The 56020-nt window shown below is 72.3% G+C and carries 54 protein-coding genes (2 of these 54 only partly in view); 24 read left to right on the top strand and 30 right to left on the bottom strand.

Annotated elements, in window-relative coordinates:
* The 5 genes from ACIRF8_RS07690 to ACIRF8_RS07670 form a co-directional block, all read right to left on the bottom strand.
* Nucleotides 1-415: the 5' portion of a TerC family protein gene (locus ACIRF8_RS07690; RefSeq protein WP_404211864.1), read on the bottom strand. It extends 575 nt beyond the left edge of the window; 415 of the gene's 990 nt are visible here — the first part of the coding sequence; it begins with the start codon at nt 413-415; the stop codon falls past the left edge of the window.
* A gap of 232 nt (nt 416-647) precedes the next feature.
* Entirely contained in the window at nt 648-2549 is a 1902-nt protein-coding gene (locus ACIRF8_RS07685) for a TerD family protein (protein WP_404211862.1), read from the bottom strand.
* 10 nt (nt 2550-2559) lie between these two features.
* Nucleotides 2560-3126: a TerD family protein gene (locus ACIRF8_RS07680; protein ID WP_404211860.1), complete on the bottom strand. Its 567-nt coding sequence runs from the start codon at nt 3124-3126 to the stop codon at nt 2560-2562.
* A gap of 203 nt (nt 3127-3329) precedes the next feature.
* Nucleotides 3330-5465: an excinuclease ABC subunit UvrB gene (uvrB, locus tag ACIRF8_RS07675; protein ID WP_404211859.1), complete on the bottom strand. Its 2136-nt coding sequence runs from the start codon at nt 5463-5465 to the stop codon at nt 3330-3332.
* 60 nt (nt 5466-5525) lie between these two features.
* Complete coding sequence (locus ACIRF8_RS07670) at nt 5526-6374, bottom strand: MHYT domain-containing protein (RefSeq protein ID WP_404211857.1); 849 nt, start codon at nt 6372-6374, stop codon at nt 5526-5528.
* A 273-nt stretch (nt 6375-6647) separates the two neighbouring features.
* Between ACIRF8_RS07670 and ACIRF8_RS07665 the strand changes: the two genes are divergently transcribed.
* The 3 genes from ACIRF8_RS07665 (at nt 6648) to ACIRF8_RS07655 (ending at nt 9525) form a co-directional block, all read left to right on the top strand.
* Nucleotides 6648-7523, top strand: coding sequence for a glycerophosphodiester phosphodiesterase (locus ACIRF8_RS07665; protein ID WP_404211855.1), 876 nt, complete (start codon nt 6648-6650; stop codon nt 7521-7523).
* Nucleotides 7524-7573: 50 nt separating this feature from the next.
* The gene (locus ACIRF8_RS07660; protein ID WP_404211853.1) at nt 7574-8146 is read left to right on the top strand and encodes a methylated-DNA--[protein]-cysteine S-methyltransferase; all 573 of its coding nucleotides are present in this window, start codon (nt 7574-7576) and stop codon (nt 8144-8146) included.
* A gap of 158 nt (nt 8147-8304) precedes the next feature.
* Nucleotides 8305-9525 carry an MFS transporter gene (locus ACIRF8_RS07655; RefSeq protein ID WP_404212345.1) on the top strand — a complete coding sequence of 407 codons (1221 nt, stop codon included), beginning with the start codon at nt 8305-8307 and terminating at the stop codon, nt 9523-9525.
* A 27-nt stretch (nt 9526-9552) separates the two neighbouring features.
* Here the strand turns inward: ACIRF8_RS07655 and ACIRF8_RS07650 are convergent, their stop codons facing one another.
* Nucleotides 9553-9930 (bottom strand): cupin domain-containing protein, encoded by a 378-nt coding sequence (locus ACIRF8_RS07650; RefSeq protein WP_404211851.1) that lies wholly within the window; start codon nt 9928-9930, stop codon nt 9553-9555.
* 175 nt (nt 9931-10105) lie between these two features.
* Here ACIRF8_RS07650 and ACIRF8_RS07645 point away from each other — a divergent pair, with 175 nt between their 5' ends.
* The gene (locus ACIRF8_RS07645) at nt 10106-10384 is read left to right on the top strand and encodes a GlsB/YeaQ/YmgE family stress response membrane protein (protein WP_404211849.1); all 279 of its coding nucleotides are present in this window, start codon (nt 10106-10108) and stop codon (nt 10382-10384) included.
* A gap of 169 nt (nt 10385-10553) precedes the next feature.
* Entirely contained in the window at nt 10554-11681 is a 1128-nt protein-coding gene (locus tag ACIRF8_RS07640) for a magnesium and cobalt transport protein CorA (RefSeq protein ID WP_404211847.1), read from the top strand.
* A gap of 4 nt (nt 11682-11685) precedes the next feature.
* Here ACIRF8_RS07640 and ACIRF8_RS07635 read toward each other — a convergent pair whose 3' ends face one another.
* A complete protein-coding gene (locus ACIRF8_RS07635; RefSeq protein ID WP_404211846.1) occupies nt 11686-12354 on the bottom strand; it encodes a uridine kinase in 669 nt (222 codons plus the stop codon).
* A gap of 143 nt (nt 12355-12497) precedes the next feature.
* On the opposite strand from ACIRF8_RS07635, the gene ACIRF8_RS07630 reads away from it, so the two are divergent.
* A complete protein-coding gene (locus ACIRF8_RS07630; RefSeq protein WP_404211844.1) occupies nt 12498-12983 on the top strand; it encodes a DUF1772 domain-containing protein in 486 nt (161 codons plus the stop codon).
* Between the two features lie 11 nt (nt 12984-12994).
* Here the strand turns inward: ACIRF8_RS07630 and ACIRF8_RS07625 are convergent, their stop codons facing one another.
* Both ACIRF8_RS07625 and ACIRF8_RS07620 read right to left on the bottom strand, forming a co-directional pair.
* Complete coding sequence (locus ACIRF8_RS07625) at nt 12995-13267, bottom strand: DUF397 domain-containing protein (protein ID WP_404211842.1); 273 nt, start codon at nt 13265-13267, stop codon at nt 12995-12997.
* Nucleotides 13268-14137, bottom strand: a complete 870-nt coding sequence (locus ACIRF8_RS07620) for a helix-turn-helix domain-containing protein (protein ID WP_404211840.1) — start codon at nt 14135-14137, stop codon at nt 13268-13270.
* A 288-nt stretch (nt 14138-14425) separates the two neighbouring features.
* Between ACIRF8_RS07620 and ACIRF8_RS07615 the strand changes: the two genes are divergently transcribed.
* Both ACIRF8_RS07615 and ACIRF8_RS07610 read left to right on the top strand, forming a co-directional pair.
* A complete protein-coding gene (locus tag ACIRF8_RS07615; protein WP_404211838.1) occupies nt 14426-14908 on the top strand; it encodes an ATP-binding protein in 483 nt (160 codons plus the stop codon).
* A 61-nt stretch (nt 14909-14969) separates the two neighbouring features.
* Nucleotides 14970-15410 (top strand): hypothetical protein, encoded by a 441-nt coding sequence (locus ACIRF8_RS07610; protein ID WP_404212343.1) that lies wholly within the window; start codon nt 14970-14972, stop codon nt 15408-15410.
* A 15-nt stretch (nt 15411-15425) separates the two neighbouring features.
* On the opposite strand, the gene ACIRF8_RS07605 is transcribed toward ACIRF8_RS07610, so the two are convergent.
* The 3 genes from ACIRF8_RS07605 to ACIRF8_RS07595 form a co-directional block, all read right to left on the bottom strand.
* Nucleotides 15426-15608, bottom strand: coding sequence for a hypothetical protein (locus ACIRF8_RS07605; protein WP_404211836.1), 183 nt, complete (start codon nt 15606-15608; stop codon nt 15426-15428).
* Between the two features lie 163 nt (nt 15609-15771).
* Complete coding sequence (locus ACIRF8_RS07600) at nt 15772-16461, bottom strand: DUF899 domain-containing protein (protein ID WP_404211834.1); 690 nt, start codon at nt 16459-16461, stop codon at nt 15772-15774.
* Nucleotides 16462-16562: 101 nt separating this feature from the next.
* On the bottom strand, nt 16563-17939 hold the full coding sequence (locus ACIRF8_RS07595) for an amidohydrolase (protein ID WP_404211832.1): 1377 nt from the start codon (nt 17937-17939) through the stop codon (nt 16563-16565).
* A gap of 269 nt (nt 17940-18208) precedes the next feature.
* Between ACIRF8_RS07595 and ACIRF8_RS07590 the strand changes: the two genes are divergently transcribed.
* Together ACIRF8_RS07590 and ACIRF8_RS07585 are read left to right on the top strand one after the other, a co-directional pair.
* Nucleotides 18209-19165 carry an endonuclease/exonuclease/phosphatase family protein gene (locus ACIRF8_RS07590; RefSeq protein WP_404211830.1) on the top strand — a complete coding sequence of 319 codons (957 nt, stop codon included), beginning with the start codon at nt 18209-18211 and terminating at the stop codon, nt 19163-19165.
* 155 nt (nt 19166-19320) lie between these two features.
* Nucleotides 19321-20163, top strand: coding sequence for a serine protease (locus tag ACIRF8_RS07585; protein WP_404211828.1), 843 nt, complete (start codon nt 19321-19323; stop codon nt 20161-20163).
* 60 nt (nt 20164-20223) lie between these two features.
* Here the strand turns inward: ACIRF8_RS07585 and ACIRF8_RS07580 are convergent, their stop codons facing one another.
* A complete protein-coding gene (locus ACIRF8_RS07580) occupies nt 20224-21999 on the bottom strand; it encodes an FUSC family protein (RefSeq protein ID WP_404212341.1) in 1776 nt (591 codons plus the stop codon).
* A gap of 138 nt (nt 22000-22137) precedes the next feature.
* Between ACIRF8_RS07580 and ACIRF8_RS07575 the strand changes: the two genes are divergently transcribed.
* Entirely contained in the window at nt 22138-22665 is a 528-nt protein-coding gene (locus tag ACIRF8_RS07575; protein ID WP_404211826.1) for a 2'-5' RNA ligase family protein, read from the top strand.
* On the opposite strand, the gene ACIRF8_RS07570 is transcribed toward ACIRF8_RS07575, so the two are convergent.
* The gene (locus ACIRF8_RS07570; RefSeq protein WP_404211824.1) at nt 22641-23435 is read right to left on the bottom strand and encodes a nucleotidyltransferase domain-containing protein; all 795 of its coding nucleotides are present in this window, start codon (nt 23433-23435) and stop codon (nt 22641-22643) included. The two genes, ACIRF8_RS07575 and ACIRF8_RS07570, sit on opposite strands and share 25 nt — an antisense overlap.
* A gap of 41 nt (nt 23436-23476) precedes the next feature.
* Between ACIRF8_RS07570 and ACIRF8_RS07565 the strand changes: the two genes are divergently transcribed.
* Nucleotides 23477-24136 (top strand): GntR family transcriptional regulator, encoded by a 660-nt coding sequence (locus tag ACIRF8_RS07565; RefSeq protein WP_404211823.1) that lies wholly within the window; start codon nt 23477-23479, stop codon nt 24134-24136.
* Between the two features lie 60 nt (nt 24137-24196).
* On the top strand, nt 24197-24601 hold the full coding sequence (locus tag ACIRF8_RS07560) for a (2Fe-2S) ferredoxin domain-containing protein (RefSeq protein WP_404211821.1): 405 nt from the start codon (nt 24197-24199) through the stop codon (nt 24599-24601).
* A 21-nt stretch (nt 24602-24622) separates the two neighbouring features.
* On the opposite strand, the gene ACIRF8_RS07555 is transcribed toward ACIRF8_RS07560, so the two are convergent.
* The 3 genes from ACIRF8_RS07555 to ACIRF8_RS07545 are packed head-to-tail and all read right to left on the bottom strand — an operon-like array spanning nt 24623 to nt 28150.
* Nucleotides 24623-25846, bottom strand: coding sequence for a nitrate/nitrite transporter (locus ACIRF8_RS07555; protein WP_404211819.1), 1224 nt, complete (start codon nt 25844-25846; stop codon nt 24623-24625).
* A gap of 10 nt (nt 25847-25856) precedes the next feature.
* Entirely contained in the window at nt 25857-26594 is a 738-nt protein-coding gene (locus ACIRF8_RS07550; protein ID WP_404211818.1) for a uracil-DNA glycosylase, read from the bottom strand.
* Between the two features lie 35 nt (nt 26595-26629).
* On the bottom strand, nt 26630-28150 hold the full coding sequence (locus tag ACIRF8_RS07545) for a YfcC family protein (RefSeq protein ID WP_404211816.1): 1521 nt from the start codon (nt 28148-28150) through the stop codon (nt 26630-26632).
* 138 nt (nt 28151-28288) lie between these two features.
* Between ACIRF8_RS07545 and ACIRF8_RS07540 the strand changes: the two genes are divergently transcribed.
* On the top strand, nt 28289-28783 hold the full coding sequence (locus tag ACIRF8_RS07540) for an RNA-binding S4 domain-containing protein (RefSeq protein ID WP_404211814.1): 495 nt from the start codon (nt 28289-28291) through the stop codon (nt 28781-28783).
* 54 nt (nt 28784-28837) lie between these two features.
* Here ACIRF8_RS07540 and ACIRF8_RS07535 read toward each other — a convergent pair whose 3' ends face one another.
* The 3 genes from ACIRF8_RS07535 to ACIRF8_RS07525 form a co-directional block, all read right to left on the bottom strand.
* Nucleotides 28838-29275 carry a DoxX family protein gene (locus ACIRF8_RS07535; RefSeq protein WP_404211811.1) on the bottom strand — a complete coding sequence of 146 codons (438 nt, stop codon included), beginning with the start codon at nt 29273-29275 and terminating at the stop codon, nt 28838-28840.
* A gap of 93 nt (nt 29276-29368) precedes the next feature.
* Nucleotides 29369-30058, bottom strand: coding sequence for a class I SAM-dependent methyltransferase (locus tag ACIRF8_RS07530; protein ID WP_404211809.1), 690 nt, complete (start codon nt 30056-30058; stop codon nt 29369-29371).
* 55 nt (nt 30059-30113) lie between these two features.
* Complete coding sequence (locus ACIRF8_RS07525; protein WP_404211807.1) at nt 30114-31097, bottom strand: acyltransferase domain-containing protein; 984 nt, start codon at nt 31095-31097, stop codon at nt 30114-30116.
* 55 nt (nt 31098-31152) lie between these two features.
* Between ACIRF8_RS07525 and ACIRF8_RS07520 the strand changes: the two genes are divergently transcribed.
* Complete coding sequence (locus ACIRF8_RS07520) at nt 31153-31434, top strand: DUF6343 family protein (protein WP_404211805.1); 282 nt, start codon at nt 31153-31155, stop codon at nt 31432-31434.
* 12 nt (nt 31435-31446) lie between these two features.
* Here ACIRF8_RS07520 and ACIRF8_RS07515 read toward each other — a convergent pair whose 3' ends face one another.
* From ACIRF8_RS07515 to rpsA, 5 genes are all read right to left on the bottom strand, one after another.
* Complete coding sequence (locus ACIRF8_RS07515; protein ID WP_404211803.1) at nt 31447-31809, bottom strand: tetratricopeptide repeat protein; 363 nt, start codon at nt 31807-31809, stop codon at nt 31447-31449.
* 107 nt (nt 31810-31916) lie between these two features.
* A complete protein-coding gene (gene coaE / locus ACIRF8_RS07510; protein WP_404211801.1) occupies nt 31917-32525 on the bottom strand; it encodes a dephospho-CoA kinase in 609 nt (202 codons plus the stop codon).
* A gap of 18 nt (nt 32526-32543) precedes the next feature.
* Complete coding sequence (locus ACIRF8_RS07505) at nt 32544-33482, bottom strand: PAC2 family protein (protein WP_404211799.1); 939 nt, start codon at nt 33480-33482, stop codon at nt 32544-32546.
* A gap of 102 nt (nt 33483-33584) precedes the next feature.
* Entirely contained in the window at nt 33585-35111 is a 1527-nt protein-coding gene (locus ACIRF8_RS07500; RefSeq protein ID WP_404212339.1) for a flavin monoamine oxidase family protein, read from the bottom strand.
* A 295-nt stretch (nt 35112-35406) separates the two neighbouring features.
* A complete protein-coding gene (gene rpsA, locus ACIRF8_RS07495; RefSeq protein WP_404211797.1) occupies nt 35407-36921 on the bottom strand; it encodes a 30S ribosomal protein S1 in 1515 nt (504 codons plus the stop codon).
* A gap of 398 nt (nt 36922-37319) precedes the next feature.
* Between rpsA and ACIRF8_RS07490 the strand changes: the two genes are divergently transcribed.
* Together ACIRF8_RS07490 and hrpB are read left to right on the top strand one after the other, a co-directional pair.
* Nucleotides 37320-38183, top strand: coding sequence for a class I SAM-dependent methyltransferase (locus ACIRF8_RS07490; RefSeq protein ID WP_404211795.1), 864 nt, complete (start codon nt 37320-37322; stop codon nt 38181-38183).
* A 4-nt stretch (nt 38184-38187) separates the two neighbouring features.
* The gene (gene hrpB, locus ACIRF8_RS07485) at nt 38188-40698 is read left to right on the top strand and encodes an ATP-dependent helicase HrpB (protein ID WP_404211793.1); all 2511 of its coding nucleotides are present in this window, start codon (nt 38188-38190) and stop codon (nt 40696-40698) included.
* Here hrpB and ACIRF8_RS07480 read toward each other — a convergent pair.
* From ACIRF8_RS07480 to ACIRF8_RS07470, 3 genes are all read right to left on the bottom strand, one after another.
* Entirely contained in the window at nt 40688-41680 is a 993-nt protein-coding gene (locus ACIRF8_RS07480; protein WP_404211791.1) for a DUF3068 domain-containing protein, read from the bottom strand. The genes hrpB and ACIRF8_RS07480 overlap by 11 nt on opposite strands.
* A gap of 38 nt (nt 41681-41718) precedes the next feature.
* Nucleotides 41719-41853, bottom strand: a complete 135-nt coding sequence (locus tag ACIRF8_RS07475) for an SPW_0924 family protein (RefSeq protein ID WP_404211789.1) — start codon at nt 41851-41853, stop codon at nt 41719-41721.
* A gap of 157 nt (nt 41854-42010) precedes the next feature.
* Nucleotides 42011-43777, bottom strand: coding sequence for a lytic murein transglycosylase (locus tag ACIRF8_RS07470; protein WP_404211787.1), 1767 nt, complete (start codon nt 43775-43777; stop codon nt 42011-42013).
* Nucleotides 43778-44009: 232 nt separating this feature from the next.
* Between ACIRF8_RS07470 and ACIRF8_RS07465 the strand changes: the two genes are divergently transcribed.
* Entirely contained in the window at nt 44010-44867 is an 858-nt protein-coding gene (locus tag ACIRF8_RS07465) for a DUF4184 family protein (protein WP_404211785.1), read from the top strand.
* Here ACIRF8_RS07465 and ACIRF8_RS07460 read toward each other — a convergent pair.
* Both ACIRF8_RS07460 and polA read right to left on the bottom strand, forming a co-directional pair.
* Complete coding sequence (locus tag ACIRF8_RS07460; RefSeq protein WP_404211783.1) at nt 44782-45765, bottom strand: serine hydrolase; 984 nt, start codon at nt 45763-45765, stop codon at nt 44782-44784. The two genes, ACIRF8_RS07465 and ACIRF8_RS07460, sit on opposite strands and share 86 nt — an antisense overlap.
* Nucleotides 45766-46063: 298 nt before the next feature.
* Nucleotides 46064-48739: a DNA polymerase I gene (gene polA / locus ACIRF8_RS07455; RefSeq protein ID WP_404212337.1), complete on the bottom strand. Its 2676-nt coding sequence runs from the start codon at nt 48737-48739 to the stop codon at nt 46064-46066.
* Between the two features lie 237 nt (nt 48740-48976).
* Here polA and ACIRF8_RS07450 point away from each other — a divergent pair, with 237 nt between their 5' ends.
* The 6 genes from ACIRF8_RS07450 to ACIRF8_RS07425 all read left to right on the top strand — a co-directional run.
* Nucleotides 48977-51256 carry an FdhF/YdeP family oxidoreductase gene (locus ACIRF8_RS07450; RefSeq protein WP_404211781.1) on the top strand — a complete coding sequence of 760 codons (2280 nt, stop codon included), beginning with the start codon at nt 48977-48979 and terminating at the stop codon, nt 51254-51256.
* 83 nt (nt 51257-51339) lie between these two features.
* Nucleotides 51340-51813, top strand: a complete 474-nt coding sequence (locus ACIRF8_RS07445; RefSeq protein ID WP_404211779.1) for a PaaI family thioesterase — start codon at nt 51340-51342, stop codon at nt 51811-51813.
* A 307-nt stretch (nt 51814-52120) separates the two neighbouring features.
* A complete protein-coding gene (locus ACIRF8_RS07440) occupies nt 52121-52738 on the top strand; it encodes a hypothetical protein (protein WP_404211777.1) in 618 nt (205 codons plus the stop codon).
* Between the two features lie 403 nt (nt 52739-53141).
* Nucleotides 53142-54362 (top strand): branched-chain amino acid ABC transporter substrate-binding protein, encoded by a 1221-nt coding sequence (locus tag ACIRF8_RS07435; protein WP_404211775.1) that lies wholly within the window; start codon nt 53142-53144, stop codon nt 54360-54362.
* Nucleotides 54363-54475: 113 nt separating this feature from the next.
* The gene (locus ACIRF8_RS07430) at nt 54476-55408 is read left to right on the top strand and encodes a branched-chain amino acid ABC transporter permease (protein ID WP_404211773.1); all 933 of its coding nucleotides are present in this window, start codon (nt 54476-54478) and stop codon (nt 55406-55408) included.
* A gap of 5 nt (nt 55409-55413) precedes the next feature.
* Nucleotides 55414-56020 carry the beginning of a branched-chain amino acid ABC transporter permease gene (locus tag ACIRF8_RS07425; protein WP_404211772.1) on the top strand. It continues 1181 nt past the right edge of the window, so the window shows 607 of its 1788 coding nt (coding positions 1-607); it begins with the start codon at nt 55414-55416; its stop codon lies off the right edge, out of view.

The following is a 56020-nucleotide window of genomic DNA, read 5'->3' as shown; positions in this document are numbered from 1 at the left end:
GGAACGCGCCGAAGATGTAGAAGACCCAGGAGAAGTTGGCGATGACGGCGGCGCCCGCCGCGATGAAGATCGCCCGCAGCACCAGCGCTATGAGCACACCGAACAGCAGCACACGCTGCTGCAACTGGGTCGGCACCGAGAACTTCGCCATGATCAGGATGAAGACGAAGAGGTTGTCGACGCTGAGCGACTTCTCGGTGATGAAGCCCGCGAAGAACTCGCCGCCCGCCTGGCTGCTGCCCCAGAGGGTCACGCCGACGCCGAAGAGCGCGGCGAGCACGATCCAGACGACGGTCCAGATCCCGGCTTCCTTGATGGATACGTCGTGGGGCTTGCGCCCGATGAAGAAGTCGACCGCGATGAGGGCGCACAGACCAAGAATGGTCAGCACCCACAGGGTCATCGATACGTTCACTGCGCCTCCGGCGTCGTACGGCTACTGATCAGCGTCGTCGCTGCCGGAGGTCTCTTCCACCCGGGCGCGGTGCGCCTCGGGCCGGCGCCCCGGGATCGTCCGGCCATGGGGCCGGGTCGTCCGTATTGACGGGAACGCCGCGTACGGGAGTACTCCCCTCCGCGTAAACAAGAGTACGGGAAACACCCATGAAAGGTAAAGGTTTAGGTAAAGGGCATCTCAAGTGCGCAGATCAGAGCCCTCTTTCCCGGCGGGCTCTGGCCACCTCCGCGAGGACCTGGCGCAGCACGGCGCTGCCGGGCGGGACCGACGGCGGCTCGTACGTCCAGGCATGCCCGACCCAAGGGTCGGCGAGATGCTCGTCAGGGAGCGGCGTCAGGCGCAGCAGCGCCCGCCACAAGGGGTCGAGGAGCGGCCCGTACTCGGCGGCGTCCTCCCGGTCCGCCACGAGCATCAGGTGCACGCCGACCTGCGGCCCCTCGTCCGCGAGGTATCTGAGCCGGGTCACGGCGCGGTCGTCGAAACCGTGCGGGAAGTCGTGCACGATCAGCAGTTGCTCGGCGACGTCCAGGTCGGCCGGGAGGGCGTCGGCGGCGCCGCTGCGGACCGCCATCTGGACGAGGTCGACGCGCTCGGTCAGCCGCGTCAGCGTCTCGGCGACGCCCACCGCCCCCCGGGCCACGGGACCGGCGAGCACCCCGGCGTCGACCAGCGGGGCGAGCGCGCCCGCGGCCGTGCCCGCGGGGTCGACGACGTGCACGCTGAACTCGCCCGCCGGATAGGCGCCGAGCAGTCGGGCGGCGAGCTCGGCCGCCAGGCGCGCGGCCCGGGCCCGCAGATCGTCGGCGTCCACGAGGGCGTCCGCGCCGGACGAGCCCGCGTCGATCCACAGACCGCGCTCCAGCGGCAGCCGTACGAGCATCGGGATGCGCAGGGCGACACTGTCGCTCTCGGGCAGACGCAGCTCGCCCAGGCGGACGGCCATGGGCAGTTCCATGGGGCTGCGGTAGGCGTGCCAGCACGGGTTGTCCCAGCCCGCGTACGCGGCGGGCAGCGCTGGTTCGACGACCTCGGACTCGGCGACCAACTGGGCCAGGTCCCGGTCGAGGGCCTCCCGCGCCCGGTCGACCAGCGCGGTGTGCTTGACCTCGGCGGCCTCGCGCGCGGCGTCCGCCCGGCCGCCGAGGCGGCTGCGCGGGTCGGAGAGGCCGAAGACGGCGCGGTCGAGCTCCTGCTCCATGCGGGAGTCCGCGAAGTCGACGGCGCTGCGGTAGGCGGCCGTCGTGCGCGCCAGGTCCTCGAACATGCCCCACACCTGGTTGTAGAGCCGCTCCTCCATGGTCCAGCCGGTCGCGTCGCCCGCGACGGGGGCGGCGAAACGGCCCGGCTCGGCGGGCGGCGCGGCGGCGGGGTGCGGGGGCGCCTGGCGTGCCGGGTGCGTGTAGTCGATCGGGGTGCCGGGGGCGGCGCCGGGGATCGCGGAGGCGGTGGGTGGGAGGGGCGCGGAGGCGTGGCCTGCCGTTGCCGCCGTGCGGACCTGTGCCTCGTCGGCGGGGTGCGGCGGGGCGGCCACGGTGCGGGCCAGGCCCCGGGCGACGGCGTCGTGGACGGCGCCCGCCAGCGCGTGGGCGTCGGGCACGCCCTGGTCGGCGAAGAGGGCCGCGAGTCCGTCGGCGTATCCCTGGCCGACGGCGCGGACCTTCCAGGCGCCCTGTCTGCGGTACAGCTCCAGGGCGGTGACGGCCGACTCCGTGTCGAGGTCGGTGAGGGTGAAGCCGGCCACCTCGGTGCCGTCGAGGCCGGTGACCGCGACGAAGGGGGCGGCGACCGCGCCGAACCGGGTGGGTCCGCCGGTGCCGACCGGCAGTGCGAGCAGCACGGTGACGCGGTGGACGTCCGGCGGCATCGCGTCCAGGTCGACGGCGAGGCGGTGGTCGGCGGCGGCCTGGCGCGACACTTCGAGGCCGGGCAGGGCGGGTGCGCCCGGGTGGGCGACGCGCTCGGGGCCGCGGACGGTGCCCCGGTCGTCGGCGAGCGTGGCGCCCGCGACGACCGGGTGGCCGGCCGACACACGGATCTCCAGGCGGGTCCGGGTCAGGGGGTGGTTCTGGCCCCTCACCAGTTCGGCGGCCATCGCGGACCCGTTACAGGCCGGGCAGAATCGCGGGCATGAGGTCCTGGAACGTGCGGCCGTTGGCCGCCGTCCCGAGGGCCGTCATCTTCCAGCCCGCGCCGTCCCGGTGCACCTTCGCCATGATCTGCGCCGTGTACTGGCCGCCTCCGTCGAGGGTGTAGCGCGCGAGCTCCTGGCCGGTCGTCTCGTCGACCAGTCGGCAGAACGCGTTCTGCACCTCCTGGAAGGTCTGGCCCGTGAAGGAGTTGACCGTGAAGACGATCTGGTCGATGTGGACCGGCACGCGCGCGAGGTCGACCAGGATCGCCTCGTCGTCGCCGCCCTGGCCCACGCCGCCCACCAGGTTGTCGCCGGTGTGGCGCACCGAGCCGTCGTCGCTGACGAGGTGGCGGAAGAAGACCACGTCGACAGGCTGCTTGTCGGCGAAGAGGACCGCTGACGCGTCGAGGTCGATCTCTCGCGTACGGGTCCCGAAGAGGCCGCGGCGCGGGGCGGCCTGCCAGCCGAGCCCCATGCGGACGGCGGTGAGGGTGCCTCCGCCCCGCTTCTCCAGGCTGATGGCCTGGCCCTTGGTCAAGCTGATGCCTGGTCCCTTTGAGAAACCGGCGGAACCGGTGGAATCGGCCGTCACGCGCTGTCCCCTCTCGTACCGTCCCCTGTGCCGCGGCTTGCGCGCGGTCAGACAGACCCTAGGGGGCGGCACCGACAACGCCACCACCTCGGGCGGGGTTTTGTGGCGGTCTTGCGACACACCGCTCCCACCCCGCCCGTCGGCGCGGGTCAGGCGATACCCGCCTCCCGCATCTGGCGCAGCTCCTTCTTCATCTCGGAGACCTCGTCGCGCAGGCGCGCCGCGACCTCGAACTGGAGATCCGCCGCGGCGGCCCGCATCCGCTCGGTCAGCTCCTCGATCTGCTCGGAGAGCTCGGCGGCGGGCCGGTCGGTGACGGCGGTCTCCGCCGCCTTGCCGCGCTTCTTGCGGCCCGTGTCCGCCTTGCCGAGCGAGGGGACGGGAGCCTTGGCGCCCTTTCCGTCCTTGCCGCCCTTGCGGTAGCCGCTGCCGAGCAGCTCCTCGGTGTCGACGTCCTCGCGCGCGATGGACGCCACGATGTCGTTGATCTTCTTGCGGAGCGGCTGCGGGTCGATGCCGTTCGCCTTGTTGTACGCGATCTGCTTCTCGCGGCGGCGGTTGGTCTCGTCGATGGCCTTCTCCATCGCCGGGGTGATCCTGTCGGCGTACATGTGGACCTGGCCCGACACGTTACGAGCCGCGCGGCCGATGGTCTGGATGAGGGAGGTGCCGGAGCGCAGGAAGCCCTCCTTGTCGGCGTCGAGGATGGCGACCAGGGAGACCTCGGGCAGGTCGAGGCCCTCCCGGAGCAGGTTGATGCCGACCAGGACGTCGTACTCGCCGGCGCGCAGCTCGCGCAGCAGCTCGATGCGGCGCAGGGTGTCGACGTCGCTGTGCAGGTAGCGCACGTGGATGCCGAGCTCCAGGAAGTAGTCCGTGAGGTCCTCGGCCATCTTCTTGGTGAGCGTGGTGACCAGGACGCGCTCGTCCTTCTCGGTGCGCGTGCGGATCTCGTGCACCAGGTCGTCGATCTGGCCCTCGGTGGGCTTGACCACCACCTCGGGGTCGATGAGGCCGGTGGGGCGGATGATCTGTTCGACGTAGCCGTCCGAGCGCGCGAGCTCGTAGTTCCCGGGGGTCGCCGACAGATAGACGGTCTGGCCGACGCGCTCCTGGAACTCCTCCCACTTCAGGGGGCGGTTGTCGAGCGCGGACGGCAGCCGGAACCCGTGGTCGACGAGCGTGCGCTTACGGGAGGCGTCGCCCTCGTACATGGCGCCGATCTGCGGCACGGTGACGTGTGACTCGTCGATGACCAGGAGGAAGTCGTCCGGGAAGTAGTCGAGCAGCGTGTTCGGCGGGGAGCCGGGCTCACGGCCGTCGAAGTGCATCGAGTAGTTCTCCACGCCGGAGCAGGAGCCGATCTGGCGGAGCATCTCGATGTCGTACGTGGTGCGCATGCGCAGCCGCTGCGCCTCCAGCATCTTGCCCTGCTTCTCCAGGGTGGCCAGGCGCTCGGTCAGCTCCTTCTCGATGTCGTTGACCGCGCGCTCCAGGCGCTCGGGGCCCGCCACGTAGTGCGAGGCGGGAAAGACGTACAGCGAGTCGTCGTCGCTGATGACCTCGCCGGTGAGCGGGTGCAGCGTGGACAGCGCCTCGATCTCGTCGCCGAACATCTCGATGCGGACCGCGAGCTCCTCGTAGACGGGGAAGATCTCGATGGTGTCGCCGCGCACACGGAAGGTGCCGCGCTGGAACGCCAGGTCGTTGCGCGTGTACTGGATGTCGACGAAGCGGCGCAGGAGCTCGTCCCGGTCGATCTCGGCGCCGACCTTCAGGGGCACCATGCGGTCGACGTACTCCTGCGGCGTACCGAGGCCGTAGATGCAGGAGACGGAAGCGACCACGACGACGTCGCGGCGGGTCAGCAGCGAGTTCGTCGCGGAGTGGCGCAGGCGCTCCACCTCCTCGTTGATCGAGGAGTCCTTCTCGATGTAGGTGTCCGACTGCGGGACGTACGCCTCGGGCTGGTAGTAGTCGTAGTACGAGACGAAGTACTCGACCGCGTTGTTCGGGAGCAGTTCGCGGAACTCGTTGGCCAACTGGGCGGCCAGCGTCTTGTTCGGCGCCATCACCAGGGTGGGGCGCTGGAGCTTCTCGATCATCCACGCCGTGGTGGCGGACTTGCCGGTGCCGGTCGCACCGAGCAGGACGACATCCTTCTCGCCTGCGCGGACGCGCTTGTCCAGCTCGGCGATGGCCGCGGGCTGGTCACCGCTCGGCTGGTAGGGGCTGACGACCTCGAAGGGTGCCACCGTGCGTTCGATCTTGGATACGGGCCGCATGGAATCAACCGTACGACCCCCCACTGACAACCGGCCTCCGGCGGCGCTCCGGGGCCGCCGTCACCAGCCGTGCGGGGCGCCCGGCGGCTGCCGGTCGGGGACGCGGCGGGGGCGCGGGACACCGGCGCGGGAGCGGCCCTCGCGCTCCGCCTCCAGTGCGTCGCGCCAGTCGGGGCGACCCATGACCATCAGCGGGTCGAACATGACGACCACACCGGCCAGGAGCAGGAAGCACAGGGGGCCGATCAGCATGGGGGCGAGAATTCCGGCGGCCGAGTCGCCGCCGGGGGCTCCGGCGACGTCACCGTGCGTGCGGACGCTGACGGCGGCCATCCCCATGTAGTGCATGCCGGAGACGGCGAGCCCCATGATCAGGCTGGCGCCGAGGCTCCACAGGATGCCGCGGACCTGCACGGCCGCCCACAGCGCGGCGGTCGCGGCCACCATGGCGATCACCACGGAGGCCCCGACGACGAACGTGTTGTACTCGATCGTCCCGTGAAGCCGCATTCCGGCCATTCCCAGGTAGTGCATCGTGGCGACGCCCAGACCGGTGATCGTGCCCCCGGTGAACAGGGCGGGGCCGGTCGCGCCCTTGTAGCCGACGATGAAGACGCCGATGCCGACCATGACGACGGCGACGCCGAGGCTCGCGAACGTCAGCGCCCGGTCGTAGTGGATCGGCACGCCCTCGACGCTGAAGCCCATCATCGCGATGAAGTGCATCGTCCAGATGCCCGAGCCGATCGCCGCGGAGCCCAGCGCGAGCCAGCCGGCCCGCCAGGTGTCGGCCACGAGGAGCGACCGGGTGGTGCACCGAAGGCCCAGCGCGCCCCCGAGGCAGGCCATGAAGTACGCCACGATCGGCGTAACCAGCCCATAACTGAAGCCGTCGACCGTCCCCTGCATGTGCCGCAGCCCTTCCGCCTGAGTTCTTGTCCGACTTGTCCTGCTCGTTCCCCTGTCAACGGCCATGGGAACGGCCGCGGTTGAGGCTGTGATTAAAGCGCACACAGGAACGCTCGAACGATTTTCCGGCAAATAAACCGCGGCACTGAAGGCGGGGTGGGCCGCAGTCGGACAAGCACGTTCAACCTATGACCATCCTTCGTCTGTGTTCCATCGCCTTTTGCCTGTCAGTCTCGTCCCGTCCGTGATCTCACCCACGCACGAGGAGCAGACGTGTACGTACGCGCAGCAGCCGCCCTGGCCACGGTGACGGGCTCCGTCGTCATCGGTGTCCTGGTCCTGCCCACCGCCGCGCAGGCCGCGGGACGGCACGACAGACCGGTGATCATCGCCCACCGCGGCGCCTCCGCCTACGCCCCCGAGAACACCCTGGAGGCCGTCGACGAGGCCGACGAGCTGGACGCCGACTGGGTCGAGAACGACGTGCAGCGCACCAAGGACGGCGCCCTCGTCGTCATCCACGACACGACCCTGTCGCGCACCACGAACGTCGAGGAGGTCTTCCCCGGCCGCGCCCCGTGGAACGTGCGCGACTTCACCGCCACGGAGATCGCCAGGCTGGACGCCGGGAGCTGGAAGGGCGCCGAGTTCAAGGGCGAGCGGATCCCGACGCTGCACCAGTACCTGGAGCGCGTCGACGACAACCACCAGAAGCTGCTCATGGAGATCAAGGCGCCCGAGCTGTACCCGGGCATCGAGGACCAGATCCTGCGCCAGCTCCGCAGGGACGGGTGGCTGCGCCACGAGCACGTCAAGCGCCGCCTGATCGTGCAGAGCTTCAGCGCGGACAGCATGCGGACCGTGCACGAGCGGCGCCCGGACATCAAGACCGGCTTCCTCGGCACCCCGGCCGTCGCGGACCTGCCCGCGTACGCGGAGTTCGTCGACCAGATCAACCCGAGCAACACGACGATCTCCGCCGACTACGTCGAGGCGGTCCACGCGCTCAAGGGCCCGCACCGCAAGCGGCTCGAGGTCTTCACGTGGACGGTCAACGACGCCGCGACCGCGCAGCGGGTGGCCGGGTACGGCGTCGACGGGATCATCACCAACGCCCCGGACGTGGTCCGCGAAGCCGTCGACGACTGATCGCGGCGCGGGCCCGGGCGTTGTCAGTGCCCGGCCCTACGGTGGTCGGTATGAATGCCACCGGGCAGAACGAGAGCGCACCCGCCGCAGCGCGGCCGGTCGTCTGGACCGTCGTGAACAGCGCCGTCGGGCCGCTGCTGCTCGCCGCGACGGACGAGGGCCTGGTGGCCGTGGCCTTCCACGCCACCGACCCGGTACGGGACGGGATACTCGCGCGGCTCGGCTCCCGCTTCGGGGCCGGGCCGGTCGAGGCACCGGACGCGCCGCTGCTCGCGGAGGCGCGGCGTCAGCTCGCGGACTACTTCGCCGGGCGGCGGCGCGACTTCGAGCTGCCGCTCGACTGGTCGCTGATCACCGGATTCCACCGGGAGGTGCTGCGCGAGCTGGCGGCCGGCGTGCCCTACGGCGCGGTCGTCGGCTACGGGGAGCTGGCCCGCCGCGTCGGACAGCCCGGGGCGGCGCAGGCCGTGGGCGCGGCGATGGGGTCGAACCCGCTGCCCGTCGTGGTGCCCTGCCACCGGGTGGTGGAGCGCGACGGGGGGATCGGCGGGTTCGGGGGCGGGCTGGAGACCAAGCGGAAACTGCTCGCGCTGGAGGGGGTGCTGCCCGAGCCGCTGTTCTGAGAAGGTCCCGGTACAGGGTGGATCGCGGGGGCGGCGGGGGGTGTCCGGTGGCTGTGGGTGGAGGTCTGTTCGGTCGCTCCCGAGGCGCGTCCGTCAGGACCGGGGCGAGCGGGGAGAGCGGGGAGGCGAAAGAGACCGGGGCGAGCGAGGGCGCGGAGCTGGGCGCCCTTCAGCGGCGTACGCAGAAGGTGCTCGTGGCCTCCCAGATCCTCGGGGGGCTCGGGACGGCGACCGGTATCGCGCTGGCCGCCGTGCTGGCCAAGAAGATCAGCGGGGACGAGGCGCTGTCGGGGCTCGCGTCCACGGCGAGCGTCACCGGGAGCGCCGCCCTGTCGATGCCGCTGGCCGCGCTGATGAACGCGCGGGGGCGACGGGCCGGGCTCGTCCTCGCGTACCTGATCGGAGCGTCGGGCGCCGGCCTGACCGTGGTCGCCGCGAAGGCCGGGAGCTTTCCGCTGCTGCTCCTCGGACTCGCGGGCTTCGGGGCCGCGTCCTCGGCCAACCTCCAGGCCCGGTACGCGGCCGCCGACCTGGCCGCTCCCGACCGGCGGGCCCAAGCCCTCTCCACCGTCGTGTGGGCCACCACCATCGGGGCGGTCCTCGGCCCGAACATCGCGGCGCCCGCGGGCCGCAGCGTCGCCGGGCTCGGCATACCCGCGGAGTCGGGCCCCTTCGTGTGGGCGGCGGCCGTGTTCCTCGTGGCCGCGGCCCTCGTCCACCTGCTGCTGCGCCCCGATCCGCTGCTGGCCGCGCGGGCGCTTGCCCCCGCGGCGGAACGGACGCGCGAGGCGCGGTCGTTGCGCGCCGGGTTCGCCGCCGTCCGCGCGTCGCCGCGCGCCCGGCTGGCACTGGTGACGGTCGCCGTGTCGCACACCGCGATGGTCTCCGTCATGTCGATGACGCCGGTGGACCTCGAACACCACGGCGCGGGCATCGAGTTGATCGGGCTCGTCGTCAGCGGGCACATCGCCGGGATGTACGCGTTCTCGCCGGTGATGGGGCGGCTCGCGGACCGGTACGGACGGCTGACGGTGATCGGGCTGGCGGTGGGGCTGCTCGCGTGCGCGGCGCTGCTCGCCGGGACCGCGGGCGGCAGTCACGCGCGGAGCGCCGCAGGGCTCTTCGTGCTCGGGCTCGGCTGGTCGGCGGGGCTCGTCGCGGGCTCCGCGCTGCTCACCGACTCCGTGCCGGGCGCCGCGCGGGCCGCCGCGCAGGGGCTGTCCGATCTGACGACCAGTCTGTCGGCGGGGATCGGCGGCGCGGCGGCGGGCCTGGTGGTGGCGACGGCGAGTTACGCCTGGCTGAACCTGGCGGCGGCGTGCCTGCTGGTGCCGCTCGGCGCCTTCGCCCTGTTCACCGGGCGCGTACAACGCGCGTGAACGGGACGGGCGTTCGGCGACAGGCTGTCAGCGCTGCGTCAGGTGGTAGGCCTTGCGGAGCGTCTCGTGGACGGTCCACGTCGTGCGGTCGCCCTCCCGGAGCACGCCGACTGTGCCGGGGCCCAGCTCCAGGACGGCGCCGCCCTCGATCTCGACGGTCGCGCGCCCGCTGACGACCACGAACATCTCGTCCGCCTCGGTGTCGGTGACGACGCCGGGCGTGATCTGCCAGACGCCGCGCACCTGGGCGCCGTCGGCCGACTCCCACAACACCGCGCCCGTGACGACCGGGTCGCCCGAGACGATCCGGTCGGGATCGAGCGGTTCGGGCTCCAGTGCCACGTCCGCGACGGGGACGGCGAAGGAAGCGGCGCGGGCGGGGGCGGGCTGATCGTTCGTGGTCATGGCCGGTCACCCTAGGCGCGCGGTACCCCTCCTCCCACTGGACGGCTCGTAGCGTGTCCGCGGCGGTGACTGGACGGCCCGTCGAGGGGAAGACGCGAGGAAAGGACGTCAGGCGGACACACGGTTCGTCCGACATGTGCGGCCATTCATCGACAAGTCCCCAAGGAGGTACGGCGTGGAGATCTCCGGCGTTCTGAGCGCGATCGTGATCGGCATCGTCGTCGGTGTGCTGGGCCGGCTGGCGCTGCCCGGCCGGCAACGTATCGGCATCCTGGCGACGATCCTCGTCGGCGTCGCGGCGGCCCTGCTCGGTTCGGCGGTCGCCGCGGGCTTCGACGTCGCCGACACCAAGGGTGTGGACTGGGTCGAGTGGGTCATCCAGATCGGGCTGGCGGCGCTCGGTATCGCCCTGCTCGACCGCGGCAGCGTCAGCCGCCGTCGGGTACGCCGCTGACCCGTCGGCGGACCCCCTTACGCCTTCCTCGACCTCGCCGGGGCCGGTCCTGCCGCGTTGTCGGTTCCGGCTGGCAGACTGGCCCGGCCAGGTCGCCCGTGCGGAAGGACGCGCGGACCCGCGACCGCCGGGCAGGGGTACGTACGGGAACGGGCGCAAGGAGCCGAGCATGGCGATGGCGGGCAACCTGCGGAAGGTCGGCGGTCTGCGCGGGGTGGACGGACTGCGCCGGGTCGCGCGGCTGGCGCGGCGGCGGCCCCGGGTCGATCTGAGCCACCCGGCGCGCTCCCCGCTCGGCACGGCGGTGGTCAACTGCGTGACGTATCGCGACGGGGTGCGGGAGCGAGGCGGCCGGAACCTCGTCGAGGCGGTGCGGGCGGTGCGCACCTCGGACGACGGGTTCGTCTGGCTGGGTCTGCACGAGCCGTCCGCCCTGGAGTTCGCGGACATCGCCGAGCTGTTCGACCTGCATCCGCTGGCCGTGGAGGACGCGGTCCACGCGCATCAGCGCCCGAAGGTCGAGCGGTACGGGCGGACACTGTTCGCGGTCCTGAAGACGGTCTGCTACGTCGAGCACACGGAGCTGACCGCGACCAGTGAGATCGTCGACACCGGCGAGATCATGGTGTTCCTCGGGCGGGACTTCGTGATCACCGTGCGGCACGGGCGGCACGGTTCGCTCGGGCCCGTGCGGGAGGGTCTGGAGGCGGCCCCCGAGCAGTTGGCCAAGGGACCGGCGGCGGTGCTGCACGCCATCGCGGACGGTGTGGTGGACGACTATCTGACGGTCATCGACGAGGTGCAGTCGGACATCGACGCGGTCGAGGCGGAGGTGTTCGCGCCGCACGGGGCCCGGACCGACCCGGGCCGCATCTACCAGCTCAAGCGCGAACTCCTGGAGCTGAAGCGGGCGGTGGCGCCGCTGTCCCGGCCCATTCTCGAACTGGCCGGGCGTCCGTTCCCCGTCGTGCCGCCCGAGATACAGGCGTACTTCCGTGACGTGTCGGACCATCTGATGCGGGCGGCCGAGCAGATAGCGGCCTTCGACGAACTGCTGAACTCGATCCTCCAGGCCCATCTCGCGCAGGTGACGGTCGCCCAGAACGAGGACATGCGCAAGATCACGGCGTGGGCCGCGATCGTCGCCGTGCCGACGATGGGCTGCGGGATCTACGGGATGAACTTCGACCACATGCCGGAGCTGCACTGGCGCTTCGGCTATCCGCTCATGGTGTCCGTCATCGCCGTGATCTGTGTCGGCGTCTACCGGGGGTTCAAGCGCAACGGCTGGCTGTGAGCCGTCACCGGGCGCCCGGGTCCTCGTCCCGGCGCCCGGTCCAGGCGGGATGCCGCGGATCGTCCGCGCGGACCACGACGTCGGCCAGGTCCGCCGGGCCCGTCTCGGTCTCGTAGCGCTCGAAGGCCGGCAGCGTCCACCGCTCCGCCTCGCCGGTACGCCGCCGCAGGGCGCCCGGGGTCAGGCTCACATGGACCGTCAGGTCGAACGGGAACCAGTGGTTCAGCAGGAAGGGGCCGTGCAGCAAGAGGGCCCCGCCGCGCGGCAGTCGCACGTACGGGCTGCGGGTGGCGCGGTCCGTGGCCGGGTCCCACAGGTCGGGCAGGACACGGCCGGTGCCGCCCGGTTCGAGGGGTCCGAACACCTCGCGCCACAGGGCTCCCGTGTCGAACCAGCCGCTGTAGTACGACTCCGCGTCCTCGTGGCCGAACTCGTAGCGCAGTGAGGCGGGTCGCAGGAAGCCGTCGGCGGCGACCGGCAGCGCGGTGCGACCCCGGACGCGCAGGGCTTCGGCGACGCGGGCCGCGAGGTCGCCCGGGCGGGCGGCCGGGGCCCCGTCGAAGGCGACCTTCGGCCAGGGGCCGCCGTCGGCCGGCTTCAGGTCGAGCAGGCGCTCGGCGAGGGCGTCGCCGAGCCGTTCCCAGGTGATCGGTTCGAGTCGCACCCGGTCCATGATGCAGGGCGGTGACGCGGGCGCCCGGACGGGCATGACTTGCCGTCCGGTGGAAAGCGCTGCCCACGGCCGGGCTTTTGCGGGATGATCCCCTCTCGGACCGCCCGGATTCCGGCGGACGGATTCTGGGGGCGGGGGCGTAAATGATCGAGGGACCGTACTTTGCACTCGTCGTGTGCGGGGCGCTGTGGTGCGGGGTGAGCGCGGGGGTGTTCGTCGCGTTCTCCACGTTCGTGATGCGCGGGCTCGGTGCGCTGCCCGCCGCCCAGGGCATCGCGGCGATGAACGCCGTCAACGTCGCGGCCCTGAACCCGGCCTTCATGGTCGTCTTCCTCGGTGCGGCGGTCCTGTGCGCGGTGATCGCCGTCGTCACGTTCGTGCTGTGGCCCGAGGGCGGCACCGTGGAGCTGCTGCTCGGCTGCGCCCTGTATCTGGCGGGCTCGTTCGGCGTGACGGTCGTGGCGAACATTCCGCGCAACGCGGCCCTCGCCGAGCTGGCCGGTGCCGAGGAGGCCGAGAGCAGCGCCGCGTACTGGCACAGGTATCTCAGCGAGTGGACGCTGTGGAACCACGTCCGGGGCGCCGCCGCCCTGGCGGCCTCGGCCTCGTTCGTCCTGGCTCTCACCTGAGGTGAGGGCCGTCAGGAGAGCAGGAAGTCCGCCGCTCCGGCCTTGGCGCCCTCGATGAAGGCGTTGATCTCGCCGGGGGTGTAGATCAGGGCGGGTCCGTCCGGGTCCGAGGACTGGCGGACCGCGACCCGGCCGTCGGCCAGCTTCATGGCTTCGAGGCAGTTGCCCCCGTTGCCGCCGCTCCACGGCTTGTGCCAGCCCTCGGTGCCGAGTTCGCGCGCGGGCATGCCGTTGTAGATCGGCTCCCCGTCGACGCCTCGTATCCGGTCCTTGATCCGGTCCATTCACAGCTCCTTGCGGAGATCGCGGAGGATCTCCTTTGTGCGTTGTGCCGTCGCGGCGTGCGCCGCCATGCGGTCCATGACCTCCAGGTGAGTGGCCACCTCGGGGCGCGCGTCCAGGTAGACGGCGCCGGTCAGGTACTCGCTGTAGACCATGTCCGGCAGTTCTGACATGGCAAATCGGAACAGGACGAAGGGTCCGTACGTGCCCGGGTGCGGGCCTGCCGCGAACTCCGCGACCTGGAGCGTCACGTTCGGACGCTCCATCACGTCGAGCAGCCGGTCGATCTGGCCGCGCATCACGGCCGCGTCGCCGACGGGACGGCGCAGCGCGGTCTCGTCCATGACCACCCACAGGCGGGGCGCGTCGTCCCGGGTCAGCAGGGCCTGGCGCCGCATGCGCAGGGCGACGTGCCGGTCGACGAGTTCGGGGTCCTCGGCGAGGGCGCGGCCGATGGCCCCGGATCGGAGCACGCCGCGCGCGTAGTCCTCGGTCTGGAGCAGGCCCGGCACGAAGTGCGGCTCGTAGGAGCGGATGAGGGAGGCGGCGCCCTCCAGGCTCACGTACATCGAGAACCAGCCGGGCAGGATGTCGTGGAACCGCTGCCACCAGCCGGGCTTGTTGGCGTCCTCCGCGAGCTGCACGAAGGCGTCGGCCTCTTCCTCCGAGACGCCGTAGGACTTCAGGAGGAGCTGGAGGTAGGGGATCTTGAGTCCGACCTCCGCGGTCTCCATGCGGCGCACCGTCGCGGCGGTCACTCTGAGTACTTTGGCGGCGTCCTCGCGCTTGAGTCCGGCACTCTCGCGCAGGTCCTGGAGGCGTCGGCCCAGGACGACCTGGCCGACCGTCGGCGCGGACCGCGGTTCGCTCACGCCCGTTACCTCCCAGTAGTCAAGAGTCCGAATCGCAGCCGCGGGACAAAGAGCCGAAGAGGTCGTTCACCGGCCGGTTCCCCGCGGCCTACCCCAAGGGGCGCCGCGCGACGAGCTGTTGTCAGCAGTGTGCCATGTCCCCTCAGTGCGGCACACTGCACTCTGCACTTTTCAGAGTGGCTCTTGCCAAGTGTTCACGACGGGGAGATAGTGGCAGGCGTGACTCCGTCCGCGCCTTTAGGAACAGAAGCCGACGAAGCTACGCTCAGTGACCGACCGGGCACCTCAGTGGGGCCCGCGGCACGGCGCAGCAGCTTCGAGCTGGCTCCCCACCCGGGCTCCGCCGCACAGGCCCGGCGCATGACACGTGCCCATCTCACCGGCTGGGGTGCGTGCGAGGACACCTGCGACGCGGCGGCCCTCGTCGTCTCCGAGCTGGTCACGAACGCGATCGTGCACACCGCCAGCAGACGTATCCACTGCGAGCTGCACGAACTGTGCGACGACGCGGGTGAACGCGTGCGGATAGCGGTGCGCGACGAGGGCTGTCTGCCCGGCGAGACCCGCGCCGCGGGGCGCGTCGCACCGGAGGAGGAGCACGGCAGGGGGCTCCTCCTGGTCGCGGCCGTCTCCACCGCGTGGGGCGCGCAGGAGACCGGACCCGGACTGGTCGTCTGGGCGGAGCTGCCCCGGGACGCGCGGGCGGTGCCGGGCCCCGGCCCTGTGCCGGACGCCTCCGGCACCATCGGTGGCAGCGGCTGGACCTGGTGAGCGCCGCCCGCCTCGACCGGGCGGGCGGAGAACGACGACGAGCGTGCTGAGCGGGGAACGGATGGGCGTGGTGACGACGCGGACGATGCGGCTGGACTCGCTGGTCGGGCTCGCCCGGCGACGACATGCCCCGCACCCGGCCGAGCCCGTGCGGCTGAGCGTGCCCGACGGCATGGCCGTGCCGCTGGGCTGCGACGCGGTGGCCGTGCCCGAGCCGTTCGCCCGCGCGATGACGCGGCGGCTGCCGAGGATGGGCTGCGTGTACGCGGACGGGGCGCACTACTGGTGGCTGGTCCCGTCGGACTCCGACGTGTCCCTGGAGTGGCCCGCGCCCGCGCGGTACACGGCGGGGGCCCTGGTGCCGGACGCCGGACGCGCCCCCGACCTGATCCACTGCCCGGACAGCTCGGTGCCCTACACCCCGCCGATCCCCCTGTATCTGGCCCTGTGCCGGGTCACCGGTACGACACCTGCCTGGTCCCGCACCATCGGCGCCTCCTGACGCCGCCCGGCCGGTTCACCCGACGGGCTCCGGGGCCACCGCTCGTACGATCACCAGGAACGCGTCCGACGCCAGGTCCATGACGACCTCCGCCGCCTCGCCCTCCAGGCGACGCAGGCGCGCGAACTCCTCGGCGGGCCAGGAGCCGCGGGGCCCACCGGCCGGGAATCGTTGCAGTACCACTCGTCCGTTGATCATCGCTCGTCCCTGCCCCCGTGATCGTGCCGATGTGCTGGACGCCGGTTCGATCCGGCGTCTCATGAGGGAGAACGCTGACAGGGCGGGTACGGACTCGCAACGTGACGAGAATGACACCCGGTCGGGACGATTTCGGGGCCGTACGGGTCAGTCCGTGACCCGTTCAGTCGGCGTATTCGTCGTGATACCGGATCCGCGCACTGCCCGCGGGCGCGCCGAGGGACGAGGCGCGGCCGGCCGGCCGCTCCCATTCCTCCTGCCGGCCGAGGGCGGTGAGGTCGAGGAGGTTGGTGGTGAACCCGATGTTGTCGAGGCCGCGCGCGAACGTCGAGTAGGTGTGGAAGACGCGCTCCCCGTCCCGCAGGAAGCAGCTCAGCGCGGGGCGTTCCTGCGGGCCCTCGCCGGTCTCGACGGTGGCGCCGAAGTCCTGGTTGAAGTCGCTGAGGTGCGAGGAGTACCAGGGCACCGTCCACCCCATACGGGCCTTGAACGGCAGGATCTTGGTGAACGGGGCGCGGGAGACCGCCGCGAACGCCGTACCGCGGGCACGCAGGTGGGCCAGGTGTCCGATCTGGTCGAGGAAGCCCGAGCAGCTCCGGCAGCCCGCGTCCCAGTCGGGGGCGAACATGAAGTGGTAGACGACGAGTTGGGCCCGCCCCTCGAACAGGTCCAGCAACTCGGCCTTGCCGTCCGGGCCCTCGAAGACGTACAGCTTGTCGATCTCGACCATGGGCAGCTCGCGCCGCCGTGTGTTCAGCGCGTCCCGCGCCCGGGTCGCCGCCTTCTCCAGGGCGAGCAGCTCCTCGCGGGCGGCGCGCCATTCCTCGCGCGTGACCGCTTTCGGCAGCCCCATGGTTCCTCCTCGGGTCGGGTCTCTCGGAGGGATGACCGGGGGCGGGCGCGGAACTCATCGCTGTCCGCGCAAAGTTTCCGGGTGATTTTCCCGGTGGGGTCTCACGGGTCGTACCGCTGGATGCGCCGGCCGTGCGCGCGGTCGACGAGCGCGGGCAGCAGTTCGCCCAACTCCCGTACGACGGCGGGTACGTCGATGGTGGTCAGCCGCCTGTCGCGCATCAGGATCCGGCCGTCCACGACGGTGGTGCGTACGTCGCTGGAGCGGGCGCTGTGCACGAGTGTCGCGGCGAGGTCGTGCACGGGTTGGGTGTGCGGGCCGCCGATATCGACCAGGGCGAGGTCGGCGCGGCGGCCGGGTGCGAGGGAGCCGATGCTCGTGCCGAGTCCGACGGCGCGGGCGCTGTCGAGGGTGGCGTGACGCAGGGCCTGCCGGGCCGTCATCCAGCGGGGGTCCCGTTCGGCCTGCTTCTGCACGAGGGCGGTGAGGGTCATCGCCTCCCACACGTCGAGGGTGTTGTTGGAGGCGGCGCCGTCGGTGGCGAGTCCGACGTGGACGCCGGCGTCGACGAGGCCGCGTACGGGTGTCGTGTCCCAGCCGAATTTGAGATGGCCGCGGGGGGCGCTCGCCACCCCGATCCGGCCGGTGGCGGCGCGCAGCGCGGGCAGGTCGCGGTCGAGGATGCCGGTGCCGTGGGCGATGAGGACGTCGACGTCGAGCAGGCCTGTGCGGCGCAGGGTCTCGATGGGCGTGTGGCCGTGGCGGTCGAGGCAGGCGTCGGTCTGGGCGCGGTTCTCGGCGGCGTGCAGGTGGACCAGGAGACCGTGCCGCGCGGCGAGTTCGGCGGTGGCGGCGAGGTCGGCGTCGTCGACGGTGTAGGGGGCGTGAGGTGCCAGGGAGGTGGTGATGCGGCCGTCGGCGGTGTGGCGGTGCCGGAGTGCGAAGTCGAGGGAGCGTGCGCGCCCCTCGGGGCCCTGGGAGGAGAAGAAGGCTTCGCCGAGGTTGGCCCGCATCCCCGTCACCCGGACGACCCGGGCGACGACGTCCATGGCGAAGTAGTGGTCGGCGAAGCAGGTGACGCCGCCGCGGATCATCTCGGCGCAGGCCAGGAGGGCGCCGAGTTCGATGACGCGGGGGGTCAGGTTCGACTCGATCGGCCAGATCCAGTCGTTGAACCACTCCTGTTCGGGCAGATCCTCCACGAGGCCGCGCAGGGCGACCATCGGGCTGTGCGTATGGCAGTTCACGAGCCCGGGCAGGGCGACGAGCCCCCGCGCGTCGATCCGCTCGGTGCTCGCCAGGCCCGCGACGGCGGCGCTGTCGGTGACGTCGACGAGGATTCCGTCCCGGACGACGAGGGCGGTGTCGGGCCTGAACTGGATCCGGTCGGCGGCCGTCCGGGGGTCGCTCTCGTCCGGGTCGGCGTGCAGCAGGGCGGTGCAGCCGGTGATGATCAGGTCGGCGGGGGCGGCGTCCATGGGGGCACGGTAGCGAGGGCGGCGGCTGCGACGCTCCCTCCCGGGCGGCACCGGGTTCTCCCGGGCGCGGGGCGCGGGACGCGAGGCCCCCGTGGCCGTCGCCGGCTCCCTCGGCCGTGTCCCCGCACTACGCATCCCGGCCCCCGGCTCCCTCCCTCATCCGGCCGACCCGGATCGCTCATCGGGGCCACCCCCTGTCCCCCCGGCGGAGCCGCTGGCACGCTGGCGGCCCCGGCCCCGTCCGGGCCGGCCCGAGGACGGAGCTCGTCATGCTCGTCGGCACCTGGAACCTGGAGAACCTCTACCGTCCCGGAGGGCCGTTCGGGCCCCGCGACGAGGCCGCGTACGAAGCGAAGCTGGCGTCGCTCGCCGCCACCGTGAACCTGCTCAGGCCGACGCTCCTCGGCATCCAGGAGGTCGGCGACCCGGCGGCGCTCGACGATCTCGTGAAGCTGCTCGACGGGCAGTACTTCGTGCGCCTGTCCGAGTTCCCCGACGAGCGCGGCATCCGGGTCGGCGTCCTCAGCGACCTGCCGGTCGGCGTCGTCGCGGACACGCCCGCGTTCCCCGGCGAACTGCGTCCGGTGCAGGTCGACGACAGCGGGCGTACGACGCGACGGGCGGGCCGGGGCATGCTCGCCGTCGAGTTCTCGACGCGGGTGACCTGGCTGACGGTCGCCGTGTGCCACCTCAAGTCGAAGCTGCTGAGCTACCCCGGCGGCCGGTTCGTGCCGCGCGACGAGGGCGAGCGGGCGCGTTACGCCGCTTACGCGCTCCAGCGCCGGGCGGCGGAGGCCACGGCTCTGCGCGCCCTGGCGGACACCCTCATCGGCGACGACGGCCGGCACGAACGGCTCGCCGTGCTCGGCGACCTCAACGACGAGGTGCACGCCGCCACCACCCAGATCACGCAGGGACCGCCCGGCTCCGAGATCGGCACCCCGGGCTTCGACCGCCCGGACCAGGGCGACGCGAAGCGCCTGTGGAACATCGCGCCGCTCATCCCCGAGGGGCAGCGGTACTCGCGCGTCCACGCGGGCCGCCGCGAGCTGATCGACCACGTCTTCGTCACGCGGGAGATGATCGGCCGCATCACCCGCGCGGGCACGGGGGTGCCGCTGGACGCGGCGACGCGGACGCTGCCGTCGGTCGGCGAGGACCCGGCCCCGCGGCGGGACGCGCCGGGCTCGGACCACGCGCCGGTGTGGATCGCGCTGACCCGCTGAGGCCCGGGGCGAAGGCGCCCCTATGTCGTTCAGTCACCCGTTCGCTGAGAAGGCACTGTTGTCCGCTGAGCCGTACGCCATCACAATGCTCATGCCAAACATGGCGCACGTCCCACCCGGTGCACCACTCTCAGCACGGGAGAGGAACCCCCCACATGAAGAAGTCCCTCGTCGGCGCGGTACTCGGCGTCCTGCTCTGCGGCGCCACGGCCGTCCCCGCCACGGCACTCGACAGCGCCGATCCGTCGGCGACGCCCCGCGTCCAGGCCGTGAACTTCGCCGGAACGGTCGCGCTCAGCAACTGTTCCGGCTCCGTCGTCCGCGTACCGAACTCGCAGCCGACGGACCCGGCCCTCGTCATGTCCAACGGCCACTGCCTGGAGACCGGCTTCCCCGGCCCCGGCCAGGTGGTCGTCGACCGGCCCTCCACCCGCACCTTCAGCCTGCTCAACGCGGCCGGCAGCAAGGTCGCGACCCTGCGGGCGAGCAAGATCGCATACGGGACCATGACCGACACGGACGTCTCGCTCTACGAACTCACCAGCACCTACCAGAAGATCGAGAGCTCCTACGGCATCAAGGCGCTGGAGCTGTCGGCGGCCCGCCCGGCGCAGTCCACGGCGATCAGCGTGGTCTCCGGCTACTGGAAGCGGATCTACAACTGCTCGATCGACGGGTTCGCGTACCGGCTGAAGGAGGGCGCGTGGACCTGGAAGGACTCGGTCCGCTACACCTCCGCCTGCCAGACCATCGGCGGCACCTCGGGCTCCCCGGTGCTCGACCGGGCGACGGGCAAGGTCGTCGCGGTCAACAACACCGGTAACGAGGACGGGGAGCGGTGCACGGACAACAATCCGTGCGAGGTGGACCAGAACGGGACCGTGACGGTGCGCCAGGGCATCAACTACGCGCAGCAGACGTACGGGATCGTGCCGTGCGTCGGTATCGGCAACAAGATCGACCTGTCGGCGGCGGGCTGCACCCTGCCCAAGCCGTAAGCCCGTGAGGGGCGCGGGGAACGATGCCACCGGCCATGCATCCTCGCGCCCCTCCCGGCGCTAAGCCGCCAGTTCCGCCAGCAACCCCCCGATCCGCTCGGCGTCCCCCGGAGCCACCCGCCCGGTGTCGTCCACCCGCACCGCGCAGGCGGTGGTCGCGTCGACCAGCCGTTCGAGCACGACGGTGACCTGCCGGGAGCCGTCCGAGTGCCGCGCGAGGACGGGCAGTTCGGCCGCGGCCAGCTCCACGGCGGCCCGCGCCTCGGCCAGCGTCCGGTACGCCTCCCGTCGCAGCGCCCACCGGCCCACCCGGTCCGCGTCCTCGCTCAGCACGTGCCGTACGTAGAGCTGGGCGGCCTCGCGCGCGGCGGCGAGCCGCACCCGTACCCCGCCGCCGTGGTGCGCGCCCGGCCATGGGAGGTGCCCGGCCACGAGCACGAGGGCGCAGGCGAGCAGCGTCTCGGTGATGCGGCTCCAGGAGGCGCCGGGCTCACCGCCGACCATCACGAGGGCCAGGACGAGCACGGTGACGACGGCGGTCTGCGCGGCGAAGTGCCGCGTGGCGACGGGGATCAGCGCCCCGCACACGGCCACCAGCGCGATCAGGCCGAAGGGCTGGGGCAGCAGCGCGGCGAGCCCGGCGAAGAGCAGCGCCCCCCCGACCGTCCCGGCGGCGCGGCACAGGACGCGGGAGGCCAGCGGTCCGAGGTCGGGTTTGACGAGGAAGGCGGCGGTGGCGGGCAGCCAGTACCAGTGCACGGGCTGCAAGGCCTGCGCGACGGCGGCACCGGCCCCGAAGGAGAGCCCGACGCGCGACCCGTACTCGCGCCCGGCCGGGCCCGCCATCCTGCGCAGAGCAGCCGCCGGTGAGGTGCGGCGACGGATGCTCCGGCGGGCCGGCCCCTCGCTCCAGCGCCCCCGGTCGAACGTCTCGGCGGCCCGCAGCAGCGCCTCGTCGAGCGCCCGGAGCCCCGCGTCGCAGCGGGCCGGGGCGGGCAGCGCCCCGACCGGCGCCCCCGTCCGCACGGCGGTCGCCAGCCGCTGCGGCCCCTCGGTGGCCCGCCCCGGCACGGGACGCCCGGCCCAGGCCAGCGCGGTGGCGGCCTCGGCGAGCGGCAGCGCCGCCGTGTACTGGGCCCGCAGCCGCCGTGTCCCGGCCGGGCGCCCGCGCAAGGCGTCCTGGGCATGGTCGAGAGCGGCGGTGAGTGCGGCGCGGCGCGCCCTGGCGTCGGGCCCGCCCGTGGCGTCGAGCAGCGCGGCGACGGCGTCGTAGACCTGGGCGACGGCGGCGCGTTCCCCGTCGTACAGATAACCGAGGCGCTGTCCGCGCACGGGTGAGGGCAGCGCGATCCGCAGCACGATCAGCCAGGTGGCGCCCGCGGCGAACAGGGCCGCCCGCTGCCATCCCGCCTCGGGCAGCGGCATCCCCGCTCCCACGGCGGTCGTCACGAGGAGCTGGGTCCCGGCGGCGGAGGCGACCGGGCCGACGGCGCTCAGCGCCCCGCCCAGGAGCCCGAGCCCGGCGAAGACGCCGACCAGCGTGAACCCGCTCCCGGCGAGGCAGCTCCCGAGCGTCATGCCGAGGGCTCCGGCGAGCGCGGGCCCGCCGAGGCGGGACACGGCGGCGCGTCGGGTGCCGGGCCGGTCGTTGACCCCGGCGAGCATGGCGCCGAGGGCGAGCAGCACGCCGCTGGAGGGCCGCCCCGCGAGGACGGCGAGCAGCAGCAGCGGTCCGGCGGCGAGGGCCCCGCGCACGACGGCCGGCCACGGCACGGGGGCGCGCTGGGCGCGCAGGGCGTGGCCGAGCCAGGGCGGGAGGGTGTGCGGGCGGATCATGAGGGTGCGCAGACTCCTGTCGTACGGGGACGCGGTGGCGCCGGACGACATCGGCCAGCGGGGAACTGGTTCCTCCACGGTAAGGGGCGTGACTGAAGGGGCGGAAACGGGTGTGTTTCCGCAATGTGACACTTGGCCGTGCCTTCTCCTCCTGTGACCACCGGCTGGCCCGACCTGCCGGGCGACACTGCCCTGACGGTCCACGTCCCCGAGGCGGACGCGCTGGTCCGCACGGGGTCGCGTGCCCATGTGACGGTGCTCTATCCCTTCCTCCCGGTGGCGCGCGTCACCGGTGCGACCGAGACGGCCCTGCGGGCGGCCGTCGCGGCGGTGCCGCCCTTCACCTGCACCTTCGCCGAGATGCGCCGCTGGCCGGGGGTGCTCTACCTGACCCCCTCCCCCGCCGACCCGTTCCGCGCCCTGCTCGCGTCGCTGCGCGAACGCTGGCCCGAGGCGGTCCCGTACCGGGGCGTCTTCGGGGACGAGGGCCTCGACCCGCATCTGACCCTGGCGAGCGGGGAGGGCACGGACGACCTCCCGTCGGCCGCGTTCGAGCGGCGTCTGCCGCTGCGCGCGGAGATCCGCTCGGTCCGGCTGATCGTCACGGACGGCCCCGGCACGGGCTGGCGCGACGCCGCGGACTACCCGCTGACGGGACCCGGCTGACGGGCGGTGCGCACGGCTTCCGCCAGCAACTCGCGCGCCCGGTCGACCAGTTCGCCGAGCCCGAGTGCGGTGTCGGCGAGGAGCGCGTCGATGCCGCGCAGACCGGCCCGCGCCAGCAGCCGCTTCTCGTTGGTCACCCATTCCCCGCGGGCGGCGAGCACGGCGTGCCCCGCTTGCGTCGCGGCGACGGCGACGGCCCCGACGACCTCGGTACGCCCGCCCAGCGGCACGTTGCCCGCGCGGGCGTGGTGCAGGGTCAGGCCGGCGCGGCCCCACCACTCCTCGGGGGCTGTCTCGCGCAGGGCGGCGGGATACCCGTCGGGCCGGGGCGCCTCCCCCCTCAGTACGCGGTTGACGGCCAGCTCGGCGACGACGAGGTACGACGGGATGCCCGCGAGGTGGAAGAGCAGCGGCTCGATCCGGAACCGCCCGGCCTCGGCCTCGCGCAGCTCGTGCTCGACGCTGTCGAGATCCCGGTAGTGCACGTCGACGCGGCGCCCGTCGACATCGAGCCACGCCCCGCCGTTGAAGACTCCGCCGCCCCACCCGCCGATCTCGGACACCTCACCGTCCCACCCGGCCGCGCGCAGATGCCGCGGCTCGAAGAGTCCCTCGCTCCCCCGGTAGTAGACGGCCGTGTCCCAGTCGCTCGCCTCACTGTGCGTCCCCTGCGCCCGCGACCCCCCGAGGCTGACGGCGCGGACGCCGGGGAGGGCGGCGAGACGGTCGGCGAGGTGGTCGAGGAAGGCGGTGTCGGTGAGGTGGGGCATACCGTCACGCTACCGGCCGCCGCGTCGGCGAAGATGGTGCCATGACAACGGTCGAACCCCTCGGCGCCGTGCGCGAACGCGTGCTCGCCACGTTGCGGCAGGACATCATCGGCGGTCGCCTGCGCCCGGGCGACCGTCTGGTCGAGCGGGAGGTCGCCGAGCGGTTCGGGGTGTCGCGGGTTCCGGCGCGCGAGGCGATCAGGGCGCTGCTCGCCGAGGGGTTCGTGACGTTCGAGACGCCGCGCAGGGCCGTGGTGCGCACCCTGACCCGTACCGACGTCACCGAACTCTACGAACTGCGTGAGGCGCTGGAGGTCTACGCGGCCGGGCTCGCCGCCGAGCGGGCGGAGCGGGGCGATCTGGAGCGGCTCGCGGAGTTGTTGGAGCAGGCGGCGCGGGCCACGCGCGAGGGCGACGACGAGACGATCGCCGACATCAACAGCCGCTTCCACGACCGGCTCCTGGCCACGGCGGGCAACGGGTTGCTGACCGGCGTGATGCAGCCGGTCGACGGCCGTCTGCGCTGGCTGACCCGGCGCAACGAGGCGTGGTCCCAACAGCTCGACGAGCACCGGCAGTTGTACGACGCCGTGGCCGCCGGTGACCCGGAGCGGGCGCGGGCCGTGGCGTTGGGGCACGTACGCACCAACTACCGTTCCACCGTGCGCCACCTCTTCGGTGACGACGCCGCAGCGAACTGACACCGGGCACCCGCCCCAGCAGAAGCAGCAAAAAGCCGCAAGAAAGCAGCCAGGAGTATCGTGCCCACCCTCATAGGCGCCGCCCGCACCCGCCCCTGCACCCTCGTCGTGTGCCGGGGCTGTTGCTGCGGTGACGCCCGCAAGTACCCCGGATACGACCACGCGTGGCAGTTGGAGCGGATGCGGGCCGCCGCCGCCGCGTCCGGGGGGCGGTTCGCGGTGCGGGTCAGCGACTGTCTCGGGCCGTGCGACCAGGCCAACGTGGTCGTGGTGCAGCCGTCGGGGCAGGGGCGTGCCCGGGGTGGCCGGGCCGCCTGGATCGGCTGGTCCCTGGGGGACGACGCGACCGACGAGATCCTGGCGTGGGCCGAGGCGGGAGGCCCGGGGGTGGCACCCGCGCCCGCCGCCCTGGAGTTGCAGTTCATCGAGGCGCAGGGCGAGCGCGTCAGGCGTCGCCGGGGCTGAGCCGCCGGGCGGCGGGGGCTGCTACGCCTTGGCGCCGCGCATCCGTCCGAGCGCGTACACGCATCCGGCGAGGGCCAGGTCGGACAGGAGCATGAAGCCGATGGAGTAGGAGTCCTTGGCGCTGTAGATCGCGCCCATGACCAGCGGGGGGACGAAGCCGCCGAGGCCGCCCATCGCGCCGACGATGCCGGTGACCGAGCCGACCTGGGGTTGCGGGGTGACCTGGGAGACGAGGGCGAAGACGCTGCCGCTGGCGGTGCCGAGGCCCGCGGCCATCACCAGGAAGCAGATGGTGCCCATGGGGTTCAGGGTCGGGTCGAAGGCCTGGAGGATCGCGAACACGGCGACGACGGCGAGAGCCCACGCGGTGACGGTCGCCGGGTGGATCCGGTCGGAGAGCCAGCCGCCGACGGGCCGGAAGATCACGGTGACGAGCGCGAAGCCGGCCGCCTTGGTGCCCGCGTCCGTGGGGCTGAGTTCGTACCAGGTCTTCAGGTAGGTGGGCAGGTACACGCCGAAGGCGACGATGCCGCCGAAGCCGATCGCGTACAGGGCCGACAGTTCCCAGGTGACGCGGAGCTTGCCGGCCGCGCCGAGGCGCTTGCCCAACGACGTCGTGGGGATCGTGCGGTCGGGGTGGTCGGTGATGAGGACGGCCGCGGCGACCGCGTAGACGGCGAGCGCGATGGCGACGACGACGAACGGCAGGTTCTCGCCGTGCTTGGCCATGCGCGGCGTGAAGTAGCCGGACAGGGCGACGCCGCCCATGCCCATGCCGAAGATGCCGAGCGCGAGGCCCCGGTGCGCGGGCGGGAACCAGGAGTTCACCAGCGGGATGCCGATGGCGAACGTCGTACCGCCGAGGCCGAGCAGGAAGGCCACGACGATCATCGCACCGAAGGAGTGCCGGGCCGGGATCACCAGGAGGACGGGGACGATGGTGAGCGCCGAGATCAGCGGGAACAGCAGCCGGGCGCCGAAGCGGTCGGTGAGCGCGCCGACCGGGATGCGGCCGAGCGAGCCGACGAGCACGGGCACCGCGACGAGGAACGACTGGGCGAAGGAGCTGAGCTCCAGGTCCGAGCCGAAGACACCGGCGAGCGGCGCGATCAGGTTCCACGCCCAGAACGTGAGCGCGAAGCCGATCGTGGCCACGACGAGGTTGCGGTAGGCCGCGGCCGGAGGGTGGCTGCCCGCCTGTGGGGCCGGAGCGGAGGGCGTCTTCGGCGCGGATGGTGTCGTCACCCTTGTCAAGCTAGGAAGCTTCGGGGGGTGGCTCCAGATCTGTTGCTCCGAACGGTGACACGTCGAGGCCCGCCTCCATGGCGGCGGTGCGGAGCACGCCGCGCAGCATCCCGGGGGTGAGGCGGCCGGTGAAGGTGTTGCGCTGGCTGACGTGGTAGCAGCCGTAGAGCGCGAGGCCGTCGAGGTCCACGCGGGCGCCGTGGCCGAACGCGGGGCGCGGGCGCGGCACCGTCCAGCCCGCGGCGGTGAACGCGGGCAGCGCCGCCTGCCAGCCGAAGCCGCCGAGCACCACGACGGCGCGCAGCGTGGGCCTGAGCAGTTCCAGTTCGCGCACCAGCCAGGGGCGGCAGGTGTCGCGCTCGCCCGTGGTCGGCTTGTTGTCGGGCGGCGCGCAGTGCACCGGGGAGGTGATGCGCACACCGTGCAGGGTGAGGCCGTCGTCGAGGGAGACCGCGTCGGGGCGGGAGGCGAGCCCGACGTCGTGGAGGGCGCGGTAGAGCACTTCGCCGGAGCGGTCGCCGGTGAACATGCGGCCCGTGCGGTTGCCGCCGTGCGCGGCGGGCGCGAGGCCGACGATCAGCAGGGACGCGTCGTGCGGGCCGAAGCCGGGCACCGGCCTGCCCCAGTACGTCTCGTCGGCGAAGGCCGCGCGCTTGGTCCGCGCGACGTCCTCACGCCACGCGACGAGCCGGGGGCAGGCCCGGCAGTGGGTGATGCGCTCGTCGAGCCGGTCGAGTCCGTCGTTCATCCTTACGACCCTAAAGCCCCGGCCGGCCACCGCGGCTACGTGAACGCGGCGCCCAGCGCGACGAACGCGCAGATCAGGAGCAGCAGCAGGGCGAGCAGCGGCCATACGAACCGCAGGTACTTGTCGTAGCCGACCCTGGCGAGGGCGACGCCGCCGATGGTGACGGCGGTCGTCGGCACCCACAGGTTCATCCAGCCGCTCGCGGCCTGCCAGGCGGTGACGACGACGGCGCGGGGGACGCCCGCGAAGTCGGCGAGCGGCGCGAGGATCGGCATGGCGAGGGTGGCGTGCCCGGACGTGGAGGGGATGAGGAAGGCCAGCGGCAGGTTCACCGCGAAGACGATGATCGCGAAGATCGCGGACGAGGTGCCTTCGACGACGCCCTCGATGGCGTGCAGGACGGTGTCCGTGATCTTCGAGTTGTTCATGATCACGGTGACGCCGCGGGCCAGCAGGATGACGAGCGCCGGGGAGACGAAGTCGGCGGCGCCCTGGACGATCGTCGCGCTGAGGCGCTGCTCCCCCATGCGGGCGACGAGGCCGACGAGTACGGCGGCGCACAGGAACAGCGCCGCCGACTGCGGGAAGGACCAGCCGAGTTCGAAGCCGTACGGGGCCGCGTCGGCGTCACCGGTCAGCGCGCTCGCCCAGGGCACGACGGAGAAGATCATGAAGGCGAAGACGAGCGCGGTGACGGCGAGGACGGCCTTGTGGAGCGGGCTGAGTCCGGGCGCCTGGGCCGCCTTAGACGCCGCCTCGTCGCGGTCCCTGTCCCCCGGCAGGAACCCGGAGAGCGAACGGTCCGGGTCCTGCCGCACACGCCGGGCGTACCGGACGACGTACGCGATCGTGACCGCGGTCAGCACGACCCACATGCCGAACCGCAGGGCGATGCCGTCGCCGAGGGAGATGTCCGCCGCGGACGAGGCGACGCCGGTGGCGAACGGGTTGACCGTCGAGCACAGCACGCCGATGCCCGCGCCCAGGACGATCACGCCGACGGCCGTCATCCGGTCGTAGCCGAGTGCGAGCATGAGCGGCACGATCAGCCCGTAGAAGCCCAGGGTCTCCTCGGCGAAGCCCTCGACCGTGCCGAGCACCGAGAAGACGACCATGACACCGGCGATGAGCAGGGCGCCGCGGTCGCGCAACCGGTGGGCGAGGCGGCCGATGCCGCGGTCGAGGGCACCGGTCGCGAAGACGACGGTGATGAACGCGCCGATGGCGAGCACGAAGAGGAAGACGCCCGCGCTGCCGTACAGCTCCCCGGAGTTGTCCGGGCCGACCGACGACGTCCTGGGGTCCTGGATGCCGTAGAGGCCGTTGACCGGGGAGAGGAACAGGTCGTCGAGCCGGTCGACGAGGCTCTGTCCGGAGTCGACCCGGTGGTACGTCCCCTCGACGGGGGCGCCGTCGCCGCCCCGCTCGTACTGGCCCGGCGGGACGAGGAAGGCCAGGAGCCAGACCGCGAGGGTGACGACGACGAGGACGGTGAGGGCACTGGGAAAGGTGAACTTCGGTCTCCCCGGCTGCTGCCGGTCCCCGATCGCGGCCATGACGAGGGCGCCTCTCACTGACGACTGCGTACGTTTCGACCGGATTATCCGGCCTGCCCGGAGGTGACCGTGCCGGGGCTCGCCGACGGCCCGCTGTTCGGCGGCAGGGGTTCGGGGGCCAGGCTCTAAGCTCGACGCATGGCATCGGAGACATCAGGGACGTCGCGCACCCCGGACCCGGTGGGCGCCGCGCGGGCGGCGGCCCCGGCGGGCGGCGAGAGCGTACGGGTCGACAGTTGGATCTGGGCCGTACGCCTGGTCAAGACGCGTTCGGCGGGCGCCGCCGCCTGCAAGGGCGGCCATGTCAAGGTCAACGGGGTGAGCGCGAAGCCCGCGCACGCGCTGCGCGTCGGCGACGAGGTACGGCTGCGCCAGCCCGGCGGGCGCGAGCGCCTGGTGGTGGTCAAGCGGCTGATCCGCAAGCGCGTGGGGGCCCCGGTGGCGGCCGAGACGTACGTCGACAACTCCCCGCCGCCCCCGCCCCGCGAGGTGATCGCCCCGGTCGGTGTCCGCGACCGCGGCGCGGGCCGCCCGACCAAGCGGGACCGCCGGGAGCTGGAGCGGCTGCGCGGCCTCTTCGGCCAGGGCCCGGGGCAGGAGCCGCAGCCGGACCAGGGCCCGGCGCAGCACTGAACCGAGGTCCACGGCGGTGGGCCTCGGTCAGCGGGCGCGGAGGGTCGCGCACGGTCAGGCGGTGCGGCGGCGCGGCAGCAGGTCGGTCAGGTCCCGGTTGTGCGCGCGGTGGGCCCGGGCCAGGACGGCGAGGGGAACGATCAGGATCAGCGGCGTCGCCGCGTTCTCCCCGTCGAAGGCGACGATCTGGGTGACGCAGGCGCCGACCATGAGCGCGCTCAGCCCGAGGGGCGCGAGCCCGGAGAGCACCGGCACCAGCAGGCCGACGGCGCCTGCGACCTCCAGCACCCCGATCGCGTACATGCCCACGGCGCCCCATCCGAGCGTGTCGAACGCCTCGACCGCGGCGGGGACGCCGAGCAGCTTGGGCAGACCGCTCGCGAGCGCGAAGAACGCCGCGAGCACGATCGCGGTCGTGCGCAACGCGATCCGGGCGCGCCGGGAACGGACGGGGGCGACGGCGGAGGCGGGGGCGGCGGCGAGGTTCGTCATGGCGGTCTCCTGTGCGGTGAGGACGAGCGGTCGGTCACTGTCACCGGACAAGACCCGCGCCGCCCCCGGAACTCATCGCACCGGCAGGGAACTTCACACGGGAAGCGCCCGCACCCAGCTCCCGTCCTCCGTGAGGTACCGGTCGACCTGCAACCCGGCCTCGGCAAGCGCCTGTTCGAACTCCGCGACCGTCATCGGGCGGACCCGGTACGTCTGGGTCCACACGGCGTCCGGGAACACGTACTCCACCGTCACCGACCGCACCCCGTCGCCCACCGGCTCCGAGGACAGCTTGCGGATGACGGCCCCGTCCGGGAGGACATGCTCCCGCGGCAGGTCCGCATGGACGCCCTCGCGCTCGCGCTGGATCACCACGCGGCCGTCGTCGGCGACATGGCGCCGGCACGCGTCGAGCATGCCGCGCCGCACCGCCGCGTCCCCGGTGTTGACCAGGATCGAACCCAGCAGCACCACATCGAATCTCTCACCGAGGTCCAGGCCCTCGATGGTGCTCCGCACGGTGCGCGTGCCCCGCACCCGCTCCAGCATCTGCGGTGACTCGTCCACCGCCGTCACCGTGAAGCCCCGCTCCACCAGCGGATGCGTCACCCGGCCCACCCCGCAGCCCAGTTCGAGCACGGTCGCGCCCGCGGGCACGGCGCCCGCGACGATCTCCGGCTCGCCCTCGACGGGCAGTCTCGCGTACAACTCCACGGCGCAACCGTCCGGCGTGATCGCGCCCGGCCCCGTCCCCTCGTACCCCGCACGCATCTCAAGGCTCATGCGGGGGGGAACGAACACCCGCTGCGCCGCGTTCCCCACGACCCCGGCGGTCGTCCTACAGAGGGAACCAGCCGCGCCCCACATACCAGTGCCCGCCCGCGTCCAGATGGTCGAGGACGGCTCGCTGGACGCTCGTCCGGCGCGGCAGGAGTGCGCGCGGCGTCTCGGTGCCGCCGAAGACGAACGTGACGGGGATGTCGTCCTCCGGCTCCCCCGTCACGTCCTCGACGGCGAACCGGTCCTGGAAGCGGACGATGTTGGACTCGGCCGGCAGGTACCGCCGCAACTGCCGGTCCAGGAGCCAGGATTCACAGATCGCGACGCGGACCGGCTCCCGCGGGTAGTGCCGTGCGAAGAACTCCCGGGCCTGCCGGATCGAGTCGTCGCAGGCCGCGGGGGTCAGGGGCCCGCGGAAGTCCGGTATGTGCACGCCGAGCACCGGATCACCCGGCCCCACCCCCGCGCCGGCCTCCGCCAGCCACGTTCCCGTACCCCGTCCCGGACACACCCGCTCGAACTGGAGCCGGCCCAACTGGTACAGCGCGCCCCGGAAGTGGCGGGTCAGCCAGCCCTGCGCGAGCAGTCCCGTCGTGCCGAACCGCCTGCGGTGCACGGCGAGGTTGCGGCCGAGGTCGGCGAGGCTGCGCCGGGACACCTCCTCGGGGATGCCGCGCTCTCGGTGGTGGGCGCGCACGTACGGCAGCGCGGCGACGAGGACGAACACGGCGAAGCACCGCCCCATCTCCCCCGCCGCCCCGGGGAACCGGGGCAGGCCCGTGCCGCGTCCCGGCTCCGGCGCCCGCCACACCAGCCCGCTCAGCGCCCGCCCCAGCAGCGCCCGCAGCTCCGGCGCCGCGAGCAGCTCGGCGCGCAACCGCAGCAGTACGCCGATGTCCTCGTGGGGGACGGCCAGGTCGAGCAGGACGTCGGGCAGGGCGAGCGCGTCGGGCAGCTCGGCCTGCACCTGGGGGATCGCCGGGTCGTCCAGCGCCGCCAGCCAGGCGGCACACGCCGCGTCGCCCTTCAGTACGTCCAGCACTCCCGCTCCTTCGATCGTGGCACCCTGGAGAGGGAGCCTCTGTCGCCATGAGGGGATGGTGCCCATGCGTCTGGTGCATTCGGTACGCACGGGTGACGAGCCGGTCACCGCGCGCAGCCCCCTGCGGCTGCGGCTCGGCCTGGCCCTGTTCGGCCTGGTCTGGACGGTCTTCGGCACCGTCGCCTTCCTGCTGGCGCACCGCCCCTGGTGGGCGCTGGCCTGCGCGGCGCTGTGGCTCGTCACGACGATCGACGTCTTCGTGATCCTGCGCCGCATCCGTCAGGGGCCGCACTACCAGCCCGGCCGCGACATCCCACCGTATCGGAAGGCGCCCTGACCGAGCAGGGGTTCAGTCGTCGAAGCGGGCAGCCGCCAGGTACTCGGGCTGCGGATCGAGGGCGGCGGCGAGCCGGAAGTGGCGGCGGGCCTGCTGCGGGCGCGCCCACCTCTCGTACGTGCGGGCCAGGGCGAAGTGCGCGAACGCGTTGTCCGGCTCGCGCTCCAGGACGATGGAGAACTCCAGCTCGGCGGCGCGCAACTGCGCCGCGGCGAAGAACGCGCGGGCCCTGAGCAGCCGGGCCGCCGTGTTCTCCGGGTGGGCGGCGATGACGTCGTCCAGGAGCTTCACCGCGCCGCGCGGGTCTCGCGCGGCCAGCAACTGCTCCGCCGCGCGGTAGTCGATGACGTGCGTCTCCGGGGTGGTGTCGGGCACGGTGAACTCCCCTCTCGTGTCGACCTCTCCGCAGGCGTCAACGCGGCGGACCACAGGGGCTATTCCTGCCCGCGAGTCGCGCGAGGGACACCCGCACCGGCCGTCCGCTACGCCCCGGCGGCGTGCGCCCGCTCCACGAGGTCGGCCCACACGGCGTCGACCTGCTCCGTCAGCTTCTCCAGCGGTACGTCGTTGTCGATGACGACGTCCGCGATCTCGCGGCGCTTCTCACGGGTGGCCTGCGCGGCCATCCGGGCCCGCGCGTCGTCCTCGGTCATGCCGCGCAGCCGGGTCAGCCGGTCGAGCTGCGTCTCGGGGCTCGCGTCGACCACGATCACCAGGTCGTAGAGCGGGGCGAGGCCGTTCTCGGTGAGCAGGGGAACGTCGTGGACGACGACGGAGTCGGGCCCGGCCGCGGCCTCCAGCTCGGCGGAGCGGGCTCCGACCAGCGGGTGCACGATGGCGTTGAGGACGGCCAGCCTGTCGGCGTCGGCGAAGACGATCGACCCGAGCCGCGGCCGGTCGAGGGTGCCGTCCGGCGCCAGTACCTCGTCGCCGAACGCCTCGACCACGGCCGCGAGCCCCGGTGTGCCGGGCTCGACGACCTCACGCGCGATCCGGTCGGCATCGATCAGGACGGCCCCGCGCTCCACGAACAGCCGGGACACCTCGCTCTTCCCGGCGCCGATGCCGCCGGTCAACCCCACCTTCACCATGAGCGCAAGCTTAGGCGCTCAGGCGTCGCCTTCCCGCTCGGCGAGGAACTTCTCGAATTCGAGGCCGATCTCGTCGGCGGAGGGGATCTCCACCGGCTCGGCCAGCATGTTGCCCCGGGACTCGGCGCCGGACGCCGCGTCGTACTGGTGCTCCAGACCCTGCACGAGCGCGACCAGTTCCTCGTCGCCCTCCTGGATCTGCCGGTCGATCTCCGTCTGCGTACGGTGCGCCTCCGTGCGCAGGCCGTGCGCGATGCCCGGCAGCACGAGCCCGGTCGCGCCGGTGATCGCCTCCAGGACGGTGAGCGCGGCGTCGGGGTACGCGGAGCGCGCGATGTAGTGCGGGACGTGCGCGGCGACACCGAGGACGTCGAACCCGGCCTCCATCAGCCGGTACTCGACCAGCGCCTCGGCGCTGCCCGGCACCTGCGCCTCGTCGAAGGGGCTGCGGTGCCCGGGGACCAGCTCGGTGCGGTTGCCGTGCGGGGTGAGGCCGACGGGGCGGGTGTGCGGGACACCCATCGGGATGCCGTGGAAGTTCACCGCGAGGCGTACGCCGAGGCGCTCCACGATCTGCTGCACGGCCGCCGCGAACCGCTCCCACTCGACGTCCGGCTCCGGTCCCGCGAGCAGCAGGAAGGGGGCGCCGGTGGCGTCCTGGACGAGCCGCACCTCCAGGGAGGGCACCTCGTAGGCGGACCAGCGGTCGCCCTTGAAGGTGAGCAGCGGGCGGCGGGCCCGGTAGTCCACCAGGCGGTCGTGGTCGAAGCGCGCGACGACCTGGTGGGGCAGCGAGTCGAGGACCCGGTCGACGATCTGGTCGCCGGTCTCACCCGCGTCGATGTATCCGTCGAAGTGGTAGAGCATGACAAGGCCGGCGGACTCCTGGGCGAGCGCCATGTCCACCACGGCAAGGCCCTTCGGCTCCCATGTGTACAGATCCTGCGCATCAAGCACTGTGACCGCTCCTCCTCGTGTTCATCAGAAGAACGCGCGAGGAGGGCACGGGCATTCCCGCCCGTGCCCTTTCTCAGCTTCCTCTTACCCGCAGCGCCGCTCTCACGTGGCCAGCACGCGCGCGTGCAGCTTGCTCACGGCCCGCCGCGCCGAGGTGAACGCGCCGTGCTGCCAGGCGTCGGTGTAGCTCAGCCAGTCCCCGGCGAAGTAGACCCGCCCGGTCGGCTCGTTCAGCGGCTTGTAGCGCGGGTCGTCGGGGCCGCCCGGGGTGCTGTGCCAGGCGGCTTCCAGGTGCGGGGTCTGCCGCCAGTGGTGCGAGACGGACGAGGCGAGTTCCGTGCGGTACTTCTCGCCGTAGATCTTCACGCCCTGCGCGACGGCGCGGGTCTCCCGGCCCTTGGGCGTGAGCTTCGCGTAGGCGTCGGCGTCCGCGCCGTAGTTGTAGTAGCCGATCATGACGCCGCGTTCGCCGTGGAAGCCGTAGGACGGGTGCCAGATGTGGCTGAGGTCCATGTCGGTCTCGGTGATGCCGCCGTAGATCCGGTGGTCCAGCTCCCACCAGCGGGATCTGTACTCCAGGCCGATCTTTCCGGCGGACTGCGGCGTGATGGCCTCCAGGGCGCTCTGCACACCGGAGCCGAGGTTGTGCGGGACCTTGGCGAGGATGTTGGGCGGAAGCGCGCCGACGCAGAAGTCCGCCTCGACGACCCGGGTCCGCCCGCCCTGCCGGTAGGTGACCTGTACGCGGTCGCCCTTGTCGGTGATCCGGGTGACGACGGCGCCGGTGTGTATCCGGTGGTCGCCGATGGCCCGGGTCAGCGCCTTCGGTATCCGGTCCATGCCGCCGACCGGCTGGAACATGAGCATGGCCTGGTCGTAGCCGAACTCGAAGGAGAAGTAGCGTCCGACGCCACTGGCGAACACGTCGGACGCGGAGGGTACGTCGCCGAGGAGCACGCCGGGCGTGCCCGTGGCGGCCGGGACGGTGGTGTAGCCCCGGCGCTCCCCGCCCTCGTACGTCAGCTTGTCGCCCAGCTCGCCGAAGTCCTTCAGGAACTCCACGAGCCGGTCGCGGTCGGAGGCGGTCAGCTCCTGGTCGAGGGCGCCCTTGTCGGACGCCTTGGCGAGGAGTTCGGAGACATAGCCGTAGACGTCGGCCTTGGCGGTCCTGTGGCGCATCGGCCCGGTCATGCCCGCGGACTCGTTGAAGAGGTAGGCGTCGGCGTTGGTGTTGGTGAACACCTCGATGGGGACGCCGAGTTCGCGGCAGTAGTCGAGGGTCACCATCCACTGCGGCAGCCGGGCCGGGCCCGCGTTCATGTACTGCCCGTCGCTGAAGCGCGCGGTCTGCTGGTTGCCGTACAGGTCGACGGTCGTGTCGCCGCCCCGGACGGTGAAGTTGCGGCCACCAGTGCGTTCCCTGGCCTCCAGGACCGTACAGTCGTAGCCCGCCTTGCCCAGTTCGTAGGCGGTGGCGAGCCCGGCGATGCCGCCGCCCACGACCACCACCTTCGCGGCGGCCCGCCCGGTCAGCGTGAAGTCCCCCGATCTCGGTGCCCGGTAGGGGAGTTCACGCTGCGCGGCCTGCGCGGTGGGGGCGAGCCCGAGGGCGCCCATCGTGGCGAACATGGCGCCCGCGCCGCCGGTGAGACCGACGGTGCGGAGAAAGGCCCGCCGACTGGCCCCGGTACCTGCCGTCTGCTGTGCTGCCATCTGTCCGGCTCCCCTCAAGCTCTGCACGATCTTGATCGACCCGGGGATCCTGGCAACGGCTCGTTACGGTACGGGAGTTACTCGTGTATCCACCACGTTTCTCTCCGCGCACAGCCTCGGCGCGTCCGCCCGCACTCGTCGGCACACAGCAGTGGGCCCGCACCACAAGGGTGCGGGCCCACTGTTCACCTACCTGCTAGCGCAGAGCGATTCAGCTCTGGCCGCCGGCCAGCTTCTCGCGAAGCGCGGCGAGCGCCTCGTCCGAGGCGAGCGCGCCGGAGTTGTCGTCCGACTCCGAGGAGTACGAACCACCGGTGCTGCCGCTGCCACCGGAGGCGGCCGGAGCCGCACTCGTGGTGGAAGCACCCTCGGCCTCGGCCTGAGCGTCGGCCTCGCGGGACTTGATGACCTGAGCCTGGTGCTGCTCGAAGCGCTGCTGCGCCTCGGCGTACTGGGTCTCCCAGGCCTCGCGCTGGGTCTCGAAGCCCTCGAGCCAGTCGTTGGTCTCGGGGTCGAAGCCCTCGGGGTAGATGTAGTTGCCCTGGTCGTCGTAGGACGCGGCCATGCCGTACAGGGTCGGGTCGAACTCGACGACCGACGGGTCGGCGCCGAACGCCTCGTTGGCCTGCTTCAGCGAGAGGCTGATGCGACGGCGCTCGAGGTCGATGTCGATGACCTTGACGAAGATCTCGTCGTTGACCTGGACGACCTGCTCCGGGATCTCCACGTGGCGCTCGGCCAGCTCGGAGATGTGCACCAGACCCTCGATGCCCTCGTCCACGCGGACGAACGCACCGAACGGAACCAGCTTCGTGACCTTTCCGGGCACGACCTGGCCGATCTGGTGGGTGCGGGCGAACTGCTGCCACGGGTCTTCCTGCGTCGCCTTCAGCGACAGGGAGACACGCTCGCGGTCCATGTCCACGTCGAGGACCTCGACGGTGACTTCCTGGCCGACCTCGACAACCTCGGACGGGTGGTCGATGTGCTTCCAGGACAGCTCGGAGACGTGCACCAGACCGTCGACGCCACCCAGGTCCACGAAGGCACCGAAGTTGACGATGGAGGACACGACGCCGGAGCGGACCTGACCCTTCTGGAGGGTCGTGAGGAACGTCTGGCGGACCTCGGACTGGGTCTGCTCGAGCCAGGCACGGCGGGACAGGACCACGTTGTTGCGGTTCTTGTCCAGCTCGATGATCTTCGCCTCGAGCTCCTTGCCCACGTAGGGCTGGAGGTCGCGGACGCGGCGCATCTCGACGAGGGAAGCCGGCAGGAAGCCACGGAGGCCGATGTCGAGGATGAGACCACCCTTGACGACCTCGATGACGGTACCGGTGACGATGCCGTCCTCTTCCTTGATCTTCTCGATGGTGCCCCAAGCACGCTCGTACTGCGCGCGCTTCTTCGAGAGGATCAGGCGGCCTTCCTTGTCCTCCTTCTGGAGAACCAGGGCCTCGATCTCGTCGCCGACCTTGACGACCTCGTTCGGGTCGACGTCGTGCTTGATCGAGAGCTCGCGGCTCGGGATGACACCTTCGGTCTTGTAACCGATGTCGAGGAGAACCTCGTCCCGGTCAACCTTGACGATGACGCCGTCGACGATGTCGCCATCGTTGAAGTACTTGATCGTCTCGTCGATAGCGGCGAGGAATGCTTCCTCGTTACCGATGTCGTTGACCGCAACCTGCGGGGTGGTGGCGGTGGTCTCGGTGCTGCTCGTCATGTGGGAAAGGGCTCCGGTGCGGACATTGAAGTCGTAGGTACTGCTACGCCAAGAACCTGTTTCGCACCGAAGAAGCCGGACAGCCTGGGAAGCGCCGAACTCCCTGGCCGTGTTTCCACGACCCTGGTGGCGCCTCGACAACCGAGGGGACATGCAACAGATGCGAGCACAGCCTGCTATGTCTGAGGTGCGCAGGCCCGCAGCGCAACTTGTAGCATACGGGGGCTGCCGGGCAGGGTCAATGTCGCGAAGGCGCACACCCGGGGCGAACGCCGCATACCCGGCACAAAACCTGTCGCACGAGGCTACGCGGGGCGCAGAGCCCGCTGTGGACGTCCTCTGCCGCAGGTGGACGGAAGAGTACGACGAGGGAGCCGATCATCCAAGAGTCCGGACCAATGGAAGCGCGCCAGGAGCCTCAGGGGGTGTCGTCGGTGGACGACGAGTCGACGGCGACCCGGCGCGAGGCGGGGACCACCGAGAGTTCGCGGGCCAACCGCGGCTGGTGGGACCGCAACGCGGACGACTACCAGGTCGAGCACGGCACGTTCCTCGGGGACGACCGCTTCGTCTGGGGGCCCGAGGGCCTGGACGAGGTGGAGGCCGAGCTGCTCGGCCCGGTGGAGGAGCTGGCGGGCAAGGACGTCCTGGAGATCGGTGCGGGCGCCGCGCAGTGCTCGCGCTGGCTGGCCGCCCAGGGCGCGCGGCCCGTCGCCCTCGACCTCTCGCACCGGCAGTTGCAGCACGCCATGCGGATCGACGGTGGCAAGATCCCGCTGGTCGAGGCCGACGCGGGCGTGCTGCCCTTCAAGGACGGCTCGTTCGACCTGGCCTGCTCCGCCTACGGGGCGCTGCCCTTCGTCGCCGACCCCGTGCTCGTCCTGCGCGAGGTGCGCCGGGTGCTGCGGCCCGGTGGCCGCTTCGTCTTCTCGGTCACGCACCCGATCCGCTGGGCGTTCCCCGACGAGCCGGGCCCGGAGGGGCTGAGCGTCTCCGCGTCCTACTTCGACCGCACCCCCTACGTGGAGCAGGACGAGGAGGGCAACGCCGTCTACGTCGAGCACCACCGGACCGTCGGCGACCGGGTGCGCGACGTCGTGGCGGGTGGTTTCCGGCTCGTGGACCTCGTCGAGCCGCAGTGGCCGGCGTGGAACACGCAGGAGTGGGGCGGCTGGTCGCCGCTGCGCGGGAACCTGATCCCGGGCACGGCGATCTTCGTCTGCGAGCGGGACGACCGCGCCGCCGGGGGTACTGGACACTGAGGGGATGATCCGCGCCGACCTCCTCGACCAGTTGCCCGTGCGGGCCGCGCTGCCCGCTCTACGGAACGCGCTCGACGCGGACGGGGCGGCGGTGCTCGTCGCTCCGCCCGGCACCGGCAAGACGACCCTCGTCCCGCTGGTGCTCGCCGGGCTCCTGGAGGCGGGCTCCCCCGAGCGCCGGGTCGTGGTCGCCGAGCCGCGGCGGATCGCGGCCCGGGCCGCTGCGCGTCGCATGGCCTGGCTCCTCGGCGAGCAGGTCGGGGAGCGGGTCGGTTACACGGTGCGCGGCGAGCGCGTGATCGGGCCGCACGCGCGCGTGGAGGTCGTCACGACGGGCGTGCTGCTGCAACGGCTCCAGCGCGACCAGGAACTGGCCGGCGTCGACGTGGTCATGCTCGACGAGGTCCACGAGCGGCACCTGGACGCGGACACCGTCGCGGCGTTCCTGTGCGACGTACGGGAGGCGCTGCGGCCGGAGCTGAGGCTCGTCGCGGCGTCGGCGACGACGGACGCCGAGGGGTGGGCGGGGCTGCTCGGGGGCGCGCCGGTCGTCGAGGCCGCGGGCGTCTCGTACCCCGTCGACGTGGTCTGGGCGCCGCCCGCGCGGCCGGTGCGCCCGCCGCACGGCATGCGGGTGGACCCGGCCCTGCTGTCGCAGGTGGCGGCGACCGTGCGGCGCGCGCTCGCCGAGCGCTCCGGGGACGTGCTGTGCTTCCTGCCGGGCGTCGGGGAGATCGCCCGGGTCGCCGGGCAGTTGGGGGAGATCGGCGATGTCGACGTCCTCCAGGTGCACGGCCGGGCGCCGGCCGCCGTGCAGGACGCGGTGCTCTCGGCGGGGGCGCGGCGCCGGGTCGTTCTCGCCACGGCGGTCGCGGAGTCGTCGCTGACGGTGCCGGGGGTGCGGGTCGTGGTGGACTCCGGGCTCGCCAGGGAGCCGCGGGTAGATCACGCGCGCGGGCTCAGCGCCCTGACGACCGTACGGGCTTCGCGTGCGGCCGGTGCGCAGCGCGCCGGGCGGGCCGGGCGCCAGGCGCCGGGTGTGGTGTACCGGTGCTGGGACGAGGCGGAGGACGGGCGGCTGACGCGGTTCCCCGCGCCGGAGATCAAGGTGGCGGACCTGACGGCGTTCGCGTTGCAGGCCGCGTGCTGGGGCGATCCGGACGCGTCGGGGCTCGCGCTGCTCGACGCGCCGCCGGGCGGGGCGATGGCGGCGGCGCGCAGTGTGCTGACGGCGGTCGGCGCGGTGGACCCCGCGTCGGGCCGGGTCACGGAGCGCGGCACCCGGCTGGCCCGGCTCGGTCTGCATCCACGGCTCGGCCGGGCCCTGCTCGACGCGGCGCCCGTGGTGGGCGCCCGGCGGGCGGCCGAGGTGGTCGCCCTGCTGAGCGAGGAGCCGCCGCGCGAGTACGGGGACGACTTGGCCGGTGCCCTGCGGACGGCCCGGCGCGGCGGTGACGCGTACGGCGCGCGGTGGCGCCAGGAGGTGCGCCGTCTGTCCGCTCTGGCGCCGCGGTCGGGGTCCGGGGGCGAGCGGGAGGCCGGTGACGACCAGGTCGCCGGGCTCGTCGCCGCCCTCGCCTTTCCTGAGCGCGTCGCCCGTCGCAGTGGTGGCTCGTACCTGATGGTGTCCGGGACGCGGGCGGACATCGGGGACGGCTCGGCGCTGCGCCATGCCGACTGGGTGGCTGTCGCCGTCGCCGACCGGCCGGTGGGGGCCGGGCACGCGCGCGTGCGGTTCGGCGCCGTCGTGGACGAGGAGGTCGCGCGCCGGGCCGCCGCCTCGTTGTACTCCGAGGGCGACGAGGTGGTGTGGGCCGACGGGGAGGTGGTGGCGCGGAACGTGACGCGGCTCGGCGCCGTCGAACTGGCCGTGCGCCCGCTCAGGAAGGCCGCGCCCGGTCTCGTACGGGACGCGCTGCTCGAGGGGTTGCGGCGGGAAGGGCTCGGGTTGCTGCGGTGGGACCGGGACGCGCAGGCGCTGCGGCAGCGGCTGGCGTTCCTGCGCCGTCAGATCGGCGAGCCGTGGCCCGATGTGAGCGACGAAGGGCTCCACGCGCGCGTGGACGACTGGCTGGAGCCGGAGTTGAGCGCGGCGCGGCGCCGGGCGGACCTGGCGCGGATCGGCGCGGGCCAGGCGCTCAAGCGGTTGCTGCCGTGGGCCGGCGGGGCGGCGGCGCGCTTCGACGAACTGGCGCCGGAGCGCGTCGAGGTGCCCAGCGGGTCGAGGATCCGCCTGGACTACTCCGATCCCGGGCAGCCGGTGCTGGCGGTGAAGGTGCAGGAGATGTTCGGTCTGGACGAGACGCCGCGGGTGGCGGGCGTGCCGGTCCTCGTGCATCTCCTGTCCCCCGCCGGGCGGCCCGCCGCCGTCACCGCGGACCTCGCCTCGTTCTGGCGGGACGGTTACCCGGCGGTGCGGGCGGAGCTGCGCGGGCGCTATCCGAAGCATCCGTGGCCCGAGGACCCGGCCGCGGTCGAGGCGACCCGGTTCACGAACGCGCGGCTCAGACGCTGACCGGCGCGGGCTCGGGCACCGCCGCGTCCCGCGGCTCGCCGGGGCGGCGTCCGCGCGCCTCCAGCCACAGGGCGAGCGCGAGCAGCAGCACGCCGAGGACGAGGAAGCCCCACGGCAGGTACGAGGTGAGCAGCAGGACGAGGGTGCGCTGGGACGTGACCAGGTCGACGGTGGACCTGATGTAGTCCTCGCGCATCTTCACGTCGCCGGCGAAGGCGGTGACCTTGTCCTTGTCGCCGAGCAGGGTGCCGCCGCGCATCTCCTCCCTGTGCCGTTCCTCGCCGTAGACGGGGGCGCCGGTCGTCGGGTCGACCAGGAACGTGCGGACGGTCGTGTACCACATCTCGGTGCCGGTCCCGGCGAGGGAGTCCGCGGTGATGCCCCGCACGGGGAGCTTCTTGGGGAAGGGGACCTTGGTCCACGGGACGGTCTGCTCGAAGCGGTAGATCGTGAGGCCGCGGAAGGTCTCGGTGCCCTTGTAGTGGATGGGCCGGGTGGTGCGGGCGCGCGCGTCGAAGTACTCGTAGTCGCGCTTCTCGGTGAGGAAGGGCCACTTGAACTCGATGCCCTCGCGCGTGACGGGGTCGCCGTCGACGGATTCACCGGTGGCGTGCACGGGTTCCTGGCTGTGCGCGTCGAAGATGTAGCGCTCGGGGATCTGGGAGACGAACGCGCCGTCGGGGCCCACGACGTAGCTGAGCCCGTCCCAGACGACCACATCGCGCCCGGCGCTCTCCTCGATCCGGTCGGAGGCCTCGACGTTCCCCTTGAGGGTCTGTACGACGGTGAGTCTGGGGACCTTCTTCGCGCGCATGGTGCCGTAGTCGATGAGCGTCGCGTTCCTGGCCTCCAGGACCATCGTCTGGTACTGGCTCGGCGGGATCTTGGCCAGGCGGGGGAAGGCGTACCAGCGCATCAGCGGGGACAGGGCCGCGAAGAACACGGCGAGGGCGAGCAGGATCAGGCTGGCCTTGCGGCGCATCTCGGCGGCCCTCCTCGGCTACGGCCGGTTACGACCGGCTATGGGTGTGCGGGGACGGTGGTCAGGAGCGGCTTCGGGGAGGTCTCGCCCGAGGGCGCGCCGATCGCCGTGAGGGTGAGGACGAGGGCGAAGGCGCAGGTGAGTCCGATGGCCGCGGCGATGAGGGCGCGCATGTCCGACCTCCCTTGAGCCGTACGGCGGACGGGATCTGATGAGGCGTCAGGCCTCTGGGTCGGTGCACCGTAGCAATGCGGCGGCCAGATGAGAACACGTCGCGCACACGACGAAGCCCTCCTGCCCGGGGGGCGGGAGGGCCGGGTGCGCCGGGTGCTACGCGGAGGGGCTCGCGGATCCGGACGGCGTGCCGGAGGCGTCGCCGGACGGGGCCGCCGTCACCTTCAGTTCGACGAGGAGTGTCGCGCCGCCCGTGGTGCCGATCCGCAGCAGGAACGTACCGGCGGTGCCGTCCGCGTACAGCTTCGGCAGGGTGAGCCGGCCGTCGGCGCCGGTCTTGAGGCCTCCCAGCGTACGGACCTGCTTGCCGTTCGCGTCCTTGAAGTAGGGGCCCTTGTCCGCCTCGGCCGGGTCGTCCTTCGCCTTGACCAGGGTGGCGGTCGCGGCGACCCCGCCGGCGGCGGCGCCCTTGTACGTGGCCTTCACCTCGACGGCGTCGGCGAACTCCTGGCCCGCGACGCAACTGAGTTCCTTGTCGCCGGTGCGGGCCAGCGCGTCGGCCGCCCGCGCGGTGACGGTGGCCGTGTGGTCGAGGGCCGGCAGGGAGCGGCCCACGACGGTGGCGCGGACCGTGAACGTGCCGGTCTTCTCGCCCGCGGTGAGCTTGGGCGCGGTGGCCACGCCCGAGCTGTTCGTGGTGACGACGACGCTGGTCGGCCCACCGGCGAACTTCGCGTCCGTCTCGCCGACGATCGCGAACCGCACCTTGACCTTGGCCACGCCCGTGCCCCCGGCGTTCTGGGAGCGCACCGCTATCTGCTCGCCGAAGGTGTCGCCCGCCATGGCGCTCAGCTTGCCGGTGCCCGCGTCGGTGAGCCTGGTGACGGACTCGGCCGGGAGGGCCGGGGGCGTCGGGGTGGTCGGCGGCGTGGTCGGGGGCGTGGTCGGCGGGGTCGTCGGGGGTGTGGTGGGGGGCGTCGTCGGCGGTGTGGTGGGCGGTGCGGTCGGTCCGGTGCCGGGGTGCGAGCCACCGCCGGGGGCGCCGGTGTGCGACGGCCTCGGGCTCGGCGACACGCTCGCCCCGTTGCCGCTGCTGCCGCTGCCGCCGCCGCTGGGGTGCCGGGGCAGGACGCCGGTGCCGTCGGGGACCTCGTGCGTGCCCTTGCGGTAGTACTCCAGCCAGGACAGGACGGTGGCGAGGTACTCCGAGGAGTTGTTGTAGCTGAGGATCGCCTTGTTCAGGTCCTCGGCGTTGGACAGGTCCCAGCCGTTGCGGCACAGGTAGTGGCCGGCGCCTAGGGCCGCGTCGTAGATGTTGTTCGGGTCCTTCGTGCCGTCACCGTTGCCGTCGCGGCCCGCCCACTTCCAGGTGGAGGGGATGAACTGCATGGGTCCCACGGCACGGTCGTGCTCCGTGTCGCCGTCGTAGGAGCCGCCGTCGGTGTCCTTGATCAGCGCGAAGCCCCGGCCGTCGAGGGCCGGGCCGAGGATCGGCTTGAGCGTCGTGCCGTTCGCGTCGACGTTGCCGCCGCGCGCCTGGCCCGACTCGACGTTGCCGATCGCGGCGAGGAGCTGCCACGGCAGGTTGCAGCCGGGCTTGCTGACCGCGAGTTCGGCCTCGGCCTTCTTGTACGCGTCCAGGACGGTGGCGGGGATGCCCGCCGTGTCTCCGGTGCGGGCGCCCGGCAGGGCGGTCGGGCCGGTGGTCGGGCTGATGAGGGGCGGCAGGTCCGTGTAGTAGTCGGGCACGGTCGCGGCGCCCGGCTCCGGGTCGTCGGTGCGGTCCGCGGCGGACCGGCCGTCCGCCTCCCGTGGGGCGGTCACGCCCGGGGCCTGTGACGCGGAGAGGGCGGCCACCGCGGCGGCGGCGACCGCTGCTGTCATCGCGCTCCTGCGCAGCCTCCTGCCGAATACCGCCGCCATACCGCGAACCCCTCCCATATAGCCTGTCGAGCCTGTCTGCCCAGGGCCGTCCCGGGTCGCGGGACGTACTGGTGTCCGGCGCTCCCCAGCGCGCGCACCCAGCCGACACTACGACAACTTCCGGCGCGCAGACACCTGTTCGCGCCCGTTTTTAACCGATTGCGCGGCTACGTGGTGTCGTAGGCTTCCACGCTCGCACGTTCTTGTGCCGACTTGTTCCGAGGGGGGTCTCGTGCCGTTCACCATCAGCCACGCCGCGGCGGTGCTGCCGTTCGTGCGGCGTGACGGCTCGGGGCGCGGCCGGCTCGTACCGTCGCTGCTGGTCGCCGGATCGTTCGCGCCGGACGTCACGTACTTCCTGGCGGGCGCGGTGCCGGGCGCGATGGAGTTCGGCGACTTCACGCACTCCTTCCCCGGCGTGCTCACGGTGGACGCCGTGATCGCGCCGGCGCTGGTGGCCCTGGAACGGCTGATCAGGGAACCGGTCCTGGCCCTGTTGCCCCGGTGGCCGCGCGAGCGGGTGGCGGCCCTCCTGCGGGGGCCGGGCGGTGGGCCGGGGCCCCAATGGCCGTGGTGGTGGTACGGGTCCGCGGTGCTCGGGGCGGTGACGCACGTGGTGTGGGACGCGTTCACCCACCCCGGCCGCTGGGGCACGCGGATCTTCCCCGTACTGAGCGAGAACGTGGCCGGTTCCCCGCTCTACTGGTACGTGCAGTACGGGACTTCGGCGCTCGCGCTGGTGATCGTCGCGATGTTCGTCCGGCGGGCGGTCCGCGGCGCCCGCGACGTCGTCCCGGTCGCCGCCGCCCCGGTCCGCCTGCGGTGGGCGGCGTGCGCGCTGATCGGCGGCTGCGTGTGCGGCTGCGCGGAGCTCCGGGTGGTGCGCCGGCTGGCGTACGTGGACGAGGCCGGTCTCGCCCGGAAGCCCTGGGAGATCGTCCCGACGCTCTGCTTCGGGGCGGGCGCGGGGCTCGTGCTCGGTCTCCTCCTGTACGCGGTGGTGGTCAGGGCGCGCCGGCCCGGGAGGCGCCCGGCGGACCCGGCGGCGCGGGGACGGACGACGGAGCCGAGCCGTCCGGGCGTCCACTGATCTCGGCGGCCGGGGTCAGGCCGAGGGCGCCCCTACGTCCGTTGTTGAGACGGCGGTGGACGGCCCGGGCGACCCGTTCCACGGTGCGCACGCCGTACGCCATCGAGGGGTTGTCGTGGGAGAGGACGGCGATGCGGTAGGCGCGCCCGCCGCCGGTGAACACCCCGATGCTGTGGACGCGCCAGCCGTGCGTGGCACGCGGCAGCCAGCCGTTCTTGAGGTGGGCGCGCAGGCCGCGGGGCATCCCGGCGCTCACGCCCCAGCGCTGGTCCTCACGGACCTCGCCCATCAGCCTCAGGCCGTAGGCGCGGGAGCCCGGACCGAGGAACGAGCGGCGGCCGGTGAGCGCGGCGAGCAGCCGAAGCTGGTCGGCGGCCGTGGTGCGGGTCAGGCCCCAGTGGCTGTACGGGCCGAGGCTGGTCCGGGTGGCGCCCGCGCGGCGCAGGGTCGCGGCCAGGTACGGGTGGCCGAGGTCGTTCCACAGGCGGCTCGCGGCCGCGTTGTCCGAACTGCGGATCATGGGGCGGATGTCGCGCCGCTCCCAGGGGGTCAGGGGGCGGTGGTGCTCCTCGGCGCGGAGCAGGGTGGCCTCCATCGTCAGGACCTTGACGAGGGAGGCGGATTCGTAGCGCCGGCCGGCGCTCAGGGTGCAGGTGGCCCGGGTCCGGCTGTCGTACAGGGCCAGGGACACCGTGCCCCGGCGCCCGGCGAGCGCGGCGCGCAGGTCCCGCGTGAGCTGCTTGGCGAGGGCGGGCTTCGCGGGGGCCCGGCAGACGGGGCCGCGCTGCGCCGCCCCGGCCGGGTCGGCGGCACCGGCCAGGCAGGCGCCCATAAGGCAGGCGCCGAGCAGCGGGACGAGGGCGGTGCGCGACCGGCGGGGTCGTGACGACAGCGGCATCGCCCCATCGTGCGGGGGCGCTCCGCGCGGGACCCGGTGTGAGAGCCGAACGGGGTTGGGCTTCACGCGTCCGCGCCGCGGGGGTGTGTCTTTCGTCGCCGGGTGCGGGTGCGGGTGCGTGGTGGCCGTCGGCCTCACGCATCCGCGCCGCGAGGGGGTATGCGTCGTCGCCGGGTGCGGCTTTCGTCGTGGCCGAGCGCGCAGTTCCCCGCGCCCCTGAGATGCGCACTGCGTGCGCCGTCTCAGGTGGCGCGGGGCTGTGTCGATCAGCGGCCCGGAACCCCCCGGCCGCCGGAGGCTAGTGCGCGGCGGACTCCCAGTCCGTCCCCAGCCCCACCGACACATCCAGCGGCGCCCGGAGGGCAACCGCTCCGGCCATCTCCCGGCGGACCAGCTCCTCCGCCGCGGCGGCCTCCCCGGGGGCGATCTCCAGGACGATTTCGTCGTGGACCTGGAGCAGCATCCGGGACTTCAGGCCCGCCTCGGTGAGCGCCCGGTCCACGTTCAACATCGCGATCTTGACGATGTCGGCGGCCGTGCCCTGGATCGGCGCGTTCAGTGCCATGCGCTCGGCCATCTCGCGGCGCTGCCGGTTGTCCGAGTTCAGGTCGGGCAGGTAGCGGCGGCGGCCCAGCATCGTCTCCGTGTAGCCGGTGGCGCGCGCCTCGTCGACGGCCCGGCGCAGGTAGTCGCGGACGCCGCCGAACCGCTCGAAGTACGTGTCCATCAGGACGCGGGCCTCGCCCGGCTCGATGTTGAGCTGGCCGGACAGGCCGAACGCGGAGAGGCCGTAGGCGAGGCCGTACGACATCGCCTTGATCTTGCGGCGCATCTCCGCGTCGACGGCGTCCCGGGGGACGCCGAAGACCTGCGAGGCGACCGTGGTGTGCAGGTCCTCGCCGGAGGTGAACGCCTCGATGAGGCCCTCGTCCTCCGACAGGTGCGCCATGACGCGCAGTTCGATCTGGCTGTAGTCGGCCGTCATCAGCGTCTCGAACCCCTCGCCGACGACGAAGCCGCGCCGGATCGCACGGCCCTCGTCGGTGCGCACCGGAATGTTCTGGAGGTTCGGGTCCGTGGAGGAGAGGCGGCCGGTCGCGGCGACCGTCTGGTTGAACGTGGTGTGGATGCGGCCGTCCGCCGCGATCGTCTTGATCAGGCCCTCGACGGTGACGCGCAGCTTGGCCTGCTCACGGTGGCGCAGCATGATCACGGGCAGTTCGTGGTCGGTCTGCGCGGCGAGCCAGGCGAGCGCGTCCGCGTCCGTGGTGTACCCGGTCTTGGTCTTCTTGGTCTTCGGCAGGTCGAGTTCGCCGAAGAAGACCTCCTGGAGCTGCTTGGGCGAGCCGAGGTTGAACTCGTGGCCGACGGAGGCGTGCGCCTCCTGCACGGCCTGCTGCACGGCGCCCGCGAACATCTGCTCCATCGCCTGGAGGTGGGCGCGGTCGGCGGCGATGCCGTACCGCTCCAGGCGGGCGAGCAGGGCGGAGGTGGGCAGTTCGATGTCGGTGAGCAGTTCGGCCGCGCCGACCTCCTTGAGGCGCTCGCCGAACGCCTCGCCCAGGTCGAGGATGGCGCGGGCCTGCACCATGAGGGCGTCGGCCTCGGCCTGCTCGTCCTCGTCGCTGCCGAAGGCGAGCTGTCCGTCGGCGGCGGAGGCCGGTGCCAGCTCGCGGCCCAGGTACTCCAGGGACAGCGCGTCCAGGGCGAAGGAGCGGCGGCCCGGCTTGACCAGGTAGGCGGCGAGCGCCGTGTCCATCGTGACGCCGTCGACGCTCCAGCCGTGCTCGGCGAAGACCCGCATGACGCCCTTGGCGTTGTGCAGGACCTTGGGCCTGGCGGCGTCGGCGAGCCACGCGGCGAACGCCTTCTCGTCCGCCTCGTCGAGCATCGCGGGGTCGAACCAGGCGGCGCGGCCGTCGGCGGCGGCGAGCGCGACCTCGGCGACCGAGCCGGTCCCCAGCGACCAGGTGTCGACGGTGGCGAGTCCCAGGACGGTGTCGCCGCTCCCGTGCTCGGCCAGCCAGGGCGCCAGCTCGCCGGTGGTCAGGACCGTCCCGTCGACCGCCACGCCGGGCTCTGCCGGGGCCTCCTCGGCCTCGGCGGCGCCCGGGTCGACGGCGAACAGGCGCTCGCGCAGCGAGGGGTTCCGGATCTCCAGGGTGTCGAGGATCATCGCGATCGCCGTGCGGTCGTACGCCGTGCGCTCCAGGTCGGCGACGCCCTGGGGCAGCTCGACGTCACGGACCATCTCGGTGAGCCTGCGGTTGAGCTTGACGGCCTCCAGGTGCTCACGGAGGTTGGCGCCCGCCTTGCCCTTGACCTCGTCGGCGCGCTCGACCAGCTCGGCGAACGAACCGAACTGGTTGATCCACTTCGCGGCGGTCTTCTCGCCGACGCCGGGGATGCCCGGCAGGTTGTCCGACGGGTCGCCGCGCAGCGCCGCGAAGTCGGGGTACTGGGCCGGGGTCAGGTTGTACTTCTCGAAGACCTTCTCCGGGGTGAACCGCGTCAGCTCGGAGACGCCCTTGGTCGGGTACAGCACCGTGACGTGGTCGGAGACGAGCTGGAAGGAGTCGCGGTCGCCGGTGACGATGAGGACGTCGAAGCCCTCGGCCTCGGCCTGGGTGGCGAGCGTGGCGATGACGTCGTCGGCCTCGAACCCCTCGACGGCGAAGCGCGGCGTCCGCATCGCGTCGAGCAGCTCACCGATCAGCTCGACCTGCCCCTTGAACTCGTCCGGGGTCTTCGACCGGTTCGCCTTGTACTCGGTGAACTCCTCGGAGCGCCACGTCTTGCGCGACACGTCGAACGCCACCGCGAAGTGCGTGGGCGCCTCGTCGCGCAGCGTGTTCGCCATCATCGACGCGAATCCGTAGATCGCGTTCGTCGGCTGGCCCGTCGCCGTCGTGAAGTTCTCCGCGGGCAGCGCGAAGAACGCCCGGTACGCCAGCGAGTGCCCGTCCATGAGCATCAGCCGGGGGCGTCCGCCCGCACCGGTGCCCGTCGCCTTCGTCGCGGTTGTCTTCGCCGTCTTTGCTGCTTTCTCTGCCACGTCCCCGATCCTGCCACGCCCCACTGACAGCCCGGCCCATCCCCGACCGGCCAGGGGCCCTGTCAGTCGTACGTGCGAGGATCGACAGGCGTACCTCAGCGCATCGCGCAGCACCGCACAGCACGCTCGCAGGACCAGCTCGAAGGGGAGCCAGCCATGGCCAGCAAGCCGCCCGCGTCGGACCCGGTTCAGGACGCACCGCAGGTCACAGCGGTGCAACACCATGCCGCCGGGCTGCCCGCCGTCAAGCACTCCCTCAAGATGGCCCGCGAGCAGATGGGCGTGAAGCGCACCGCCCTGACGCTGCTGCGGGTCAACCAGAAGGACGGCTTCGACTGTCCCGGCTGCGCCTGGCCCGAGCCGGAGCACCGGCACACGGCGGAGTTCTGCGAGAACGGGGCGAAGGCGGTCGCCGAGGAGGCCACGCTGCGCCGGGTGACGCCCGAGTTCTTCGCCGCGCACCCGGTCGCGGACCTGGCGACGCGCTCCGGGTACTGGCTGGGCCAGCAGGGCCGCCTCACCCACCCCATGTACCTGGCCGAGGGCGCCGACCGCTATGAGCCGGTGTCGTGGGAGCGGGCCTTCGACATCGTCGCCGAGGAGCTGTCCGCGCTCGCCTCCCCCGACGAGGCGGTCTTCTACACCTCGGGCCGCACCAGCAACGAGGCGGCGTTCCTCTACCAGTTGTTCGCCCGCGAGTTCGGCACGAACAACCTGCCCGACTGCTCGAACATGTGCCACGAGTCGTCCGGCTCCGCGCTGACCGAGACCCTCGGCGTGGGCAAGGGCAGCGTCCTCCTGGAGGACCTCTACAAGGCGGACCTGATCATCGTCGCAGGGCAGAACCCGGGGACGAACCACCCGCGCATGCTGTCCGCCCTGGAGAAGGCGAAGGCGGGCGGCGCGCGGATCATCTCCGTGAACCCCCTGCCGGAGGCGGGCCTGGAGAAGTTCAAGAACCCGCAGACCCCCAAGGGCCTCACCAAGGGCGCCGCCCTCACCGACCTGTTCCTCCAGATCCGGCTCGGCGGCGACCAGGCCCTCTTCCGCCTCCTGAACAAACTGATCCTCGCCACCGAGGGCGCCACCGACGACGCCTTCATCGCCGAACACACGCACGGCTACGAGGAGTTCGCCGCCGCGGCCCGCGAAGCCGACTGGGACGAGACCCTGAAGGCGACCGGGCTGTCCCGCGCCGACATCGAGCGGGCCCTGGAGATGGTGCTCGCCTCCCGGCGGACCGTCGTGTGCTGGGCGATGGGCCTCACCCAGCACAAGCACTCCGTGCCGACCATCCGCGAAGTGGTCAACTTCCTGCTGCTTCGCGGCAACATCGGCCGCCCCGGCGCCGGTGTCTGCCCGGTCCGCGGCCACAGCAACGTGCAGGGCGATCGCACCATGGGCATCTTCGAGCGCCCCGCCCCCGCCTTCCTCGACGCCCTGGAGAAGGAGTTCGGCTTCGCTCCGCCGCGCGAGCACGGCTACGACGTCGTACGCGCCATCCGCGCCCTGCGCGACGGAAAGGCGCGGGTCTTCTTCGCGATGGGCGGCAACTTCGTGTCGGCCTCACCCGACACCGAGGTCACGGAGGCCGCCATGCGCCGCGCCGCGCTGACCGTCCACGTCTCCACCAAGCTCAACCGCTCGCACACCGTGACCGGCGCCCGCGCCCTCATCCTGCCCACGCTCGGCCGCACCGAGCGCGACGTGCAGGGCGGTGGCGAGCAGTTCGTCACCGTCGAGGACTCCATGGGCATGGTGCACGCCTCCCGCGGGCGCCTGGAGCCCGCGAGCCGCCATCTGCTCTCCGAGCCCGCCATCGTCGCCCGCCTCGCCCGCCGCGTCCTCGGCGCCGACTCCGCCACGCCCTGGGAGGAGTTCGAGAAGGACTACGCGACGATCCGCGACCGCATCGCCCGTGTCGTCCCCGGCTTCGAGGACTTCAACGCGCGCGTGACGGACCCGGCCGGCTTCGCGCTGCCGCACGCCCCGCGCGACGAGCGCCGCTTCCCCACCGCCACGGGCAAGGCCAACTTCACGGCGGCACCCGTCGAGTACCCGCGCCTGCCCGAAGGCCGCCTCCTCCTCCAGACCCTGCGCTCGCACGACCAGTACAACACCACCATCTACGGCCTCGACGACCGTTACCGCGGCATCAAGAACGGCCGCCGGGTCGTCCTGGTCAACGCCGAGGACGCGCGTGACCTCGACCTCGCCGACGGCGCGTACGTCGACCTCGTCGGCGAGTGGAGCGACGGTGTCGAGCGCCGCGCCCCCGGCTTCCGTGTCGTGCACTACCCGACGGCCCGCGGCTGCGCCGCCGCGTACTACCCGGAGACCAACGTCCTGGTGCCGCTCGACGCCACCGCGGACACCAGCAACACCCCCGCCAGCAAGTCCGTCGTCGTCCGCCTGGAACAATCGAGGACCGACTGAGCGTTTGCTCAGTCATCGCGCACGACCCCCGCAGGACAGGCAGCACAGGCAGCAAGCAGGCACGACGGACGGAGCCGGGCCCCATGGGCGAGCAGAACCACGTGAAGTTCCCGCAAGAGGTCATCGACGAGTACGCGACGCTCGGCGTCGACCTGCCCGCCCTCTTCTCCGCCGGGCACCTCGGCACCCGTATGGGCATCGAGGTGAAGGAGGCCTCCGCGGACCGTGTCGTCGGCACCATGCCGGTCGAGGGCAACACCCAGCCGTACGGGCTGCTGCACGGCGGCGCCTCCGCCGTCCTCGCCGAGACCCTCGGCTCCGTCGGCTCCATGCTGCACGGCGGCGCCGGCCGCCTCGCCGTCGGCGTCGACCTGAACTGCACGCATCACCGCAGCGCCCGCTCCGGCCTCGTCACCGGGGTCGCCACCCCCGTCCATCGCGGACGCACCACGGCCACGTACGAAATCGTCATCACCGACGAGCACGACAAGCGGGTCTGCACCGCCCGCCTGACCTGCGTCCTCAAGGACTCCCCCATGGCGCCGCCGGCAGCGTGAGCCCTCCGGCCCCGGCGCGCACGGTTCTCCTCGCGCCCGCCGGGCGCCCTGCTCACCGGGGACCGTCGCCCCGTCCATCGCGGACGCACCACGGCCACGTACGAAATCGTCATCACCGACGAGCACGGCAAGCGGGTCTGCACCGCCCGCCTGACCTGTGTCCTCAAGGACTCCCCCATGGCGCCGCCGGCAGCGTGAGCCCTCCGGCCCCGGCGCGCACGGTTCTCCTCGCGCCCGCCGGGCGCCATGCTCACCGGGGACCGTCGCCCCCGTTGCCGGAACCGCGCCCTCCGGCCTACCGTCCAGCATGACCGGCATCGGGCCCGTCGAGCCGTACGAACCCCCCGACGACCCTCTCCCCCTTCCCCGCCCCCGCACCGACACGCTGGACGCCAACACTCCGCGACTGTCCGAGCGTTGGGCCGCGCTGCCCGTCCGACGCCGCCGCGCCGCCCTGCTGCTCGTCTGCTGCGCCGCGGCCGTCGGCGCCCTGCTCGTCCTGCGCCCCACCTCCGGCGACACGACACCGCCCCCCTGGCCCGCGAGCGTCACGACCCTGCGCTACCACGGGCCCGGCACGGACAACGGCACGTTCCGGTTCACCCTGCACGTCACCCCGGGGAATGTCGTCACGGTCCATCAACTACAGCCGCAGAGCACTGAGTTCGGCTCGTCGACCACACCCCGGCTGCCTCTGAAGGTGGAGCCGCGAAGCCCTCGCCGCCTCACCGTCTGGCTCTCCGTCTACACCTGCACCGGCCTGCCGCCCGACGCGGCCCTGCACCGGCTCGACGCGGTTCTGCGCAACGAACGCGGCCGACAGCGCCGCACCTTCACCCTGGGCACCGCGTTCGCCGACGACCTGCGCGACTTCCTGTACGCCAACTGCGGCCCCGCGCTCCCTCCTGAACTCACACGACGGTAACAATGCGTGACCTCCGCCGTAAGAAGGCCGTGCACGCCCCACCGGCCACGCCCCGCGGTCCGGGCGGCCCTCACCCGCCACGAGCACACGGCCTCACGACACACATCCCGTAAGGACCAAGATCACCTCAAGTCCCATACCGGAACTGGGTGTTCTCACCATGTGAGCACATGCGTGCGCTCCACAAGCGTCCCAATCGTCCACACTGCGCCCCCTCGGACTCGCCCCGTCATAACAAGAGCGTCACAGCCTGCCCCCGGCAGCTCCCCCATCCCCTACCTGCGCTTATAGTCACGGCCAGTCACCGCGCCGCCGGGCGCGTCCATTGCACGGCCCCTGTACCACCAGTACGGCCCGGCGAGACCCACGGCCCCCGCCCCGGGGAGCCGCGCCAGGGAGAGGAATGATCGTGCGACACCGTTCTCTGCTCATACTCACCACCGTGCTCACCACCGGAGCACTCACGCTTACCGCCTGCGGATCGCGCGACGACAAGGGCAGTGACGACAGCGGCGGCAGCAACACCACGGTCGTGATCGGCGTCGACGCGCCCCTCACCGGCCAGAACTCCGCCACCGGCCTCGGCATCAAGTCCGGCGTGGAAATAGCCGTCAAGGACGCCAACGACAAGAAGCTCGTCCCCGGCGTCACCTTCAAGGTGTCCGCCCTCGACGACAAGGCCCTGCCGCCCACCGGCCAGCAGAACGCCTCGCAGCTCGTCGCCAACAAGGACGTCCTCGGCGTCGTCGGCCCCCTCAACTCCGGTGTCGCGCAGACCATGCAGAAGGTCTTCGCCGCCGCCGACCTCGTCGAGATCTCGCCGTCCAACACCGCCCCGGAACTCACACAGGGCAAGAACTGGGTCAGCGGCAGCAAGAAGCGCCCGTTCGACACGTACTTCCGCACCGCCATCACCGACGAGGTCCAGGGCGGCTTCTCCGCCGACTACGTCTACAAGACGCTCAAGAAGAAGAAGGTCTACGTCGTCGACGACAAGCAGACCTACGGCGCCGGTCTCGCCGGCATCTTCGCCAAGAAGTACAAGGAAGCGGGCGGCAAGGTCGTCGGCACCGACCACGTCAACGTCGGCGACAAGGACTTCGCCACCCTCGTCACCAAGGTGAAGAACTCGGGTGCCGAACTGCTCTACTACGGCGGGCAGTACGACGAGTCGCAGGTCCTCACCAAGCAGCTCAAGGACGCAGGGGCCAAGATCCCGCTCATGGGCGGTGACGGCATGTTCACCCCGACCTACATCAAGACCGCCGGCAAGGCCGCCGAAGGCGACCTCGTCACCTCCGTCGGCGTCCCCGTCGACACCCTGCCCGCCGCCAAGGAATTCATCGACAAGTACAAGGCCGGCAAGTACAAGGGCGACTACGGCACCTACGGCGGCTACTCCTACGACGCCGCCACCGCCATCATCAAGGCCGTCGGCAACGTCGTGAAGGACGGGAAGGTCCCCGCCGACGCCCGCAAGAAGGTCGTCGCCGAGGTCCAGAAGGTCAGCTTCGAGGGCATCGCAGGGCCCGTCGGCTTCGACGAGTACGGCGACACCAAGAACAAGACGCTCACCCTGTACCAGGCCACCAAGGGCGAGTGGAAGTCCGTCAAGACCGGCTGACCCACCCCACAGCACCACAACGCACCACGCAGGGCCGCGCGGCCACGACGACCCGTCACCGCGCGGCCCGACCTCTACCCCGTCACTCTCCGCACCCACATGGAGGCCATGCGGTGCACACTCTGCCGCAACAGCTGGCCAACGGGCTGATACTCGGCTCGATGTACGGGCTGATCGCCATCGGATACACGATGGTGTACGGCATCGTCCAGCTCATCAACTTCGCCCACGGCGAGATCTTCATGACGGGCGGCTTCGGCGCCCTCACCGTCTATCTAATCCTGCCCGGCGGCACCTCCATGTGGGTCGCCCTCCCCCTCATGCTGATCGGAGGCGGCCTCGTCGCCGTCCTCATCGCGGTGGGAGCCGAACGGTTCGCCTACCGACCACTGCGAGGCGCACCACGCCTGGCCCCGCTCATCACCGCGATCGGCCTCTCCCTCGCACTCCAGCAGGCCGTCTTCAACTGGTACCCCGAGGCCGACAACGCGCGGAAGTTCCCGCAACTCCCCGGCGGGCCCTTCAACATCACCGACAATCTCAAGATCCAGTCCGGTGAACTCTTCGTCCTCGTGGCGGCGCCCGTCTGCATGGCGGCCCTCGCCTTCTTCATCCGCACCTCGCGCACCGGCCGGGCCATGCAGGCCACCGCCCAGGACCCCGACACCGCGCAGCTCATGGGCATCGACACCAACCGCATCATCGTCATCGCCTTCGCCATCGGCGGCTTCTTCGCCGCCGTCGCCGGTGTCGCCTGGGGCTTCCGCGTCGGAAGCGTCAACTACGACATGGGCTTCGTCGCCGGACTCAAGGCCTTCACGGCAGCCGTCCTCGGCGGCATCGGCAACATCTACGGCGCCATGCTCGGCGGCATCGTCCTCGGCCTCGCCGAAGGACTCGCCACCGCCTACATCGCCGACATCCCCGGCATGGACCAGTTCGGCGGCCAGGGCTGGGCCTCCGTATGGGCCTTCGTCCTCCTCATCCTCGTCCTCCTGTTCAGGCCACAAGGCCTACTCGGAGAACGCGTAGCGGACAGGGCGTGAGCGGCATGACCGACACCACCGCCCCCTCCGCCGAGGGGACCCCGCTCATCCCGCTGCCCGCCGGCGCCGCCCGCATCCTCATCGCCGCGGGCGCCGTCGCCACCATGGCCAGCACCATGCTCGCCTGGACCTGGACCTCCGCCTTCCCCGGCGACCTCACCGTCAACGGCTACCCCGCGGGCCTCCAGCTCCTCACGCTCACCGGCGGCATCCTCACCCTCCTCTACTCCCTCACCCTGTGGAACGTACGAGGTCTGCGCTGGCTGAACCCGGCCCGCGCCACCAACCCCGTCTTCCTCATGGCGCTGGCCGCCTTCGCCGTCACCTGGTACACGGTCCTGGCCATCACCTTCGAGCTCGGCGGACTCGCCAACCTCGAACCCGGCGGCTTCGTCGCCGCCGTCGCCTCCGCGCTGCCCGTCGTCGGCGCGCTCGCGCTGCCCCGCCCCGGCGCCACCTGGAAGGCCTACTTCACCAAGGCCGACCACATCCCCCCGCCGACCGCCGTACCGCCCTGGGCCGAACGCGTCATCATCACCCTCGCGCTCGCCCTCGGCCTCGTCGTCTTCACGTACGGCATCGGCACACCCGACGACGAGTACGGCGAGACCT

The sequence above is a fragment of the Streptomyces sp. NPDC102406 genome (assembly GCF_044765725.1).
GTDB lineage: Bacteria > Actinomycetota > Actinomycetes > Streptomycetales > Streptomycetaceae > Streptomyces.
Note: the sequence above shows the minus strand (reverse complement) of the source record. Positions and strands in the feature narration are given on the sequence as shown.

Coding starts and splice junctions, on each gene's coding strand:
- ACIRF8_RS07685 (WP_404211862.1), bottom strand. CDS start 2,549: ATGGCCGCCGAACTGGTGAGGGGCCAGAACCACCCCCTGACCCGGACC.
- uvrB (WP_404211859.1), bottom strand. CDS start 5,465: ATGCGGCCCGTATCCAAGATCGAACGCACGGTGGCACCCTTCGAGGTC.
- ACIRF8_RS07670 (WP_404211857.1), bottom strand. CDS start 6,374: ATGCAGGGGACGGTCGACGGCTTCAGTTATGGGCTGGTTACGCCGATC.
- ACIRF8_RS07660 (WP_404211853.1), top strand. CDS start 7,574: ATGAATGCCACCGGGCAGAACGAGAGCGCACCCGCCGCAGCGCGGCCG.
- ACIRF8_RS07650 (WP_404211851.1), bottom strand. CDS start 9,930: ATGACCACGAACGATCAGCCCGCCCCCGCCCGCGCCGCTTCCTTCGCC.
- ACIRF8_RS07640 (WP_404211847.1), top strand. CDS start 10,554: ATGGCGATGGCGGGCAACCTGCGGAAGGTCGGCGGTCTGCGCGGGGTG.
- ACIRF8_RS07635 (WP_404211846.1), bottom strand. CDS start 12,354: ATGGACCGGGTGCGACTCGAACCGATCACCTGGGAACGGCTCGGCGAC.
- ACIRF8_RS07630 (WP_404211844.1), top strand. CDS start 12,498: ATGATCGAGGGACCGTACTTTGCACTCGTCGTGTGCGGGGCGCTGTGG.
- ACIRF8_RS07625 (WP_404211842.1), bottom strand. CDS start 13,267: ATGGACCGGATCAAGGACCGGATACGAGGCGTCGACGGGGAGCCGATC.
- ACIRF8_RS07610 (WP_404212343.1), top strand. CDS start 14,970: ATGGGCGTGGTGACGACGCGGACGATGCGGCTGGACTCGCTGGTCGGG.
- ACIRF8_RS07605 (WP_404211836.1), bottom strand. CDS start 15,608: ATGATCAACGGACGAGTGGTACTGCAACGATTCCCGGCCGGTGGGCCC.
- ACIRF8_RS07600 (WP_404211834.1), bottom strand. CDS start 16,461: ATGGGGCTGCCGAAAGCGGTCACGCGCGAGGAATGGCGCGCCGCCCGC.
- ACIRF8_RS07595 (WP_404211832.1), bottom strand. CDS start 17,939: ATGGACGCCGCCCCCGCCGACCTGATCATCACCGGCTGCACCGCCCTG.
- ACIRF8_RS07590 (WP_404211830.1), top strand. CDS start 18,209: ATGCTCGTCGGCACCTGGAACCTGGAGAACCTCTACCGTCCCGGAGGG.
- ACIRF8_RS07585 (WP_404211828.1), top strand. CDS start 19,321: ATGAAGAAGTCCCTCGTCGGCGCGGTACTCGGCGTCCTGCTCTGCGGC.
- ACIRF8_RS07580 (WP_404212341.1), bottom strand. CDS start 21,999: ATGATCCGCCCGCACACCCTCCCGCCCTGGCTCGGCCACGCCCTGCGC.
- ACIRF8_RS07570 (WP_404211824.1), bottom strand. CDS start 23,435: ATGCCCCACCTCACCGACACCGCCTTCCTCGACCACCTCGCCGACCGT.
- ACIRF8_RS07565 (WP_404211823.1), top strand. CDS start 23,477: ATGACAACGGTCGAACCCCTCGGCGCCGTGCGCGAACGCGTGCTCGCC.
- ACIRF8_RS07550 (WP_404211818.1), bottom strand. CDS start 26,594: ATGAACGACGGACTCGACCGGCTCGACGAGCGCATCACCCACTGCCGG.
- ACIRF8_RS07545 (WP_404211816.1), bottom strand. CDS start 28,150: ATGGCCGCGATCGGGGACCGGCAGCAGCCGGGGAGACCGAAGTTCACC.
- ACIRF8_RS07540 (WP_404211814.1), top strand. CDS start 28,289: ATGGCATCGGAGACATCAGGGACGTCGCGCACCCCGGACCCGGTGGGC.
- ACIRF8_RS07535 (WP_404211811.1), bottom strand. CDS start 29,275: ATGACGAACCTCGCCGCCGCCCCCGCCTCCGCCGTCGCCCCCGTCCGT.
- ACIRF8_RS07530 (WP_404211809.1), bottom strand. CDS start 30,058: ATGAGCCTTGAGATGCGTGCGGGGTACGAGGGGACGGGGCCGGGCGCG.
- ACIRF8_RS07520 (WP_404211805.1), top strand. CDS start 31,153: ATGGTGCCCATGCGTCTGGTGCATTCGGTACGCACGGGTGACGAGCCG.
- coaE (WP_404211801.1), bottom strand. CDS start 32,525: ATGGTGAAGGTGGGGTTGACCGGCGGCATCGGCGCCGGGAAGAGCGAG.
- ACIRF8_RS07500 (WP_404212339.1), bottom strand. CDS start 35,111: ATGTTCGCCACGATGGGCGCCCTCGGGCTCGCCCCCACCGCGCAGGCC.
- rpsA (WP_404211797.1), bottom strand. CDS start 36,921: ATGACGAGCAGCACCGAGACCACCGCCACCACCCCGCAGGTTGCGGTC.
- ACIRF8_RS07490 (WP_404211795.1), top strand. CDS start 37,320: ATGGAAGCGCGCCAGGAGCCTCAGGGGGTGTCGTCGGTGGACGACGAG.
- hrpB (WP_404211793.1), top strand. CDS start 38,188: ATGATCCGCGCCGACCTCCTCGACCAGTTGCCCGTGCGGGCCGCGCTG.
- ACIRF8_RS07480 (WP_404211791.1), bottom strand. CDS start 41,680: ATGCGCCGCAAGGCCAGCCTGATCCTGCTCGCCCTCGCCGTGTTCTTC.
- ACIRF8_RS07475 (WP_404211789.1), bottom strand. CDS start 41,853: ATGCGCGCCCTCATCGCCGCGGCCATCGGACTCACCTGCGCCTTCGCC.
- ACIRF8_RS07470 (WP_404211787.1), bottom strand. CDS start 43,777: ATGGCGGCGGTATTCGGCAGGAGGCTGCGCAGGAGCGCGATGACAGCA.
- ACIRF8_RS07460 (WP_404211783.1), bottom strand. CDS start 45,765: ATGCCGCTGTCGTCACGACCCCGCCGGTCGCGCACCGCCCTCGTCCCG.
- polA (WP_404212337.1), bottom strand. CDS start 48,739: ATGCTCATGGACGGGCACTCGCTGGCGTACCGGGCGTTCTTCGCGCTG.
- ACIRF8_RS07450 (WP_404211781.1), top strand. CDS start 48,977: ATGGCCAGCAAGCCGCCCGCGTCGGACCCGGTTCAGGACGCACCGCAG.
- ACIRF8_RS07445 (WP_404211779.1), top strand. CDS start 51,340: ATGGGCGAGCAGAACCACGTGAAGTTCCCGCAAGAGGTCATCGACGAG.
- ACIRF8_RS07440 (WP_404211777.1), top strand. CDS start 52,121: ATGACCGGCATCGGGCCCGTCGAGCCGTACGAACCCCCCGACGACCCT.
- ACIRF8_RS07435 (WP_404211775.1), top strand. CDS start 53,142: ATGATCGTGCGACACCGTTCTCTGCTCATACTCACCACCGTGCTCACC.